49 protein-coding genes (1 of these 49 cut by a window edge) are annotated in these 57,322 nt (G+C 66.7%); 16 read left to right on the top strand and 33 right to left on the bottom strand.

What is annotated here, in order from left to right; all coding sequences use genetic code 11:
* Positions 1-728, top strand: the final stretch of a protein-coding gene (locus tag F8O09_RS00245) for a heavy metal translocating P-type ATPase (RefSeq protein ID WP_412973563.1). Its footprint begins 1,540 nt before the window's first position; 728 of the gene's 2,268 nt are visible here — the last part of the coding sequence; the start codon falls outside the window, past its left edge; its stop codon occupies positions 726-728.
* 47 nt (positions 729-775) lie between these two features.
* A complete protein-coding gene (locus tag F8O09_RS00240; RefSeq protein ID WP_158053542.1) occupies positions 776-1,411 on the top strand; it encodes a DedA family protein in 636 nt (211 codons plus the stop codon).
* Positions 1,412-1,413: 2 nt separating this feature from the next.
* Here the strand turns inward: F8O09_RS00240 and F8O09_RS00235 are convergent, their stop codons facing one another.
* Both F8O09_RS00235 and F8O09_RS00230 read right to left on the bottom strand, forming a co-directional pair.
* A complete protein-coding gene (locus F8O09_RS00235; RefSeq protein ID WP_158031665.1) occupies positions 1,414-1,971 on the bottom strand; it encodes a type 1 glutamine amidotransferase domain-containing protein in 558 nt (185 codons plus the stop codon).
* Between the two features lie 57 nt (positions 1,972-2,028).
* The gene (locus F8O09_RS00230) at positions 2,029-3,261 is read right to left on the bottom strand and encodes an AI-2E family transporter (protein ID WP_225732778.1); all 1,233 of its coding nucleotides are present in this window, start codon (positions 3,259-3,261) and stop codon (positions 2,029-2,031) included.
* A 105-nt stretch (positions 3,262-3,366) separates the two neighbouring features.
* On the opposite strand from F8O09_RS00230, the gene F8O09_RS00225 reads away from it, so the two are divergent.
* Positions 3,367-5,481 (top strand): NAD(+) synthase, encoded by a 2,115-nt coding sequence (locus F8O09_RS00225; RefSeq protein WP_158053540.1) that lies wholly within the window; start codon positions 3,367-3,369, stop codon positions 5,479-5,481.
* 9 nt (positions 5,482-5,490) lie between these two features.
* Here the strand turns inward: F8O09_RS00225 and rraA are convergent, their stop codons facing one another.
* Entirely contained in the window at positions 5,491-5,991 is a 501-nt protein-coding gene (rraA, locus tag F8O09_RS00220; RefSeq protein WP_158053539.1) for a ribonuclease E activity regulator RraA, read from the bottom strand.
* Positions 5,988-7,499 (bottom strand): helix-turn-helix domain-containing protein, encoded by a 1,512-nt coding sequence (locus tag F8O09_RS00215; RefSeq protein WP_158053538.1) that lies wholly within the window; start codon positions 7,497-7,499, stop codon positions 5,988-5,990. Before F8O09_RS00215 ends, rraA begins: the two co-directional genes overlap by 4 nt.
* A gap of 214 nt (positions 7,500-7,713) precedes the next feature.
* Between F8O09_RS00215 and aceA the strand changes: the two genes are divergently transcribed.
* From aceA to F8O09_RS00190, 5 genes are all read left to right on the top strand, one after another.
* Positions 7,714-9,024 (top strand): isocitrate lyase, encoded by a 1,311-nt coding sequence (gene aceA, locus F8O09_RS00210; protein WP_158042846.1) that lies wholly within the window; start codon positions 7,714-7,716, stop codon positions 9,022-9,024.
* A gap of 154 nt (positions 9,025-9,178) precedes the next feature.
* The gene (gene aceB, locus F8O09_RS00205; protein WP_158053537.1) at positions 9,179-10,897 is read left to right on the top strand and encodes a malate synthase A; all 1,719 of its coding nucleotides are present in this window, start codon (positions 9,179-9,181) and stop codon (positions 10,895-10,897) included.
* A gap of 4 nt (positions 10,898-10,901) precedes the next feature.
* Complete coding sequence (locus F8O09_RS00200) at positions 10,902-12,263, top strand: MFS transporter (protein WP_158053536.1); 1,362 nt, start codon at positions 10,902-10,904, stop codon at positions 12,261-12,263.
* Positions 12,260-13,396, top strand: coding sequence for a cation:proton antiporter (locus tag F8O09_RS00195; protein ID WP_158053535.1), 1,137 nt, complete (start codon positions 12,260-12,262; stop codon positions 13,394-13,396). Before F8O09_RS00200 ends, F8O09_RS00195 begins: the two co-directional genes overlap by 4 nt.
* A 38-nt stretch (positions 13,397-13,434) precedes the next feature.
* Positions 13,435-14,454, top strand: coding sequence for an acyl-CoA thioesterase (locus F8O09_RS00190; protein ID WP_158038152.1), 1,020 nt, complete (start codon positions 13,435-13,437; stop codon positions 14,452-14,454).
* A gap of 31 nt (positions 14,455-14,485) precedes the next feature.
* Here F8O09_RS00190 and F8O09_RS00185 read toward each other — a convergent pair whose 3' ends face one another.
* Positions 14,486-15,337, bottom strand: a complete 852-nt coding sequence (locus tag F8O09_RS00185; RefSeq protein WP_158053534.1) for a CPBP family intramembrane glutamic endopeptidase — start codon at positions 15,335-15,337, stop codon at positions 14,486-14,488.
* 65 nt (positions 15,338-15,402) lie between these two features.
* Between F8O09_RS00185 and F8O09_RS00180 the strand changes: the two genes are divergently transcribed.
* Entirely contained in the window at positions 15,403-16,224 is an 822-nt protein-coding gene (locus F8O09_RS00180; protein ID WP_158031676.1) for a pyruvate, water dikinase regulatory protein, read from the top strand.
* Between the two features lie 100 nt (positions 16,225-16,324).
* Positions 16,325-18,709 (top strand): phosphoenolpyruvate synthase, encoded by a 2,385-nt coding sequence (gene ppsA, locus F8O09_RS00175; protein ID WP_158053533.1) that lies wholly within the window; start codon positions 16,325-16,327, stop codon positions 18,707-18,709.
* Positions 18,710-18,819: 110 nt separating this feature from the next.
* Here ppsA and F8O09_RS00170 read toward each other — a convergent pair whose 3' ends face one another.
* From F8O09_RS00170 to F8O09_RS00160, 3 genes are all read right to left on the bottom strand, one after another.
* Complete coding sequence (locus F8O09_RS00170; protein ID WP_192496718.1) at positions 18,820-19,662, bottom strand: HpcH/HpaI aldolase/citrate lyase family protein; 843 nt, start codon at positions 19,660-19,662, stop codon at positions 18,820-18,822.
* Positions 19,663-19,762: 100 nt separating this feature from the next.
* Positions 19,763-22,300, bottom strand: a complete 2,538-nt coding sequence (locus F8O09_RS00165) for a glycoside hydrolase family 65 protein (protein ID WP_158053532.1) — start codon at positions 22,298-22,300, stop codon at positions 19,763-19,765.
* Entirely contained in the window at positions 22,297-23,085 is a 789-nt protein-coding gene (locus F8O09_RS00160; protein WP_158053531.1) for an HAD family hydrolase, read from the bottom strand. The genes F8O09_RS00165 and F8O09_RS00160 overlap by 4 nt, the downstream gene beginning before the upstream one ends.
* Positions 23,086-23,453: 368 nt before the next feature.
* On the opposite strand from F8O09_RS00160, the gene F8O09_RS00155 reads away from it, so the two are divergent.
* On the top strand, positions 23,454-25,814 hold the full coding sequence (locus F8O09_RS00155) for a glycosyltransferase family 2 protein (RefSeq protein ID WP_158053530.1): 2,361 nt from the start codon (positions 23,454-23,456) through the stop codon (positions 25,812-25,814).
* Between the two features lie 25 nt (positions 25,815-25,839).
* Here F8O09_RS00155 and F8O09_RS00150 read toward each other — a convergent pair whose 3' ends face one another.
* Positions 25,840-26,862, bottom strand: coding sequence for a glycoside hydrolase family 26 protein (locus tag F8O09_RS00150; RefSeq protein WP_192497497.1), 1,023 nt, complete (start codon positions 26,860-26,862; stop codon positions 25,840-25,842).
* A gap of 44 nt (positions 26,863-26,906) precedes the next feature.
* Here F8O09_RS00150 and F8O09_RS00145 point away from each other — a divergent pair, with 44 nt between their 5' ends.
* A complete protein-coding gene (locus F8O09_RS00145; protein ID WP_158053528.1) occupies positions 26,907-28,133 on the top strand; it encodes a glycoside hydrolase family 26 protein in 1,227 nt (408 codons plus the stop codon).
* Between the two features lie 259 nt (positions 28,134-28,392).
* On the opposite strand, the gene F8O09_RS00140 is transcribed toward F8O09_RS00145, so the two are convergent.
* The 3 genes from F8O09_RS00140 to F8O09_RS00130 all read right to left on the bottom strand — a co-directional run bounded on the left by F8O09_RS00140 (position 28,393) and on the right by F8O09_RS00130 (position 32,361).
* Complete coding sequence (locus F8O09_RS00140; RefSeq protein WP_158053527.1) at positions 28,393-28,926, bottom strand: carboxymuconolactone decarboxylase family protein; 534 nt, start codon at positions 28,924-28,926, stop codon at positions 28,393-28,395.
* A complete protein-coding gene (locus F8O09_RS00135; protein WP_158053526.1) occupies positions 28,926-29,507 on the bottom strand; it encodes a peroxiredoxin in 582 nt (193 codons plus the stop codon). Before F8O09_RS00135 ends, F8O09_RS00140 begins: the two co-directional genes overlap by 1 nt.
* 214 nt (positions 29,508-29,721) lie before the next feature.
* Complete coding sequence (locus F8O09_RS00130; protein ID WP_158053525.1) at positions 29,722-32,361, bottom strand: DEAD/DEAH box helicase; 2,640 nt, start codon at positions 32,359-32,361, stop codon at positions 29,722-29,724.
* A 46-nt stretch (positions 32,362-32,407) separates the two neighbouring features.
* Between F8O09_RS00130 and F8O09_RS00125 the strand changes: the two genes are divergently transcribed.
* Positions 32,408-32,938 (top strand): NUDIX domain-containing protein, encoded by a 531-nt coding sequence (locus F8O09_RS00125; protein WP_158031686.1) that lies wholly within the window; start codon positions 32,408-32,410, stop codon positions 32,936-32,938.
* Between the two features lie 9 nt (positions 32,939-32,947).
* Here F8O09_RS00125 and F8O09_RS00120 read toward each other — a convergent pair whose 3' ends face one another.
* Entirely contained in the window at positions 32,948-33,703 is a 756-nt protein-coding gene (locus F8O09_RS00120) for a glutamate racemase (RefSeq protein WP_192496720.1), read from the bottom strand.
* 78 nt (positions 33,704-33,781) lie between these two features.
* On the opposite strand from F8O09_RS00120, the gene F8O09_RS00115 reads away from it, so the two are divergent.
* Positions 33,782-34,723 (top strand): Ppx/GppA phosphatase family protein, encoded by a 942-nt coding sequence (locus F8O09_RS00115; RefSeq protein WP_158053524.1) that lies wholly within the window; start codon positions 33,782-33,784, stop codon positions 34,721-34,723.
* Positions 34,724-34,813: 90 nt separating this feature from the next.
* Here F8O09_RS00115 and F8O09_RS00110 read toward each other — a convergent pair whose 3' ends face one another.
* The 3 genes from F8O09_RS00110 to F8O09_RS00100 form a co-directional block, all read right to left on the bottom strand.
* Positions 34,814-35,629, bottom strand: a complete 816-nt coding sequence (locus F8O09_RS00110; RefSeq protein ID WP_225732777.1) for a hydroxymethylpyrimidine/phosphomethylpyrimidine kinase — start codon at positions 35,627-35,629, stop codon at positions 34,814-34,816.
* 36 nt (positions 35,630-35,665) lie between these two features.
* Entirely contained in the window at positions 35,666-36,283 is a 618-nt protein-coding gene (locus F8O09_RS00105; RefSeq protein ID WP_158053523.1) for an IMPACT family protein, read from the bottom strand.
* A 216-nt stretch (positions 36,284-36,499) separates the two neighbouring features.
* A complete protein-coding gene (locus F8O09_RS00100) occupies positions 36,500-37,651 on the bottom strand; it encodes a sensor histidine kinase (RefSeq protein WP_158053522.1) in 1,152 nt (383 codons plus the stop codon).
* A 231-nt stretch (positions 37,652-37,882) separates the two neighbouring features.
* Here F8O09_RS00100 and F8O09_RS00095 point away from each other — a divergent pair, with 231 nt between their 5' ends.
* Positions 37,883-38,536, top strand: a complete 654-nt coding sequence (locus F8O09_RS00095; RefSeq protein ID WP_225732776.1) for a response regulator — start codon at positions 37,883-37,885, stop codon at positions 38,534-38,536.
* A 66-nt stretch (positions 38,537-38,602) separates the two neighbouring features.
* Here the strand turns inward: F8O09_RS00095 and F8O09_RS00090 are convergent, their stop codons facing one another.
* Entirely contained in the window at positions 38,603-39,556 is a 954-nt protein-coding gene (locus tag F8O09_RS00090) for an MYG1 family protein (RefSeq protein WP_158053521.1), read from the bottom strand.
* Between the two features lie 120 nt (positions 39,557-39,676).
* Here F8O09_RS00090 and F8O09_RS00085 point away from each other — a divergent pair, with 120 nt between their 5' ends.
* Complete coding sequence (locus F8O09_RS00085) at positions 39,677-40,531, top strand: polyphosphate kinase 2 family protein (RefSeq protein ID WP_158031693.1); 855 nt, start codon at positions 39,677-39,679, stop codon at positions 40,529-40,531.
* A 370-nt stretch (positions 40,532-40,901) separates the two neighbouring features.
* Here F8O09_RS00085 and der read toward each other — a convergent pair whose 3' ends face one another.
* The 16 genes from der to F8O09_RS00005 all read right to left on the bottom strand — a co-directional run bounded on the left by der (position 40,902) and on the right by F8O09_RS00005 (position 57,177).
* Entirely contained in the window at positions 40,902-42,428 is a 1,527-nt protein-coding gene (der, locus tag F8O09_RS00080; protein WP_158031694.1) for a ribosome biogenesis GTPase Der, read from the bottom strand.
* Positions 42,421-43,164, bottom strand: a complete 744-nt coding sequence (cmk, locus tag F8O09_RS00075; RefSeq protein WP_192497496.1) for a (d)CMP kinase — start codon at positions 43,162-43,164, stop codon at positions 42,421-42,423. Before cmk ends, der begins: the two co-directional genes overlap by 8 nt.
* Entirely contained in the window at positions 43,161-44,255 is a 1,095-nt protein-coding gene (locus F8O09_RS00070) for a prephenate dehydrogenase (protein ID WP_158053519.1), read from the bottom strand. Before F8O09_RS00070 ends, cmk begins: the two co-directional genes overlap by 4 nt.
* An 11-nt stretch (positions 44,256-44,266) precedes the next feature.
* The gene (locus tag F8O09_RS00065) at positions 44,267-45,055 is read right to left on the bottom strand and encodes a pseudouridine synthase (protein ID WP_158053518.1); all 789 of its coding nucleotides are present in this window, start codon (positions 45,053-45,055) and stop codon (positions 44,267-44,269) included.
* Positions 45,039-45,620 carry an SMC-Scp complex subunit ScpB gene (gene scpB, locus F8O09_RS00060; protein WP_158053517.1) on the bottom strand — a complete coding sequence of 194 codons (582 nt, stop codon included), beginning with the start codon at positions 45,618-45,620 and terminating at the stop codon, positions 45,039-45,041. Before scpB ends, F8O09_RS00065 begins: the two co-directional genes overlap by 17 nt.
* A gap of 13 nt (positions 45,621-45,633) precedes the next feature.
* Positions 45,634-46,437, bottom strand: a complete 804-nt coding sequence (locus F8O09_RS00055; protein WP_158053516.1) for a segregation and condensation protein A — start codon at positions 46,435-46,437, stop codon at positions 45,634-45,636.
* Positions 46,421-47,263 carry a ParA family protein gene (locus tag F8O09_RS00050; RefSeq protein ID WP_158031700.1) on the bottom strand — a complete coding sequence of 281 codons (843 nt, stop codon included), beginning with the start codon at positions 47,261-47,263 and terminating at the stop codon, positions 46,421-46,423. The genes F8O09_RS00055 and F8O09_RS00050 overlap by 17 nt, the downstream gene beginning before the upstream one ends.
* A gap of 58 nt (positions 47,264-47,321) precedes the next feature.
* A complete protein-coding gene (gene xerD / locus F8O09_RS00045; protein WP_158053515.1) occupies positions 47,322-48,266 on the bottom strand; it encodes a site-specific tyrosine recombinase XerD in 945 nt (314 codons plus the stop codon).
* Positions 48,267-48,277: 11 nt separating this feature from the next.
* Positions 48,278-48,853 carry an NUDIX domain-containing protein gene (locus tag F8O09_RS00040; protein WP_158031702.1) on the bottom strand — a complete coding sequence of 192 codons (576 nt, stop codon included), beginning with the start codon at positions 48,851-48,853 and terminating at the stop codon, positions 48,278-48,280.
* A gap of 6 nt (positions 48,854-48,859) precedes the next feature.
* Complete coding sequence (locus F8O09_RS00035) at positions 48,860-50,548, bottom strand: CTP synthase (RefSeq protein WP_158031703.1); 1,689 nt, start codon at positions 50,546-50,548, stop codon at positions 48,860-48,862.
* A 98-nt stretch (positions 50,549-50,646) separates the two neighbouring features.
* Positions 50,647-52,341, bottom strand: a complete 1,695-nt coding sequence (recN, locus tag F8O09_RS00030; protein ID WP_158053514.1) for a DNA repair protein RecN — start codon at positions 52,339-52,341, stop codon at positions 50,647-50,649.
* A complete protein-coding gene (locus tag F8O09_RS00025; RefSeq protein WP_158031705.1) occupies positions 52,338-53,432 on the bottom strand; it encodes an NAD kinase in 1,095 nt (364 codons plus the stop codon). The genes recN and F8O09_RS00025 overlap by 4 nt, the downstream gene beginning before the upstream one ends.
* A gap of 3 nt (positions 53,433-53,435) precedes the next feature.
* The gene (locus F8O09_RS00020) at positions 53,436-54,251 is read right to left on the bottom strand and encodes a TlyA family RNA methyltransferase (RefSeq protein WP_158053513.1); all 816 of its coding nucleotides are present in this window, start codon (positions 54,249-54,251) and stop codon (positions 53,436-53,438) included.
* Positions 54,248-54,457, bottom strand: a complete 210-nt coding sequence (locus F8O09_RS00015) for a hypothetical protein (protein WP_158031707.1) — start codon at positions 54,455-54,457, stop codon at positions 54,248-54,250. Before F8O09_RS00015 ends, F8O09_RS00020 begins: the two co-directional genes overlap by 4 nt.
* Before the next feature lie 10 nt (positions 54,458-54,467).
* Positions 54,468-55,619, bottom strand: coding sequence for an HAD-IIA family hydrolase (locus F8O09_RS00010; RefSeq protein WP_158053512.1), 1,152 nt, complete (start codon positions 55,617-55,619; stop codon positions 54,468-54,470).
* A 10-nt stretch (positions 55,620-55,629) separates the two neighbouring features.
* Complete coding sequence (locus F8O09_RS00005; protein ID WP_158053511.1) at positions 55,630-57,177, bottom strand: amidase; 1,548 nt, start codon at positions 57,175-57,177, stop codon at positions 55,630-55,632.
* Positions 57,178-57,322 lie beyond the last annotated feature (145 nt).

Here is a 57,322-nt window from a genome sequence, read left to right as displayed (position 1 = left end):
TCGGCGTTCGCGGTCTGGTCGAGGGCCATGTCGTCGTCGCCGGCCGCGAGGCGCTGCTGGACCAGTGGTCGATGCACCTGTCTGACGAACTCGTGGCCGCCAAGCAGCAGGCGGAGCAGGGCGGTGCGACCGTCATCGCCGTGGGCTGGGACGGCACGGCACGCGGCATCGTCGTCGTGGCCGACGCGGTGAAGCCCACCAGCCGCGAGGCGATCGCGCAGCTCACCGGTCTCGGGCTCGATCCTGTGCTGCTGACCGGAGACAATGCACGGGCCGCTCGACAGATCGGCGCCGAAGTGGGCGTCGACCAGGTGATCGCCGAGGTGCTGCCGCAGCAGAAGGTCGCCGAGGTCAGGCGGCTGCAGCAGGCCGGGCACGTCGTGGCGATGGTCGGTGACGGCGTCAACGACGCCCCCGCACTGGCCACCGCCGACTTGGGGCTCGCCATGGGCACCGGCACCGATGTGGCCATCGAGGCCGCAGACATCACCCTGGTGCGTGGCGATCTGCGCAGCGCCGCCGACGCGATCCGACTGGCCAGGCGCACACTCGGCACGATCAAGACCAACCTCTTCTGGGCCTTCGCCTACAACGTCGCGGCGATCCCGCTCGCAGCGCTGGGGCTGCTGAACCCGATGCTGGCGGGTGCAGCGATGGCGTTCAGCAGCGTCTTCGTCGTGGGCAATAGCCTGCGGCTGCGCGGCTTCCGCAGTCGTGCACAGGGCTGACGCACGCTCGACGATGTGGCACAGCTCACCGGGTACGCTGGGAGGCCATGGGATCTGCAGCCTCTGACTGGGTGTTGTCACTCGCGAGTTCGCCCTGGGTGTTCGTCGCGCTGGCCCTCGTGCTCGCGCTGAGCGGCACGCTCACCTTTCTGCCCACACAGTCGCTCGTGATCGCACTGGCGACGATCGCCTACGCCCGCCCCGAGCAGTTGTTCGTGACCATCGTGCTGCTGATCAGCACCACCGTCGGCATGGTGGGCGGCGACCTCGGAGCGTTCGGTCTGGCACGGTGGACGCATCTGGGCGGCTGGCGATGGCTGAACGGCGTCAGAGTGCGGCGCATGAGACGCTGGATGCGACGCCGGCTGCGGGATCAGCCCGACATCACCATGATCAGCGCCCGCATGGTGCCGATGGGACGTCTGGCGACCACACTCGCGTGCGCCGACCTGCACATGCCGACGGCGCTGTTCGTCCGACTCTCGGCGGTCGGCTCGTTGGTCTGGGCGATCTACAGCACCGGCATCGGCGCGGTCGCCGGCATCTGGGTCGAGAGGCATCCCGTAGCCGTGATCTGCATCGCCGTGGTGATTGCCATGCTCATCGGCATGATCGCCTCACGCATCCAGACCGCGCTGATGTCTCGCGAGACCTCGGAGAGTCGCTCTGGACGCGCCTCCTGAGCTCAGCCCTCCAGTGTCGTGATGATGGCCGCCACGAAGGCGTCGAGATCCTGCGGCGACCGCGAGGTGATCAGCCGCCAGCCATCGGTGTCGTCGACGACCGCTTCGGCGTCGACCCACTCGGCTCCCGCGTTGACCAGATCGGTCTTGATGCTGCTGTACGAGGTGAGCTTCTTGCCCTCGGCCACTCCGGCGTCGATCAGCGCCCACGGTGCGTGACAGATCGCAGCGATCGGCCGACCCGCGATGGTGAAGCGGCGCACGATGCGCTGCGCGTCGTTGTCAACGCGCAGCTGGTCGGCGTTGATGGTGCCGCCGGGCAGCACGAGCAGGTCGAACTGCGCCGGGTCGATGTCGGCGAAGGTCGCGTCGGGTGCGAGCGTCTCGCCGACCGTGCGGTCGTGCACCAAGGTGAGAATGGCCTCAGGCTTCGGCGCGGCGACGGTCACCCGAGCGCCTGCTGCGCGCAGATCGTTGACCGGGCGCGAGATCTCAGCGGTCTCGACTCCGTAGTTGGTCGAGATGACGAGCACGCGTTTCTCTGAGAGTGCTGTGTTCATAGAAGAGCTCCTTCTGAGTCTTGATCGTCGACGCCGAGGCGGAGCCGACGCCGCCGATCATACGTCGCTGCCACCCGATACGTCAGCGTCTTTGTCTGAGGCCGCCGCCGCATCCGCCGACGCTGCGCCGGTGGGGGCTTTGGCTTCCTCTTCGGCGGTCAGCTCGGCCTCGCGAGCCTCACGACGTTCTCGAGCTGACTTCGCCCGAGCGAACCGTGCTGGGCGTCCAGGCCCGTCCCAGACCTGCAGCACCGACCACGCCGCTGCGGTGAGCGGCACTGCGATGATCGCCCCGAGCACACCGCCCAGCGAGGCGCCGATGGTCAGCGCGATCAGAATCACCAACGGGTGCAGCTTCAGCGTGCGCCCCATGACCACAGGCTGCAGCAGATTGCCCTCGAGCTGGTTGACCACGATCACGATGGCGATCACGATCAGTGCGGCGACCGGCCCGTTGGCCACCAGCGCGACCAGGGCGGCGAGCCCGCCGGCCAGCGTGGCACCGACGATCGGGATGTATGCCGTGACGAACACGATCACGGCCAGGGGCAGCGCCAGCGGCACCTGCAGAATCACGAGTCCGATGCCGATGCCGACGGCATCAGCCGCGGCCACGATCGTCGTGCCGCGCAGATAGCTGCCGAACGTGGTGACGGCCTGCTGTCCGGCGCGGCGAGCCCGTGCGTATCCGTCCCCGTGCAAAGGCCGCAGCAGGAACTCCCAGATCGCCGCCCCGTCTTTGAGAAAGAAGAAGAGCACCACCACGAAGATGCCGAAGCCGGTGAAGAACTCCGCCGTCGCCGAGACGCCGGCGAGTGCTCCGCTCTGAAAGCCGCTGCTGGCAAGCACCCCCTGCGCCCACGCCCCGACCTCGTCGAGCGCCGGCGTGTGCACGGTGAACGGCAGCCCGTCGATGAAGTCCTGGAGCGTCTGCATGCCGCCGGTCGCCGAGCTCACCAGCACGTTCCACTGGTTGAGCACAGCCCACACGATCAGCCAGATCAGCAGCCCGAAGGTGACCACGATGCTCAGCAGGGCCGTCCAGGCGGCGAGCATGGCCGGCGCGCCTCTGCGCCGCAGCCAAGCGGTGAACGGAACGATCGCCGACGAGACGATCAGGGCGAGCAGCACCGGAATGCCGACGATCGACACCTGCATGATGGCGAAGATCACGACCACGATCACAGCGAGCACGACCAGAGCCTGCACGCATCGCGTGGCCAGCGTTCCGAAGCCGTCAGCCCAAAGCCGACGAACCGCTCCTGGTTCTTTCACTGCGCGTTCAGTCATCATGACGCCTCAGCCCCTTCGTCCTCATCGTGCCAACACGGTAGCAAATGTTCACCAAGTGTACTGTCTGCCGGCAAGACCTCGCGCTGTGCCAGACTGGAGGTCATGACCGATCGACTTGTCGCCGCCCGTGCACTCGGCGCCCGGGCGAGCGCCTACGCTCAGGGCTTCGCTCGCGTCGCAGCCGTCACCTTTCCCATCGCCATCGCCGATCCTGCTGCGAACGCGAAGCAGATCATCCAGCAGGCTGTGGAGTGCGACCGAGACGCGGTCGGGGTGGCCGTCTTCAGCGAACTGTGCCTGACCGGTTACGCCATCGACGACTTGGTGCTGCAGGATGCAGTGCTCGACTCCGCCGTCGACGCCCTGATCGAGGTGGTCGCAGCAAGCACCGAGCTGCTGCCGGTGCTCGTGGTCGGTGTGCCGCTGCGGCACGAGACCCGGCTCTACAACTGCGCCGCAGTCATCCATCGCGGCCGTCTGCTCGGGGTCGTGCCGAAGTCCTACCTGCCGACCTATCGGGAGTTCTACGAACGCCGCTGGTACGCTCCCGGAGACGACCAGCACGGCGGCAGCATCCGCATCGGCGAATTCGATGCGCCCTTCGGCACCGACCTGCTCTTCGACGCCGTCGACGTACCGGGGCTGGTGCTGCACGCAGAGATCTGCGAAGACATGTGGGTGCCGGTTCCGCCGAGCGCTCGTGCCGCACTGGCCGGGGCGAGCGTGCTCGCGAACCTCTCGGGCAGTCCCATCACCATCGCCCGCGCCGAAGACCGCCATCTGCTGGTGCGTTCGGCGTCTGCCCGCTGCCTCGCCGCCTATGTCTATGCCGCCGCGGGAGCCGGAGAGTCGAGCAACGACCTTTCGTGGGACGGCCAGACGATGATCTACGACAACGGCACGCTGCTCGCGCAGACCGAACGCTTTCCCGACGGGCCGAGACGGTCGGTCGCCGATGTCGATCTCGACGTACTGCGGCAGGAGCGTCTGCGACAGGGCACGTTCGACGACAACCGACGCACACTCGCCGATCTGAGCGGCGACGCCCGCGAGGGCGACTATCGCACCGTCTCGTTCACGCTGAAGCCGCCCACCGACGACATCGGCCTGCGCCGCACCCTCGCCCGCTTTCCCTTCGTGCCCGCCGACCCCGACCGGCTCGCGCAGGACTGCTACGAGGCGTACAGCATCCAGGTCTCGGGTCTCATGCAGCGCATGCGCTCGATCGGCTCGCCGAAGCTCGTGATCGGCGTCTCGGGAGGCCTCGACTCGACGCACGCGCTGCTCGTCTGCGCACAGGCCATGGACCGTCTCGGACGCCCGCGCACCGACATCCTCGCATTCACCATGCCCGGGTTCGCCACGAGCGACCACACCAAGTCGAACGCCGTGGCACTGGCCGAGTCGCTGGGGGTCACATTCGAAGAGCTCGACATCAGGCCTGCCGCACGCGAGCTGCTCAGCCGCATCGGACACCCCTTCGCCGACGGTGAGCCGGTCTATGACACCACCTTCGAGAACGTGCAGGCCGGGCTGCGCACCGACTATCTGTTCCGACTCGCGAACCAGCGCGGCGGCATCGTGGTGGGCACCGGCGACCTCTCAGAGGGCGCCTTGGGCTGGTCGACGTACGGCGTCGGCGACCAGATGTCGCATTACACGGTCAACACCGGCGTTCCCAAGACGCTGATGCAGCATCTGATTCGCTGGGTGAGCTCGACCGGGCACTTCTCTGCCGAGGTCTCAGCGGTGCTGCAGCGTGTGCTCGACACCGAGATCTCGCCCGAACTGGTGCCCGCCGGCGCCGACGGCAAGGTGCAGAGCACCGAAGAGAAGATCGGCCCCTACGCGCTGCACGACTTCACGCTCTATCAGGTGCTGCGTCACGGCATGCGCCCGAGTCGCATCGCCTGGCTGGCCGCACATGCGTGGGCCGAGCCGACGACCTGCCGCGACGCCGGCATCGGGCAGTGGCCCGCGGGCTTTCCCGAGGCAGATCGCCATGACTTCGACCTGCAGCAGATCGTGCACTGGCTCGAGGTCTTTCTGCAGCGCTTCTTCGGGTTCGCGCAGTTCAAGCGCACGGCGATCCCGAACGGCCCGAAGGTGTCGCCCGGCGGGTCGCTCTCGCCGCGCGGCGACTGGCGGGCGCCGTCAGACTCCTCGCCGCAGGCATGGCTCGACGAGCTGCACCGGGCGTTCCCGAACGGCGACTGAACCGGTCGGTCACCCCTCGGAACGCGGGTCGACGCTGAGGAACACCACGCCGTCCTCGTCTGAGACGACCCAGTCGCCCGGCCGCACATCGACCTCGAGAAAGCGGATGGGCTCGCCCAGCACGCCGAAGCCGCGCTTCACGGTGGGCACCGGCTGAGAGCCCAGCGCCTTGACGTGCACGTCGGCCTGACCGAGTTCGACGGTGTCGCGCACGGCGCCGGCGACCAGGATGCCGGCCCACCCGTTTCGCGCGGCCAGCACGCCGAGGTTGCCGCCGACCACCGCGCGGCGCAGCGATGCGCCGGCGTCGACGACGAGCACACGCCCTTCGCCGGGCGTGCCGAGCTGCTCTCTGATCAGCGTGTTGTCTTCGTGCACCTGCAGCGTCTGCACACGCCCGAAGACGCGTCGGCGACCACCGAAGCTGCGCAGCTGGGTGACCACGCTGCGCAGCTCGCGATCGCCGTCGTCGGCGAGATCTGCGGTGAGCAGGTCGGGAGAGTCGGTCATGGTCGGTTCCTTTCGTCGGCCGTCGGTGACGGTTCGGGCGGTGCGTGTCGTTCGAGGAATTCGTACACGTCTGTGGTGTCGACGCCGGGAAAGACGCCCTGTGGCAGCGCGGCGAGCAGTGAGGCGTGCGGTCGCGTGGCAGGCCAGCACTGATCCTCCCATTTCTCGCGCAGGTGCGCTGGCGGGATGCGACAGCAGTTCTCGTCCGGGCACGTCGAGACGGCACGACTGGTGGTGTTGCCGCCGCGAAACCAGCGGGCATGGGTGAAGTCGGTGCCGACCGACACCGACACCCTCCCCTGCGACGAGGCGAGCACCCGAGCGGCGCACCAGAACGTGCCGGTCGGCGTGTCGGTGTACTGAGCGAACGGGCTGAAGTGATCGGTCTCGGCGAAGACGATGCGGCTCGTCCAGTGCCGGCAGCAGGTCTGCCCCTCGATGGCGCCCAGAGAATCGGTGGGAAAGCACACGCTGTCGTTCTCGTAGGCCTTCCAGATCGTGCCGGACTCATGCACTTTCACGAAGTGCACGGGCAGATCGAGAAACTCCGTGGCCAGGTTGGTGAACCGATGCGCAGCAGTCTCGTAGCTGACGGCGTAGGCGTCGCGAAAGTCGTCTATGGCCAGGTCTTTGTTCGCCTTCGCGGCCCGTAGTCGTTCGACGCTGCGGGTGCGAGGCATGAGCATCGCACCGGCGAAGTAGTTGCTCTCTACCCGCTGGCGCAGAAACTCCGCGTAGTCCGCAGGAACGGTGTGCCCGAGCACCTTGCTCGACAGCGCCTGCAGCACCGCGGCACGCGAGTCGCCCGAGCCGATCACCGACTGCGGCAGATAGATGCGGCCGTTGCGCTCGTCCAGCACCGACCGCGTCGACTGCGGCAGGTCGTCGACGTAGTGCAGCGTGACACCGAGGTGTTCGGCCAGCGCTGCGGTCAGCCGCTGCGGCAGCGGGCCGCCCGCGTAGCCGAGCGTCTCGAGCAGTCCCTCGGCCTCATCATCGATCGATTCGAAGTAGTTGTCGCTGGCCCGCATCGTGGTGCGCAGTTCGGCGTTCACCCGGCGGGCCTCTTCTGGTGTCGCCTGTCGGTCGTCGCGCAGCTGCTCGATCTTGCGATAGAGGCCGACGATCGTGGCCAAGGCGTCGTCTCCCAGTCGAGGCCCCACTCGCACCGCAGGCAGGCCGAGCGATGAGAACCCGACCGACCGCTGTATGCGTTCGAGCTCGATCTCGTGCGACGCCCGTTCGTCGGGCGGCTCATCGCCACCGATGAGATCGTCGAGGGGAACGGCGAGCACTTCGGCGATGCGCCTGAGCTGGCTGAGCTTCGGCTCTCGGTGCCCGTTCTCGAGCGCTGAGATCTGGCTGGGCGCGCGCTCGATCGCCTGCGCGAGAGACTCCAAGGTGAGCCCTCGCTGTTTTCGTATCGCGCGAATCCGCCGCCCGATGATGAGAGCGTCAACCATCGCCTCATCGCCAAGACGCGCCCCGCGCCGTTGCGTGGTCGTCATGTCTTCATGATGACACAGCCGTTTTCTCCGCAGAACAGAAATATCGCAGAACTTTCCTGCAGATTCGCCCGGATCGTCAGCATCTCTTGCCGCAGAGTAGAACTCACCACAGCACGACCGATCGACTCAACGACGACTCGATCACCCGAGTGACGTGGTTCGGCTCACCGGCCGATGAGGTGGCACACGCACCATGAGATCAAAGGAGATCACCATGACCGAGCAGAACATCCGCCCCGGCGATCAGACACAGACCGCTGAGCACCTGCAGTTCGAGTGGGACAACGACCCGCGCTGGGAGGGCGTGCGCCGCGATTACTCCGCCGAAGACGTGCTGCGCATTCGCGGCGGCATCCGCGAAGAGAGCACACTCGCCCGTCGCGGCGCCGAGAGACTCTGGGAGCTGCTGCACGAAGAGGGCGACGACTGGGTGCGCGCGCTCGGCGCTCTCACGGGCAACCAGGCGGTTCAGCAGGTGCGAGCCGGTCTGCGCGCCATCTACCTCTCCGGCTGGCAGGTCGCCGCAGACGCGAATCTCTCGGGCCAGACCTACCCGGATCAGAGTCTGTACCCGGTCAACTCGGTGCCAGCGGTCGTGCGCCGCATCAACAACGCGCTGATGCGCGCCCACCAGGTGGAGTTCGGCGAAGGCGGGCCCGAGGCGGTCACCCGTGACTGGATGGCGCCGATCGTCGCCGACGCCGAGGCGGGCTTCGGCGGCCCGTTGAACGCCTTCGAGCTGCAGTCGGCGATGATCCAGGCCGGAGCGGCGGGCGTGCACTGGGAAGATCAGCTGGCCAGTGAGAAGAAGTGCGGCCACCTCGGCGGCAAGGTGCTCATTCCCACGAAGCAGCACATCCGCACTCTGCAGTCGGCTCGACTCGCGTCAGACGTCGCGGGTGTGCCCACCCTGATCATCGCCCGCACCGATGCGCTGGCGGCCGATCTGCTCACCAGCGACGTCGACGAGCGCGATCGCCAGTACACGACCGGCGAACGCACCGACGAGGGCTTCTACCGAGTGCGCAACGGCATCGAGCCGGTCATCACCCGCGGTCTGGCCTTCGCCGAGTACGCCGACCTGCTCTGGGTCGAGACCGGAGAGCCCGACATCGAGCTTGCCCGTGAGTTCGCCACGGCGATCCACGAGAAGTTCCCCGGCAAGCTGCTCGCCTACAACTGCTCGCCGTCGTTCAACTGGAAGGCGCACCTCTCTGACGAGCAGATCGGCTCGTTCCAGCGTGAGCTCAGCGAGCTGGGCTACAAGTTCCAGTTCATCACGCTGGCCGGCTTCCACGCGCTCAACTACTCGATGTTCGAGCTGGCCAGCGGCTACCGCGACGAGCAGATGACCGCCTACGTGCAGCTGCAAGAGAAGGAGTTCGCCGCCGAGAGCCAGGGGTACACCGCCACCCGGCACCAGCGCGAGGTCGGCACCGGCTACTTCGACCGCATCTCGACGGCGCTCAACCCGGACAGCGCGACCCTCGCGCTGGTGGGCAGCACCGAAGAGGCACAGTTCTGATCTCGTCGGATCGGGGCGCTCCTGCATCGCCGCAGGCCGTGCCCCGACCGGCTCACTCCCGACGCCGCCGTCGCCGCGACGCCGGTCGTCACGTCACACAGCCACGCACCCGCCGATCAACGACGATCGGCCCCGCCACCAGGATTGGAGAATCATGCACACCACCACTGCCGTCCGCCGACCGACCCGACCCGTCGTGCGCGTCGCCGGGCGCATGCACGAACGCTTCGACGAGATTCTCACGCCCGAGGCGCTGGACTTTCTCGCCGCACTGCACCACCGCTTCTCGTCACGTCGCCATGAGCTGCTCGCCAAACGGGCGAAGCGGCTGAAAGACTACTCGCTGGGCACCAACCCCGACTTCCTGCCCGGCACCGCGCACATCCGCGCCGACCGAAGCTGGCGTGTCGTCGGCTCTGCGAATGCGCCCGGTCTGCAGGATCGGCGCGTCGAGATCACGGGGCCGACCGATCGCAAGATGACCGTCAACGCGCTCAACTCCACCGCCAAGGTCTGGCTCGCCGACTTCGAGGATGCCACCAGCCCCACCTGGCAGAACGTGGTCGGCGGCCAGCTGAGCCTCTTCGACGCGATTCGCGGGCAGATCGATTTCACCTCGCCAGAGGGCAAGCAGTACGCCCTGCGAACGAAAGAGCTCGCCGAGCTGCCCACCATCGTGCCTCGCCCGCGCGGCTGGCATCTGCCCGAGAAGCACTTGGTCTTCACCGATGACAGCAACCGCACCGAAGACACGTCGGGCAGCCTCGTCGACTTCGGGCTGTTCTTCTTTCACAACGCGAAAGAGCTCATCGCCCGCGGGCGAGGCCCGTACTTCTACATTCCCAAGCTCGAGAGCCACCTCGAAGCCCGCCTGTGGAACGACGTCTTCACTTTCGCCGAGCACGCACTGGGTCTCGACATCGGCACCATCCGCGCCACCGTGCTGATCGAGACGCTGCCTGCGGCCTTCGAGATCGATGAGATCCTCTACGAGATGCGCGATCACATCACGGGCATCAACGCCGGCCGCTGGGATTACATCTTCAGCGTGATCAAGGTCTTCCGCGAGCGCGGTGCGAAGAACGTGCTGCCTGATCGCTCCTGCATCACGATGGAGGTTCCCTTCACCCGTGCATACGCACAGCTGCTGGTCAAGACCGCACATACCCGAGGCGCCTATGCCATCGGCGGCATGAGCGCATTCATCCCGAACCGGCGCGATCCGGAGGTGACCGAGCGCGCCTTTCAGCAGGTGTCTGCAGACAAGCGCCGTGAGGCAGAGGCCGGCTATGACGGCACCTGGGTCGCGCATCCCGACCTGATTCCCTACGCACAGGCCGAGTTCGACGCGGTGCTCGGCGAGCGGCCAAACCAGGTCGAACGTCAGCTCGACGACGTCAGCATCGGGCAGAGCGATCTGCTGAACTTCCAGGCGACCCCTGGCGAGGTCACCGAGGCCGGCCTGCGCGACAACGTCTCGGTGGGCATCCGCTACATCGAATCGTGGCTGCGCGGCGTCGGTGCCGCGGCCCTCGACAACCTGATGGAGGACGCGGCGACCGCCGAGATCTCGCGCACGCAGATCTGGCAGTGGCTGCACTACCAGACCGTCACCGCCGAGGGCAATGCCATCACCCGCGAGCGCGTGCAGCAGATCATCGACGGCGTGGTCTCAGAGCTGCAGCGCTTCGACGGCGACCGGTTCGACGACGCCGTGCAGGTGTTCGCGCAGGTCGCCCTCGACAAGCCGTTCCTGCCTTTTCTCACCACAGAGGCGTACCGACGCTACCTCGCCACCGATGTGGTCACGCCCGAGCCGCTGACCGACGAGGCCGCCGGTCTCGTCGAGCCGCAGCCGGCGAACCGAGGATGACACCATGTCGACGCAGACGCAGACAGTTCGACGGTCGGGCGATTCGCAGACCGGTCGGGCGCGCACACCGCACGGCCGGTCTTGGGTCAGCGTCGCCGCCGTGCTCTTCGCAGTCGCCTGGGCCGGCAACGAGTTCACTCCGCTGCTGGTGATGTACCAGATGCACAGCGGCTTCACCGCCCTGCAGGTCAACATCCTCTTCGGCGGCTACGTGCTGGGCATCATCCCGGCTCTGCTGATCGGCGGCCCCATGGCCGACCGCATCGGCCGCCGTCCGGTCATGATCCCAGGCCCGCTGCTGGCCATGGCAGGCAGCCTCGTGCTCGCCCTCGGCCCCGAGAGCATGGTGGCGCTGTTCGTCGGTCGTCTGCTCTGCGGGCTCGCGCTGGGTCTGGCGATGGCCGTCGGCAGCACCTGGATCAAGGAGCTCTCGACGGCCCCGTTCGATGCGAACGCCGATGCGGGGGCGGGCGCACGCCGCGCATCCATCACGCTCAGCGTGGGCTTCGGGGCCGGCGCCGCAGTCGCCGGAGCCATCGCGCAGTGGGGGCCAGCGGCCACCATGCTGCCCTACCTCGTCAACGTCGGGCTGCTCATTCCGGTGACTGTGTGGATGATGCGCAGAGGCCCGGAGACGCAGGTGCACGCAGTGCTCTCGACGTCACGACGCCGCAGCCGCTCGCGCTTCGCGCTGATCGCCGAAGACGGAATCGACCCGGCGGTGCGCCGCCGGTTCCTGCTGATCGTCGCTCCCGCAGCTCCGTGGGTGTTCGGCTGTGCAGCCAGCGCCTACGCGATTCTGCCCACGCAGATGCGCTCGCAGGCTCCCGGTCTTGAGATCGGCTTCAGCGCGCTGATGTGTCTGGTGGGTCTCACCTGCGGCGTCGGGGTGCAGCCGGTGATCAAGCGCCTCGAGCGTCCGGGGTCGGCCCGCACGCTGGTGCTCGGCCTGGTCGTCGCCTGCGCAGGGATGCTGCTGGCCGCGAGCGCACTGGCCACGCAGCAGGTCTGGCTGGGTCTGGTCGCCGCGGCCGGGCTGGGCATTGGCTACGGCACGGTTCTGGTGTCTGGTCTGCAGTACGTGCAGCGCATCGCGCCGCCCGGTCGTCTGGCCGCGTTCACCGCCGTGTTCTACAGCCTCACCTACACGGGGTTCTTCATGCCGGCGATCCTCTCCGGCATCGAGCTGGCATTCAGCGGGGTGCACCACATCTGGATGTTCGCGGTGGGCGCTGCGCTGGCGCTGGTCAGTCTCACGGTGGTCGCAGCGAGCAGCGCAGCACTGCGTGAGCGTCCCAGTGCGGATGCCATGGTCGAGCTCACGCGGGAGGGCGGCTGCACACGGGGTGCTAACGTGCCAGCATGACTCTGCTCACGCTGCTGGCGATCACTGTGATCGCGCTGCTGGGGCCTGTGCTGAGCTGGGTCACCCGATGGCGTGCCCCGGTGCTCGTCGGTCAGATTCTCGGCGGCCTGCTCATCGGCGGCGCCGGCTTGGGATGGGTCGATGCCGGCGACTCGATGTTCACGCTGCTGGCCGACTTGGGCTTCGCGCTCACGATGTTCGTCGCCGGCAGCCAGATTCCGGTGCGCAACCCCGAGCTGCGGCCGCTGCTGGTGAAGGGGCTCATCCGAGCGGCAGCCGTGGCCGTGGCCGCTCTGGCGCTGGGCGCGCTCATCAGCCTCACCCTGCACAGTCCGGACTGGCTGATCTATACGGTCGTACTCGGGTCTTCTTCGGCGGCGCTGGCGCTGCCCGCGATGGCTCAGGCCCGGCTGACCGGCCCGGCGGTGACCGCCACGATGGCGCAGATCGCCGTCGCCGACGTGGCGTCGATCGTGCTGCTGCCTCTGGTCATGGACACCGGCCGCGCCCTGCTGACCATCGTCGGCGCGCTGGCACTCTGCGCTCTGACCGCCGGGGTCGTTCTCGCGCTGCGCATGATGCGACGCCGCGGCATGCTGAGCGAGGCGCACCGGGTCAGTCGCCGCGAGCATTTGGCGCTCGAGCTGCGCATCTCACTCGTGCTGCTGCTCGCGTTCGCCGTACTCGCCTCGCAGACAGCGGTGTCGATCATGCTCGCCGGGTTCGCTGCAGGGGTCGCGGTCTCGGCGATCGGAGAGCCTCGACGTCTGGCGAAGCAGGTCTTCGCCCTCAGCGAGGGCTTCTTCTCACCCCTGTTCTACGTCTGGCTCGGCGCGTCGCTGTCGCTGGGCGACCTGTGGAGCAGTCCGCGGCACGTTCTGCTGGGCCTCGCACTGGGCTTCGGCGGCCTGGCCGTGCACGCGGTCGGCGCGCTGACCGGACAGCCCGTCTCACTGGCGCTGCTCGGCGGCGCACAGCTGGGCGTGCCGATCGCTGCGGCCACCATCGGCATGCAGACCGGTGCGCTGAACGGCGGTGACGCCGCAGCGCTCGTCTTCGGCGCGCTCATCAGCGTCGTGTCGCTGTCGGCGACGGTTCCTCTCGCAGCGAGACGTTTCGCCACGCAGCGCTGATCCGCTGCCGCCGCGGGCGAATCGACTAGGGTATGTGCATGCTCACTGACCCTCATCCGTCAGAGCCCACCGGCTCATCCCCCGCCGACAGCGATGCGACGTCGCCAGAAGACCACATCACGCTGCGCTTCATGGCCCTGCCTCAAGAGGTCTCGAAGACCGGCACCTCGATCGCCGAGGGCCGCGTCCTCGAATGGATCGATCGGGCCGGCTACGCCTGCGCCGTCGGATGGAGCTCGTCGTACTGCGTGACCGCGTACGTCGGCAACGTCCACTTCAACAGTCCGATCGCCCCGGGCAGCATCATCGCTGCCCACGCCCGCATCATCCACACCGGCCGCACCAGCATGCACGTGCTCGTGCGCGTCGAATCGGCCGACGTGCGCACTCGCGCCTACCAGCCGGCCTGCGACTGCATCCTGATCTTCGTCGCCGTCGACGAGAACGGCACGCCGGCGCAGGTTCCGCAGTGGAGCCCGCAGACCGACACCGAACGCCAGCTGCACGAGGCGGCCATCGAGCGCATCGAGCCCCGCCGCCGCATCCGCCAGTCGATGGCCTCGCAGGCCTACACCACTTACGGCACCGCACCAGAGACGGTCTTCCGCTTCTTGGCCGCGCCGCAGCATGCCAACTGGGGCGGCAAGACCCACGGTGGCACGGTGATGCGCTGGATCGGCGAAGCGGCGAACACCTGCGCCAGCAGCTGGGCCAAACACGACGTGGTCGGCGTCTACTCGGGCGGCATCCACTTCATCAACCCGATTCCGATCGGCAACATCGTCGAGATCCGCTCGCGCCTGCTGCTGACGACGCCGCACAGCATCCACGTCAGCACCCAGGTGCGCACGGCGGACCCGAAGCGGCCCAACGACCTGCGCCTGACAACTCGATGCATGACCGTGCTGGTCGTCGTCGGCGAAGACGGGCACGCCACCGACGTGCCACAGTGGGAGCCGGTCAGCGACGAGGATCGCCACCTGCGCTCACACGCTCGCGAGCTCATCCAGATGCGTCACGAGATGCATCCGGTGCCGCTCGAACTGCCCGGCATCTGATCGATCGGCCGCTGGCCGACCGACGCGCGACCTAGCCGAGCAGACCGGTCGACAGCAGCCAGGGGCCAGCCAGCTGCCAGCCGACGAACGCGCAGGTGTCGAGCAGAAAGTGGGCCGCCACCAGCGGGGCCACTCCGCCCCACCGTCGGGCCGCCCAGAGAAAGACCACGCCCATCACCGCGTTGCCGACGAACGGGCCGATGCCCTGATACAGGTGGTACGAGCCGCGCAGCAGGGCGGCTGCGACGAAGACGGCCGGCCATCCCCACGCGATCTCGCGCAGACGGATCGCCAGCCAGCCCGAGACGATGGTCTCTTCGAGCACGGCGGCCTCGACGGCTGCGAGCAGCAGCACCGGGATGCTCCACCAATGCGCATCGAGCGCTGCGGGGACGACGTTTGCGGTGAGCCCGAGCAGCCGCCCGACGGCGTAGAGCGCGAGGCCGGGCAGCCCGATCACCGCCGCCAGCAGACAGCCGCGGCCCCATGCGCGCCTGCTCCAGAGATCGTGCAGACCGAGTCTGGCCGCGCCTGCTGCGAAGCCGGCGCCAGTGAAGCCCACACCGGAGCATCGGTCGGCAGGCGCCGACGACCGAGCAGCCAGCAGCCACAGCACCAGGAGCACCGGCACCAGGCCGAAGCCGATCTGCGCCAGCTGGATCAGCAGATCGAGCCAGGGCTGCGACGCCTGACTGGCGTTCAGCGTGCTCGTCTGCGCGCCGAGGCCGCCCTCGGCCGTCAGCTTGCGCAGCAGCGAGAGCACGGCGAACACCGCCGACTGGCCGAGGGTAAGCCCGAGCACGATCCAGACCTCGGCGCGCACGCGCGGCCGGGCCCAGGCCGGCGTCACCTCGGTCTGCGGCCAGCGGAAGCTTTGGGTCATAGCAGCACCCTACTCGTCGGCGTCTCTGCGGTATCGTGGAACCCGTCGCCGGCAGAGAGGCAGTCATGATCACAGAGCGCGAGACGCATTCCGTCTTCTTCGTGTCGGACGGCACCGGCATCACGGCCGAGACCCTCGGCAACACGCTGCTGACGCAGTTCCCGAACGACAGCTTCATCCGCGCCACGATCCCGTTCGTGAACACCGTCGAATACGCGCGCACCGTGGTGCGCCACATCGACTCGCTCTCGAAGACGCAGCCCACTCCCCTCGTCTTCTCGACCGTGGTCTCAGACGAGATCCGTGAGGTGTTCACCGCCTCTGGGGCTCTGGTCATCGATCTGCTCGGCGAGGCGACCAAGCGTCTCGAGCAGACGCTGCACACTGAGGCCAGCCACTCCCCCGGCCGCGCGCACGGTCAGGGCGACCTCGAGCGATACAACGCCCGCATGCATGCCGTGGAGTTCGCGATCGAACACGACGACGGCCAGAGTCTTCGTGCGCTGGATCGCAGCGACATCATCCTCATCGCCCCGTCACGCTGCGGCAAGACGCCGACGACCATGTATCTGGCGCTTCAGCACGGCGTGCTGGTCGCCAACTACCCGCTTATCCACGAAGACTTCGGCTCGACCGAACTCCCGGCGCCGATCGCTCCCCTGGCCGACAAGTGCTTCGGGCTGCTCTCGACTCCCCAGCGGCTGAGCGAGGTGCGCTCGCAGCGCCGCCCCGACTCACGCTATGCATCGCTCGACCAGTGCCGCTACGAGCTGCGCAACGCCGAAGAGATGTACCGGCGTCACAACATTCCCTTCGTCAACTCGGCGAGCAAGTCGATCGAAGAGATGTCGTCTGTGATTCTGCACAGCATGAGCCTGCGCAAGTGACCTGTGCGACCGTGTCACCACGCGGAAACATATCGTGACTATACTTTTTTGCAGGGTGACGATGATGATCCATCGACACCACTACCTCTGAAGGAGACCAGTGTCAGAAAACGTCCTGTGGTTCACCGAGGCCGGCCTCGATGACATCGACAAAGTCGGCGGCAAGAACGCTTCGTTGGGTGAGCTGATTCAGAACCTCTCATCGGCAGGCGTCAACGTTCCCGAGGGTTTCGCCACGACCTCGGCTGCGTTCCACACCTTCCTCGACGAGTCGGGTGTGCGTGACTACATCTTCAAGACTCTTGCCGATCTCGATGCGGATGACGTGGTCGCCCTGGCTGCGGCCGGCAAAGACATCCGTGCGAAGGTTCGCGACACGCCGTTCCCCTCGGCACTCGAGGCCGACATCCGCAGCGCCTTCGACACGCTGACCGGATCATATGACGATCCCACCGCCGTCTCGTTCGCCGTGCGCTCTTCTGCCACTGCAGAGGATCTGCCCGACGCCTCGTTCGCCGGTCAGCAGGAGACCTTTCTGAACGTGCGTGGCATCGACCACATTCTGGCCGCCATCAAAGAGGTCTTCGCGTCGCTCTACAACGACCGCGCGATCGCCTACCGAGTGCACAACGACTACAGCCATGAAGACGTCGCGCTGTCGGCGGGCATCCAGCGAATGGTGCGCTCCGACATCGGCGCCTCCGGTGTGATGTTCACTCTCGACACTGAGTCAGGCTTCGACGACGCGGTGTTCATCACCAGCGCGTTCGGCCTCGGCGAAGGCGTCGTGCAGGGTGCCGTCAACCCCGACGAGTTCTACGTGTACAAGCCGGCGCTGCGTGCCGGCCGACCGGCCATTCTCAAGCGCTCTGTCGGCGGCAAGGCGCTGAAGATGATCTACACCGACGACCAGACCGTCGGCCGCAGCACCGAGTTCGTCGACGTCGCCGAGCCAGACCGTCTCAGGCTCAGCCTGACCGACGACGAGGTGCAGGAGCTGGCCCGGCATGCACTGGCCATCGAAGAGCACTATGGGCGCCCGATGGATATCGAGTGGGGCAAAGACGGGGTCGACGGCCGCATCTACGTGCTGCAGGCCCGGCCTGAGACGGTGCGCTCGCGCGACGACTCATCGGCGCTCGAGCGCTTCAGCATCGGCAAAGAGGGCAAGGGCGACGTGCTGATCGAGGGTCGCGCCATCGGTCAGCGCATCGGCGCCGGGCCGGTGCGCGTCATGCACTCGCTCGATCAGATGGTCGACTTCGTCGAGGGTGAAGTTCTCGTCGCAGACATCACCGACCCTGACTGGGAGCCGATCATGAAGCGCGCCAGCGCCATCGTGACGAACCGTGGCGGACGCACCTGCCACGCCGCGATCATCGCGCGCGAGCTCGGCATCCCCGCGGTCGTCGGCACCGGCGACGCCACGCACGCCCTCGCCGACGGCAGATCGGTCACCGTCTCCTGCGCCGAGGGCGAGACCGGATTCGTCTACGACGGCATCGCCGACTTCGAGCTCAAGCGCACAGAACTCGATCACATGCCTGAGATTCCGGTCAAGGTCATGATGAACGTCGGCACGCCTGATCAGGCCTTCAGCTTCGCGAAGCTGCCGAACGCCGGAGTCGGTCTCGCCCGACTCGAGTTCATCATCAACCGCCAGGTGGGCATCCACCCGCGTGCGCTGCTGGAGCTGGACGACCAGGAGCCCGCGCTCAAAGCCGAGATCGAGAAGCGCATCGCGGCGTACGAGAGCCCCACCGACTACTTCGTCAAACGCGTGGCCGAGGGCGTCTCGATGATCGCTGCGGCGTTCGCGCCCAAGCCCGTGGTCGTGCGCATGAGCGACTTCAAGTCGAACGAATACGCCAACCTGGTCGGCGGAGCGCGCTACGAGCCCCATGAAGAGAACCCGATGCTCGGCTGGCGCGGTGCCTCGCGCTATGTCTCGCCTGACTTCCGGGCCTGCTTCGAACTCGAGTGCCGGGCCATGAAGTTCGTGCGCGACGAGATCGGGCTCACCAATGTGAAGCTGATGGTGCCGTTCGTGCGCACGGTCGAAGAGGCCAGAAACGTCATCGAGCTGATGGAGCACAACGGGCTGAAGCGCGGCGAGAACGGCCTCGAGATCTACATGATGTGCGAGATTCCGAGCAATGCGCTGCTCGCCGATGAGTTCCTCGAGTACTTCGACGGCTTCTCGATCGGTTCGAACGACATGACGCAGCTGTCGCTCGGCCTCGACCGTGACTCGTCACTGGTCGCCGACGAGTTCGACGAGCGCAACCCGGCGGTCAAGAAGCTGCTGGCAATGGCGATCGAGCACTGCAACGCAGCCGGCAAGTACGTCGGCATCTGCGGTCAGGGGCCGAGCGACCACCCGGATCTCGCCGAGTGGCTGCTTGATCAGCACATCGTCTCGATGTCGCTGAACCCCGATACGGTCGTCGACACGTGGCTGCGTCTGGCCGAGCACCAGAAGTGATCATGTGCCCGGTGTCGTGCTGAGCGTCAGGCTCGTCACGACACCGGAGCAGAAGGGCCGGCGCACGAAGTGCGCCGGCCCTTCTGCATCTGTGCGGGACGTCTGTTCGATCAGCTGTTCCACAGACCGAACGACGCGGCGAGGCGGCTGATCTTCTTCGCACGAGACAGTCGGGGCAGGTAGCTGCCGTCAGCTCCCCCATCGCCCTGTGCGTCTTTGTCGAGCAGGTCGCGCGCCCAAGCGATCTCAGACTGCGTGGGTGCGAGGTGATCGTTGATCTGGGCCGTCTGCTGCGGCTTGAGCACCAGCTTGCCGGTCATGCCCATCTCGGCCGTGACCTGGCAGGCCGCCGTGATCACGGCGGGGTCGTCGCTGAGCACAGGCCCGTCGATGGGCCCGGGCAGCTCGCCGACGCGCGAAGCCACCACAAGACGTGAGCGTGCGTACGCGAGCGCCAAGGCGGTGTTGCCCGCCCCGGTGTCTCGCCGAAAGTCGCCCACGCCGAAGGCCAGCCGAAAGGTTCCCGGGGCCTTTGCGATGAACGGCGCGTTCTCGACGCCCAGGCCGCTCTCGAGCAGCGCCACCACCGGTGTGCCCGGGTTGAGACCCTGCCCGGTGAGTGCGACCTGCTCAGCGGTCTCGGTCTTGGCAAGCATGACGCCGCGCAGCCCCTCGGCGCCACGCAGCGCGTCGAGGTCACGGTGCCACAGCTCGCTGCCTGCCGGGTTGATGCGCACCCACGCGCTCATCCCGTTGTTCAGTGCGTCGGCTGCCAGTGCGCGAGCGGCGTCTTTGCCCTCGTCTGGAATGCCGTCTTCGATGTCGAAGACGACGGAGTCTGCCTCACTCGCCAGCGCGTCGAGCAGCGACTGCTCGTCATGTGGCGGCGCGAGAAGCCAGCTTCGCGAGAGTTTGGCCGGAAGATTTGCCGCACGTTCGTTTCGAATGCCCATACCAGCCATGCTAGTCATGCGCCGACGTCTTGGCGTGTCTCACCGAGTTCCGACGCAACGACATATACGACTCGGAGCATACGCGTCTCGATTCGCCGGCTCAGGCGCTGACCGACCCGTGCACAATCGGAATCTCGCTCGTCACCACGGGGATCGACGTCGTGAGCAGCGTGCCGTCCTCACGCCGGAAGCCCTCGAGCTGATCGATGTCCGGTTCGCCCTCGATGATCGGCCCCTGGCCGTCGAGTACCACCGAAACCGGCTCACCGGCTCGCACCACGAAACGCTGTGCCCGCACCCAGAAGGTCAGCTGCGTTCCCTCCTCGACCTCGGCGAAGAACGTGTCTCGCGTGACGGTGAAGCGCACCCGTGTGCCGGCCTGCGCCAGCGGGAACGAGAGCTCCTGCCAGCCTGCGGGCAGCCGAGGGTCGAAGCGCAGCACGCCGCCGACGTCGCGCAGACCGCCGAAGCCGCTGACGATGGTGCTCCAGATGCCTCCGGCGGATGCGATGTGGGCGCCGTCCTCCGTGTTGCGGTGCAGGTTGTCGAGGTCGGTGAACAGCGAGCACATGAAGTGGTCGTAGGCGAGCTCCTGGTAGCCGACCTCGGCGGCGACGATCGACTGCACGCCTGCAGAGAGTGTGGAGTCTCCGGTGGTCAGCGGCTCGTAGTACTCGAAGTCTGCGCGCTTCTCGGCGTCGCTGAACAGATCGCTGCGCAGGTAGAGGGCGAGTACGACGTCTGCCTGTTTGACCACCTGGAACCGATAGATCACCAGCGGATGAAAGTGCAGCAGCAGCGGTCGCTGCTCGGGCGGGGTGTTCTCGACGTCCCAGATCTCGCGATTGAGAAACTGCTCGTCTTGAGGGTGGATGCCGAAGTGCTCGTCGAAGGGCAGCTCCATACGATCGGCGATCAGCTCCCAACGGCGGATCTCGTCGTCGGTGACGCCGAGACGTTCGCGGGCGCGCAGCGCGTCGTCAGGGCGCAGCTGGGAGATCTGCTCAAGGGCGCTCACTGCATAGCGCAGATTGAACTGCGCCATGGCGTTCGTGAACAGGTTGTTGTTGACGACGGTGGTGTACTCGTCAGGCCCTGTGACGCCATGGATGTTGAAGCTGCGCTCTCCGTTCTTCCCTCGCCAGAACCCCAGCGAAGCCCACATGCGCGCGGTCTCGACCACCACGTCGATCGCCTCGCGTGCGAGAAACTCGTAGTCGCTCGTCGCCCCCATGTACTTCGCGATTGCATAGGTGATGTCCGCATCGAGGTGATACTGCGCGGTGCCGGCGGCGTAGTAGGCCGATGACTCCTCGCCGTTGATGGTGCGCCACGGAAAGAGCGCCCCTTCGACGCCGAGCTGCTCGGCACGCTGTCGGGCCTGTGGCAGCATCTGCACGCGAAAGCGCAGGGCGTTGCGGGCGACGTCAGGGTTGGTGTACGAGAGAAACGGCAGCACGAACACCTCCGTGTCCCAGAAGTAATGGCCGCTGTATCCCGATCCGGTGAGGCCTTTTGCCGGCACACCCCACCCTTCGGCACGTGCAGAGGCCTGAATGAGCTGGAAGAGATTCCAGCGCACCGCCTGCTGGATCACCGGCTGCCCAGGAATGCGCACGTCTGACCGCTCCCAGAACGCGTCGAGCCAGCGTCGCTGCTGCCGACGCAGCCCGTCGGCCCCGTACTCGTGCGCCCGTGACAGGCTGCGCACGCAGCGATCGACGAGCTCCTGCACGGGATACCCGTTCGACGTGTGATACGTCACGAGCTTGGTCACCGTCGTGGGCACTCCCTCGCGCGCATCCACCTCGAACACGTTGCGGGCGAGGTCGTCGGTGATGGTGTGCGAGCTTCGATACGCGTTGCGCGTCTCGATGAGGTGATCGGCTGCCACCGCGATCGTCTGGCCTGATTCCGCCACGCGGTAGCCGAGCACGCTGCGCTGATCGTTCTGCATGCGATAGCGCGGCAGGAACACTCGGTGCTCGAACTGCTTCGCCTTGCGCGGCTCGATCCCTTTGCCCAGCGCATGCTGACGTACGCCGAAGTCGTCTTCGCCATCCTGCCGATTCATGATCTGACACGAGATCGCGATGGGGGCATCCCCTTCGAGCATCGTCACCGTGAGCGTCAGCAGCGCCAGGTGACGCTGCGTGAACGAGACCAGACGCGACGATGTGATGCGCACTCGTTTGCCGGCCGGGGTTCGCCAGACCAGATCGCGAGTGAGCTGCCCGGTGCGAAAGTCAAGGCGACGGTGGTAGTCGACGATCTCGGCCTTGTCCGGTATGAACGGCTCATCGTCGACGTAGACGCGAATCGGCCGCGCGTCGGGAGCGTTGATCATGCTCTGCCCGACCTTGGCGAATCCGAAGGCCTCTTCGGCATGCCGAATCTCCCAGGTCTCGTGCAGCCCGCTCACATAGGTGCCCTGCTCGTAGCTGGAGCGCCCCTCTGAGAAGTTGCCGCGAAAGCCGATGTATCCGTTCGACACGGCGAACAGCGTCTCGGTGATGCCTATGTCGTCGACGTTGAAGCGATCTTCGCGCAGGCCCCACTCGTCGATGCGAAATCGCGTTCGGTCGATGTCGGTCGGGCTCCACTCGCGCCCCAACGCGAGACGTCCGGATGTCGTCATGCGTGCTTCCTCTCGCCCGTTTCACTCTGTTCTGCGGATGACTCGGCTGGTGTGGGCAGTTCGTCATCGGCCTCGATGAGCTCGGCGAGATCGGTGACGACCACGTCCGCGCCGTGCTCGCGAAGCGCGGCGGCACCGGCTCCGCGGTCGACGCCGACCACGAGGCCGAACCCGCCGGCACGCCCCGAGGCCACTCCCGAGAGCGCATCCTCGACGACGACGGCATGACGCGGATCGACCTGCAGACGACGTGCGGCCTCGAGGTACGTGTCGGGGGCGGGCTTGCCGGCGAGCCCGTGCTCAGCCGCGTAGGCGCCGTCGACGATCACCGGAAAACGCTGCAGCAGCCCCGCGGCCTCGAGCACACGTCGGGCGTTGCGCGAGCTGGAGACCACGGCGACGGGAGTGCCCCGGCGCTGCAACGCGTCGAGCAGTGCCCTCGACCCCGGATAGGCTTCGACGCCGTCACGGGCGAGCACCTCGGTGAAGAGCTCGTTCTTGAGATTGCCCAGTGCGCAGACCGTGCTGAACCCCGGAGCGTCGGTTGGCGCACCCTCGTCGAGGGTCACCCCTCGTGAGGCGAGCACCGCCGCCACCCCGGCATAGCGTGGGCGCCCGTCGACGAACCGAAGATAGTCGTCTGTCGTGTAGGTGCGTTCGACGCCGAGGTGTGCGAACGCGCGCTCGAAGAGCTGACTCCAGGCACGCTCGTGCACCAGCGCCGTCGGCGTCAGCACGCCGTCAAGGTCGAAGAGCACTGCCTGACACTGTTGATTGGTCGTCACCCTGTCAAGACTAGCGACGTCGCGAGCTCGTTGTGTCGCCGATCATTTCACTCAATGGTTACACCCGTGTCTTCGGCTGTGCACAGTGGGCAAAGTACTTTGGGGCGAAAGCACGCGCTCGTCGGCAGTCCCCAACCGCACTGACCGCTTCTCTCGTTCCATCCGCAGTCTGACCGCCTGATCTCCGTCAGGGGGCGCCCCGCATCCAGTGGGCGTCTTCTTGTGGCCGCTGAATCGACGATGACCCCGCGTGAGCCTCTGCTCCCGGCGATCCGTCGACAGGCTCCCGGCACCTGCCGCTCTTCGGCTGACAGGCGCCGCGCTCTCATCTGATTCCAGCCTTTGATCCTGCCGTGGAGGCGTCCATTATGTCCCCTTCCAGACTGCTGTTCGCACGTCTCATCGCCGTTCTCGTCGCGGGATTCGGCACCGCATACATCGTCTGGCGGTGGTCGGAGACCATCGCCTGGTCTGCTGCATGGCTCGCAGTTCCGCTGGTGGTCGCCGAGACCTACTACCTCTCGGAGTCGCTGCTCTACGCGCTGACGATTTGGAATGCCAGAAAACGTCCACGTCCGCCTGCCGCTCCCCCGGGGCGCACCGTCGACGTGTTCATCACGACGTACGACGAGCCGCTCGGGCTCGTTCTGCGCACGGCGATCGCCGCCAAGAAGATTCGATACCCGCATCACACCTGGATTCTGGACGACGGGGACCGCCCCGAGTTCCGTCTGGCTGCGCGACGCATCGGTGTCGGATACATCACGCGAGGCCCGGAGTGGCAGGGCCGGCCCCGTCTCGCCAAGGCCGGCAACATCAACAACGCCCTGTTTCGCACAGATGGAGAGTTCTTCGCCGTGCTCGACGCCGATCAGGTGCCTGAGCCCTCGTTCCTGGACGCCGTGCTCGGGTATTTCACCGACGACCGCGTCGCCTTCGTGCAGACTCCCCAAGAGTTCTGGAACATCGGGCGGCGCGACCCGCTCGGCAGCAGAGCCGAGCTCTTCTACGGCCCGATCCAGCAGGGCAAGGATGGCTGGGACGCCGCCTTCTTCTGCGGCTCCAACGCGGTGCTGCGTCGCGAAGCGGTGATGGCTCTGGGGCTCAAGCGCATTCCCTCACGCGCCCGGGTGCGCATCCACCGGCATCTGCGTCGGTCCCGGCATCGGCTGACGGCGCTTCGCAGGTCGGTGCGGGCCACCGACCAGGCTGCCGCATATGTGCTCGCAGACGTGCTGTCTGCGATCGATGAGGCTGCCGGCTCACTTCGGCGGGCACAGCCGTTGGCGGCCGTCGTGCTGCGATTCCGTGCTCGTCTGCGCACGGCGTGCAGCATGGAGGTCATTCTTCCCCTCGAGGTGGCTGAGGCGATCGAGGCCGTGCAGCAGCGCATGACCGTCACACGCAGCGATGCTGCGCTCGCCGTGCAGCCGGTGCGCACCACCTCGATCACCGAGGATATGGCGACGGCCATGCATCTGCATGCACTCGGCTGGTCCAGCGTCTTCCACGACGAGGTGTTGGTGCGCGGGCTGGCGCCCGAGCATATTCGCGACGCTCTCGCCCAACGGCACCGCTGGGCGACCGGCACGATGCAGGTGTTCTTCACGCAGAATCCGCTGGTCGTGCGCGGGCTGTCGATCGGGCAGCGGCTCATGTATCTCGCCACCATGACCAGCTACCTCAGCGGCTTCGCTGCGGTGGCTCTGTTGAGCGCTCCGATCGTGTTTCTCACCCTCGGCATCGCACCGATGGAGGCGAGTGCGATCGATTTCGCCGTGCGCTTCATGCCGCTCTTCGTGCTCTGCCAGCTGCTGTTCATCGTCACAGGCTGGCGTCGGCGAGGGCTGTGGCGAGGTCAGCAGATGTCGATCGCGCTCTTCCCCACCTGGATGCGCGCCTCGCTCGACGGCGTGCTCTCTGCCCTCATCGGCCGTCCGGTGCAGTTCGCCGTCACTCCCAAGTCGGCCGACGGAGCCGCTCGCGGTGGATTCCGCGTGGTCATGCCGCAGCTGGTGGCGCTGTCGCTGCTGCTCGTAGCGGGTCTGATCGGCGGGGTTCGCCTGATCATCGGAGCAACCGATCTTCAGGCGTCGCTGCTGGCCTTCGGCTGGACGGCTCTGGACGTCGTTCTGCTCTCGGTCGTGGTTCCGGCGGCGATCTATCGCGGGCCGAATCCGGATGCCGTGCGAGAGCCCTCGCCTCCTGAGGACGCACTGTTCGCCGATCTGGTGGCCGCGGCGGCGAGCAGGCAGGACGCGGCCGCAGCGACCCGAGACGCAAGTGTCTCAGAAACTGCGACAGCGCTGTGCGGGCCGATCTCGGACCGAGCCGATGCGGTGGTCTTCACTCCGGATGCGATGACACTCGATTCTCGTGCCGCCCTGCGGCTGCGCAATGAGGTCGCCGGGTTCCTGAGCGAAGACCGTCTGGTGCTCATCGACGTCTCCGGGGTTCGGAAGGTCACGCCAGCGGGGCTCGCGGGAATGCTGCAGCTGCTGCATCTCGTCCGGGCCGAGGGAGCAGACCTGCGCCTGTTCGGGCTGTCGGCGGCCATGCACAGTGCGCACGAGGCCTACCGGCTCGATCTGCTGACGCCGATACATCGGCAGGAGGCTGACGCTCTGCGATGGAACCCTGCGCCGGCAGTCGCTCAGCCGCGGGGGCGCCGTCGACAGCCGTCTCTCACCGCACGACACGCGAGCACACGGAGGAACGATGTCAGATGAGTGCGGCGGCGGCCGACCGACGCATTCAGGCGAGTTCGCTGAGCGCCTGCCGAAACGCCGCAGCGCTCTCGGGGCTGGAGTCGATGCGCCAGTCTCGTTCTTTGTCCATCTGGAACCAGATGATCCCCAAGAGTCGCTCCTGTCTCGCGCTCAGCCGCATCAGCGAGTCGATCCACGCGGCTTTGCGCCGGGTGGCGCTGGTGTCCTCTGCGGAACCCGTCTCCGAGATCAGCAGCGGCGCCGTCGTCTCCAAGGCTCTCAGCTCGTCGAGCGACGCCCCGAACAGCTCCGCAGGCTCGGTCCAGTGGTGCCCCTCGCCGTCGCCCCAGTTGTACCCGCTCACCCCGATGAGGTCGACGGTCTCGGCACCGGGAAAGGTGTCGGAAATCGGGGTCGTCACGCCGCTCACCTTGACGTTCGGCGACCAGAGCATCTGCACGTTGTCTGCTCTGTGCTCGGCCAGTATCCGATCGAGCCGGTGCCAGACCCGCACATACTCTTCGGCGGTGTTGCCGTTGACGCCGACAGCCCACGGATACCAGTTCGCGTTCATCTCGTGGCCAAAACGCAGGATGATCGGCGCCTCGACGGCCGCCAGCGCCTGCGCCCAGCGGTGCAGAGCGACGTCGTGGTCTCCGGCGGCCAGCGTGCGCAGTGCGTACGACGGCTGATCGACGCCTGCCCCGGGCTGCCAGGGTTCCAGCGCCACGACCGGGGTGGCTCCAGTGGCGAGGTCTGCACGGATGCCGTCGACCGGCACCGGATCGTCCAGCGCTGCGAATCGCATGAGGTAGTCAGGCGTGTCACCGGCCGCTTCGGTCACGTGTGCATAGTCGCTCGACTCCTGCCCGTCGTGCGGCAGGAAGACGCCCCAAGTCAGATCGTGCCGAGCACTGGTCGGTGCGGTCTCCGACTGCCCGCGCTCTGCCGGTGCACCCTTGGGCGATGCGGCACATCCCATCGCCATCACGGCGACCGCCATCACGCCGGCGGCTGCAGACAGCACAGACTGACGTCGACCTTTTCCAGTCTTCCTGTTGCTCGGCATTCCGGGCCTCCTGACCGCCGCATCCGATTGCATTGGAGTCTGACATGAACACCTCTGAGAATCGACCCCGCAGACTTGGTCGAACACGCGCATCCGTGGTCGTTCCTGTCGTCTTGATGGCGCTGTCCGCCACAGGAATCACTCTGGGAATGCGGCAGGCGCTTCCGCCCGAGCCCACTGCGGCTCAGTGCGCGATCACTGATAGAGACCTGCTCGACAGCACCGATGACGGCGTGCTGCTGGGCGTGAACCTCGATTGGGAGGCCAAGTCATTGGCCGAGCACGGCGAGTCGCTGTCGCATGACCCCGCAGTCGTCGTTCAGTTCACAGATATTCCCTATGATGACGAGACGTGGCAGCATACCGTCGAGGCGGCCGCCCAGGTCAGAGCGACCGGCGGGGCGCTGCTTCTCACCTTGGAACCGCACGGCGGGCTCACCACGCTCAGCGAACCAGTCGTCGACAAGCTGGTCGCCGACCTCGCTTCACTCAATGCGTCAGGCGTGCCGGTGATCGTCAGGCTGGCCCATGAGATGAACGGCTCCTGGTACGCCTGGGGCCAGCAGCCGACGGCGTACCGTGAGGTCTTTCGGCGCGTCGCCGAGGCCGTCTACGACGGTGCGCCCGGAAGCTCGATGATGTGGGCTCCGAACTACGGCGGCGGCTATCCCTTCGTCGGCGGCCAGTTCGCCGCGGTTCCGGGCAGTGTCGATCACCACCTTCTCGACACTGACGGCGACGGCACGATCACCATGCATGACGACCCGTATGCCCCCTACTATCCGGGCGATGACGTCGTCGACTGGGCGGGAGTCTCGCTTTATCACTGGGGCAATCAGCGCCCTTGGGGCGACAACGACCCGCTGATCGAGAGAACGAAGTTCACCGATATGCTCACCGGCACGTATCAGGGCACAGCTGGCGACGACTCGGCTCTGCCAGATTTCTACGCGGTCTACGGCGAGCAGCACGGCAAGCCCATCGGCATTCCCGAGACGGCAGCCATCTACACGCCGTCACGTGGCGGAGCCGACGAGCTGACGGTCAAGCAGGCGTGGTGGAACCAGGTGTTCGACGACTCCGTGCATGAGCAGTATCCACAGATCCGCATGATCAACTGGTTCGAGTGGCGCAAGTTCGAGATCGAGATCAACGACACCGTCGACTGGCGGGCTGCGGGGGCCGATGAGACGCGGGATGCGTTCCTTGCTGATCTGCCCGACTGGCTGCTGTACTCGTCTGCGCTCGGCACCTGCCGCGCTGGCCGGTGATCGGCGCCCGAACCGAAGCACCTCGGCCGGTGAAGAGCCGTGTGGCTCACCACGCACAGGATGAGCGCCGCCCCGAGCGTTCACCGCACTCGCAAAGAGATCCTGCACGGGCACGCCCGCAGATGAGGAAGGGGCCGGCACCGCATTAAGCGGGCCGGCCCCTTCCAGCTGCAGCTGGGAAGCCTCACGCCGAGAGCGTGCGGTCAGACTCCTGCTGACCTTGGCGCCTGAGGTTCGTCCTGTGACTCAGGCAGCCGGATCAGATCTCCACGGCCTCGGCGAGCGTGATCGCCTGACCGATGCCCGCCATCACCGCAGCGATGCGCAGCGTCTCGAAGACCTGCTCACGAGAGATGCCCTCGCGACGCACGGTCGCCTCATGAGCGTCGAGGCACTGCTCGCACCCGTTGATCGCCGATACGGCAAGCGACCAGAGTTCGAAGTCGGCCTTGTCGACGCCTCCTGCAGACCCGATGATGTTCATGCGCAGGCCCGCACGCAGATCGTCATAGGTGCCGTGCAGAAAGTGACGGGCACGGTAGAACACGTTGTTCATGCCCATGATCGAGGCCGCACCGAGCGCCGCTTTCAGCGCCGTCTCGTCGAGATGCTCTTTGGCTTCGCCGACGACCTCGACGATGACCGACTCGACTCTCGTCGCCGCAGCCGTGGCCGCCATCGCGCCCCAGAGCTGCTGCTCGGTCAGCGTCGAATCGCGCAGCAGCGTGCCGATGTTGAGTTTGAGGTCTTTGGCGTAGTCCGGCAGTGCGCTCTTCAGGTTCTCGATGGTCATCAGCGCACCAGTTCGTGGAACGCGTCGATGGTGGCTGCGCCCTTCTGCCAGTTGCAGGCGCAGAGTTCGTCAGACTGCAGCGCGTCGAGCTGACGCAGCACCTCGTCGGTGTTGCGCCCGACCGAGCCTGCGTCGACCATGACGAACTGCACCGTGTTGTTCGGGTCGATGATGAAGGTGGCGCGGTCGGCCACACCGTCTTTGTTGAGCACACCGGTAGCTGTGACCAGCTCGCGCTTGATGTCGCTGGCCATCACGAACGGCAGATCGCGCAGGTCTTCGTGCGAACGACGCCATGCGTAGTGCGTGTACTCGTTGTCGACCGAAGCGCCGATGACGACGGTGTCCCGATCCGCGAAGTCATCGTGCAGCTTGCCGAAGGCCGCGATCTCCGTCGGGCAGACGAACGTGAAGTCCTTCGGCCAGAAGAAGACGACACGCCACTTGCCGGGGTTGTCCTTCGACGAGACCGTCGTGAAGAAGTCTTCCGGCTTGTTCGCCTCGACCTTGCTCAGATCACCGGGCACCACACCCGTGAGCTCGTAATCGGGAAACTGATCGCCGATCGTCAGTACAGACATTCCGTGTTCCTCCATCTCTGCGGCACGGCATCACTCTGCACGACGCCGCGCCAAGGCGGCCCGATTGGGTCGTCGACTTATTTTGTCTGACTCAAATATACCGCATCTGTCGGAGAGTGACGACACGAACACGACGGGCATACGGTGCACGGCTTCCGATCTGAGCCTGCGAGTGCAGCCGTCATGACGCTGGACGAGCTCACGCGCCACAGGATCAGACCTCGTGCATGGCGAGCGTGCGTACCACGGCCTCTCCGGCCTCGTCCGAGGCGTCGAGATCGACCTCAGCGGTGATCTGCCAGTCGTGGTTTTCCTCCGGGTCTTCGAGCCGCTGCCGCACCGTCCACACTCGGGGGTTCGTCTCATCGATCTCGAGCAGGCGAGGGCTGCGTGCCTTGGCGTCGAAGCCGATCGCATCGTACTGCTCACGATATCGGTCGAGCGCCTGCTGCCAGCCGGCAGTGTCCAGGCCACCGTGCTCGGCATCCGCCGCCGCCAGATCATCGACACGCCAGAAAGCAGCAAGCTGCACTCGCCGGAACATCTCGTTGCGCACCAGCACGATGAAACCGCGACGGTTGTCGGTGAGTCGCGGCGGGTTGGCCGGAAGAGTCCCGGGGCGCAGTGACTGCTCGGCATCGCGGGCGAGCTGCTCGGCATCGGGATGCGCGAGCTGCTCCCATTCATCGATCAGGCTGGAGTCGACCTGCCGCACCAGCACACCGAGCCATTCGATGATCGTCGTGAGCGCCTCGTCTTTCCTGCCCTCGGGCACGGTGTGCGACAGCGCGCGGAACGCATCCGAGAGATAGCGCAGCACGACCCCCTCGGAGCGCTGCAGATCGTAGAAGCCAATGACGTCGCGAAAGTCCATCGCCCGCTCGAACATGTCGCGCACCACCGACTTCGGCCGAAGCTCTTCGTCGGCAGCCCACGGCACCGACTGCAGGTACTGGTCGAAAGCCGCGCTCAGCAGCTCGTCGAGCGGCTTGGGCCATTCGATCTGCTCGATGATCTCCATGCGCTCGTCGTACTCGACGCCCTCGGCCTTCAGCTCGGCGATCGCCGCGCCGCGCGCCTTCTTCTGCTGCGCGACCAGCACGACTCGGGGGTTCTCGAGAGTGGCCTCGATGATCGAGACCACGTCGAGCGCATAGGTCTCGCTCTCGGGGTCGAGCAGCTCGAGCGCCGCCAGAGCGAACGGCGACAGCGGCTGGTCGAGCGCGACCTGCTCGCCCACTCCGTCGGCGAGACGAATCACCAGGCGCCCATCGTCGAAGCGCTTCTGCTCGACGACGCCCGCAGCGCGCAGGGTTCGATAGATCTGCAGGGCGCGTCGGGCCAGGGCGTACTTGTTCTCGAGCGGCTCGGCGCTGTCGAAGATGAGCGATCGCACCCGGGCGAAGACATCGCCGCCGAAAGCGATCGCGTTGAGCAGGATGCCATGGGTGATGCGCATCTGCGAGCGCAGGGGCTCCGGTTGGGCCGCGATCAGCTTCTGAAAGCTGGGCTCGCCCCAGCTCACCATGCCCGCAGGCGCCTTCTTGCGCATGACTTTGCGGCGCTTCTTCGGGTCGTCGGCGTACTTCTTCGAGATCTTCGCATTCTCGATCTCGTGCTCGGGGGCCTGCGCGATGACGTCGCCCTCGGTGTCGAATCCGGCCCGCCCGGCACGGCCTGCGATCTGGTGGAACTCACGAGCCGTGAGATGACGCTGACGCACCCCGTCGAACTTGGTGAGACCGGTGAACAGCACGGTGTGAATGGGCACGTTGATGCCGACGCCCAATGTGTCTGTGCCACAGATGACGGCGAGCAGCCCCTGTTGCGACAGCTGCTCGACCAGCCGCCGATAGCGCGGCAGCATGCCCGCATGGTGCACGCCGATGCCAGCGCGCACCAGCCGCGACAGCGTCTTGCCGAATCCTGTGGTGAAGCGGAAGTCCCCGAGCGCCTCTTTGATGCGGTCACGACGCTCACGGCCGACCAGGCCGGCGTTGACCAGCCCCTGCGCGGTCTCGATCGCCGCCGCCTGTGCGAAGTGCACGACGTAGATCGGTTCGCGACGCGAATGCATCAGCTCTTCGGCGAGCTCGTGCAGCGGCGTCAGCGAGTATTCGAAGTGCAGCGGCACCGGCCGCTCGGCGTCGTCGACGAGGGCGACTGGGCGATCGGTGCGGCGGGCCAGGTCGGCTCGCAGCCCACTCACGTCGCCGAGAGTGGCCGACATCAGCAGAAAGCGCGCATCGGCGAGCAGCAGCAGCGGAACCTGCCAGGCCCATCCGCGTTCGCTGTCGCCGTAGTAGTGGAACTCGTCCATCACGACGGTGTCGAGACCCGCCCGGTCGCCGTCGCGCAGTGCCTGGTTGGCCACGATCTCGGCCGTGCAGCAGATCACGTCGGCGTCGCTGTTCACTGCGGAGTCACCGGTGAGCATGCCGACGCGATCTGCGCCGAAGATCTCGATCATGTCGAAGAACTTCTCGCTGACCAGGGCCTTGATCGGGGCGGTGTAGGCGGCCCGTCCGCCACGCCACAGCGCGAGGAAGATCGCTCCGATGGCGACCAGCGACTTGCCCGAGCCGGTCGGCGTGGCGAGAATCACATGTGCGTCACCGGCAAGCTCGAGCACGGCCTCCTGCTGATGCTCATAGGGCTCGATGCCTCGTGCGCTCACCCAGTCGAAGAACTGCTCGAATGCGGCGTCCAGATCGTCGCGATCGCGATCGGGCGTCAGCCGTTCAGCCAGCGACGGCGCCGTCGGCCCGTCGGCGTCACCGCCGTTCGCGCGTGCAACGTCATCGCGCTGCACATCGTCGAAAGCGGCATCGGTGTCAGAAGTCTGGTCAGCCATCACGTTCAGTCTAGGGGTGGCCGCCGACGGCCAGTAGACTGACGCCATGAGCGACCTGAACCAGCACCCCAGTGACCGGAGTCAGTATCTGCAGCCGGCGCCCGACGGCTATGTCGTTCGAGATTCGGGTGACGCCTGGGTCACCGGGCCTGACGGCAGCAGATATTGGGGGCGGTTCGGGGCGGCCGGACTGCTCGCCCATGACACCGACCGCGGCGTCCTCATGCAGCACCGAGTCGAGTGGAGTCACTTCGGCGGCACCTGGGGAATTCCCGGCGGCGCTCGCCGCGAGGGCGAGACCGCTCTGCAGGCCGCCCTGCGCGAAGCCGGCGAGGAGGCCGGAGTGCCGAGCGACGCGATCGACCCCATCACCGAGCACCGATACGACTTGGGCTTCTGGTCGTACGTCACCGTGCTCGCCCGCGTCACACGGCCGTTCGACGCGGTGCGCTCCGATGCAGAGAGCCTCGAGGTCGCCTGGATCCCGCTGACGCAGGTCGCCCGTCTCGAGCTGCATCCCGGGTTCGCCAAGGCCTGGCCCGACCTGCAGCGCACGCTGCTCGAGCATCAGATCTGAGCAGAACCGCTACAGGACGATGTGCTCCGCCCACGTCAGTTCGGCGGCGTCTCGAACGCCAGCCGCAGCGAAGGCGGCGTCGTCAGAGAACTCTGCGACCGACGCATCCGCCGGCACCTTGAGCCGACGCAGGGCCTGTCGTGCGACGGCCTCGGCGCTGTCGAGCAGCACCGTTCCAGGCGGCAGCGCAGCGGCGATCACGTCGGCGACCAACGGGTAGTGCGTGCAGCCCAGAACCACGGCCGGCACTCGGGGCGTGCGCGAGACGGCGTCCCGAACAGCCGCCTCGATGCGGTCGGCGTCTGCGTGCTCGATCGCATCGGCGAGGCCATGGCTGCCGACGATGTCGACCTGCTTCGTACCGGCGAACACCTGCACCAGGTCGGCGAGGTAGTCGCTGTGCGCAGTCGTCTCAGTCGCCCAGACCGCGAAGTGGTCGAATCGCTGGGCGGCCGGCTTCACTGCGGGCACGGTCGCGATGATGGGGATGCGCGGCTCGAACTGGTCGCGCAGCGGCTCCCGTGCCACGATGCTCGCGGTGTTGCAGGCCAGCGCGATGCCCTGGGCTCCGGCGTCTCGGGCCCGACGGGCCATGGCGAAGACGCGTTCGACGACGTCTCCGGGGTCGCGTTCGCCCCACGGCGAACCGGCCGGGTCGGTCATCAGCAGCACACGCAGGTCGGGGGCCAGACGATGGATCCACTGTGCGGTGGGCAGCAGCCCCTTTCCGGAGTCGATCAGCGCAACGCATTTCTCGGTAGACACGCTATGCATTCTACGCCGCGGCGCTTCGACGCCTGCGCGGATTGCACGCAGGCGCACGTCGCACACTAGGCTTGACACATGCGCCTTGGGGTTCTTGACGTCGGATCGAACACCGTTCACATGGTCGTGGTGGATGCCCACCCCGGCGCAAACCCGTCACCGTACTCGACGCATAAGTCCGTACTGCGTCTGATGCGGTATCTGACGGCAGACGGTTCGATCAGCGATGAGGGCGTCGACCATCTCGTGACCTCGATCGGACAGGCCGTCGCGAGCGCGCGAGCAGAGAAGGTGCAAGACCTCGTGGCCATCGCGACGTCGGCGGTGCGCGAGGCGACCAACGGCCCCGCAGTGCTCGAACACATCGAGAACGAGACCGGCGTGCACCTGCGGGTACTCGACGGAGAGGACGAGGCACGACTGACGTTTCTGGCGGTACGCCGCTGGTTCGGCTGGTCGTCGGGCACGATCATGCTCATCGACATCGGCGGCGGGTCGCTCGAGATGGCGATCGGCCCCTCGGAGTATCCGATCTCGGCACGTTCGGTGCCGCTCGGCGCAGGTCGCAGCACGATCGGCTATCTGCATGACGACCCTCCGACCAAAGATCAGATTCGTCGGTTGCGTCGCCATGCCTTCGAGCTGGTGTCCGACGCGGCAGACGTGTTCGCCGAGATGCCACGCCCAGACCACGTGGTCGGCAGCTCGAAGACCATCCGATCCCTCGCAAGACTGGCCGGCGAGACGCACACGCACGGCAACATCTCGTCACAGTGGCTGAAGCGCAGCGATCTCAAGAAGTGGCTGCCGAAGCTCGCCGAGCTGCCTGCCGATCAGCGACAGAGTCTGCGCGGCATCACCGCTGACCGGGCCTTCCAAATCGTCGGCGGCGGCATCGTCCTGCATCAGACCATGAAGGCGCTCGATGTGGACGAGCTGCAGGTGAGCCCCTGGGCGCTGCGCGAAGGTGTGATTCTGCGCTACCTCGACTCGCTGGAGCAGGGCGGGTCAGATCTCTGATCTGCCGAACGAGATGCTGAGAGCCTCGTGCGCTCTGCGTGCACGAGGCTCTCAGCTCTGCGATGGCCGGTCACGGCCGTCAGATCGACGTCAGTTCGCCGCACCCTGCCAGAGCACATCGAACGGGGCGTTCGACTCGACGCGCCCCTTGATGCCTGCGGTCACGAAGTCCTTCGCACGATGTGCGGCTTCGAGCGGGCTGTCCCCGAGAGCAAGGCCAGCCGTCACAGCGGCCGCGAGAGAGCATCCGGCGCCGGCCACCACATGCTCGCCGACTTTGGGCACGCGGAGCACCTCGAGCGTGGTGCCGTCGTAGAACACGTCGATCGCGTCGGGACCGGGAATGCGGACGCCTCCCTTGGCGAGCACAGCCGCTCCGCTCTTGTCGTAGATGCGCTTGGCCGCCTCGACGAGGTCCTGCTCGCCGTCGATGCGGGCCATGCCCGAGAGCTGTTCGCTCTCGAAGTGGTTCGGGGTGACGAACGTGGCGAGAGGCAGCACCTTCTCGGTCAGCGCGGTGTCGGTGTCAAGCGCGGCGCCGGGCTCCTGCCCCTTGCAGATCAGCACGGGATCGAGCACGACGTTCTGGTACGAGCGCTCAGTCAGCGCGGCGGCCACACGGTCGATGGTCGGTGTGGTGCCCAGCATGCCGACCTTCACGGTCTTCAGCTGATCAGGGCCGTACGCTGCGGTGATCGCCTCGATCTGATCGCTGATCACCTGCGGCTCGACCGGCACGAACCGGTGGCTCCAGTTGTTCTTGGGGTCGAACGAGACGATGCAGGTCAGTGCGATGGAGCCGAAGACTCCGAGCTGCTGAAAGGTCTTCAGGTCGGCCTGGGCTCCGGCGCCTCCGGTGGCCTCAGAGCCCGCGATGGTCATGGCGAATGCAGGTGTCGATGGCATGCAGAGTATTCTACGCGCGACACGCATGGTCGATGTTCACATCAGCCGACGGTCGGTGACGACGCCGCGCACCCGACCCGCGGTGACCTGCACCAGGTGGGCGAGTGCGGCATCCGTCTCTGCGACAGGCACGCCCAATCGCAGGGTCACCGACGCTTCCCAGACAGCACCGATCTGTGCCCAGCCGCGCTGACGAGCCGCGCGCTGCACAATGGCCGCATCGTGGTGGGTGGCAGCAACCTCGATGACCGCGCACTCGCGCACTTCGCGCAGCGACGCCCGGTCGATCGCGGCTGTGGCGGCCTCTCGGTATGCACGGGCGAGGCCGCCCGTGCCGAGCAGTATCCCGCCGAAATACCGGGTCACCACACAGACGACGTGCCCGAGACCAGCGCTCTGCAGCGCGTCGAGAATCGGGCGGCCGGCGGTGCCCGACGGCTCGCCATCGTCATTGGTGCGCAGAATGTCGGCGCGTTCGCCGACGATGAAGGCGCTGCAGTGGTGTCTGGCCTGTGGATGCGCCGAGCGCGCCTGCGCGATGGATGCCCGAGCCTCCGTCTCGCTCTCGACCGAGACGAGCCTGCTGAGAAAGCGCGAGCGCTGCACCAGAATCTCACCATCGACCGGCAGTGACGGGGTCAGGAAATGCGTCATGTGGCGATGATACCGCCGGGTCTGAGACGCCAAGAGAAAGAGAGGGCCGCCTGCTGACATGCAGCGAAGCGGCCCAATCGGCTCCCCCCGGATTGTGCACGCCAAGCGCTCACAGCCGATACCTCGAGATTAGCAAGCAGGTCTTCGTCAGCCGAACAGGTTGCCGAGAATAGATACCAAAGTATGCATACAGACGCGCTGGCCGTGCGCTTGGCGTCAGAACAGCGGGATCACCACGCGCAGACTCCAGCGTTTTCCGTCCGCAGTCGCTGAGAGTTCCCCGCCGAGCGTCTCGACTCGGGCAGAGAGTCGGTCGAGCCCCAGATGCGTCGACTCGTCAAGGTCATCGTCGACGATGCCGATGGAGTTCGTAAGCAGACCCGTGACAGAGGCCCCCTGACGCACGATGTCCATGGTCACCGTCGGTGCAGGGCCGGCGTGCCTGACGATGTTGGTCGTCGCCTCTCGTATCACGCGCACCAGTGTGCTGGCCACTGCCGGCGGAAGACTCTTGAGGCCTTCCGTCCGGCTGTTCACAGTGGCTCCGATCGACTCCAGCTCGACCTGCGCGGTGCGCGCAGCTGCTGCGACGTCGGTTCCCAACGGCTGATCATCGACGAGTTCGTCGGTTCGAACGGTGTTCAGCAGCCTGCGGATGTCGGCGAGCGACCGTGTGGCGCTGCCTTTGATCACGGCCAGTGACTCGCGATTCACCTCGGGATCGTCCATGGCCTCCATGACCCGCGCATGCATGGCTATGAGCGTCACGTCATGGGCGAGGATGTCATGCAGCTCCGAGGTGATGCGCTCGCGCTCCGCAGCGACAGCCTGCACTCGCTCCGTTTCGTTGCGGGACGCAGCGTCTGCAAGCTCGACCGAGCGAAAATAGGCTCGCTTGGCGCCGACGCCGATCAACGCCGAGACCAGGGCGATGAAGGCCAGTGCGAATGGTCCCAGGCTCGTGAGTGTTCCCGCCTGTGCGTTGGCGATGACGCCCGCGGCGGTGATCACCGCCACATGTGTCCAGAGACACCACCGCGGGCAGGCGTAGACGACGAGCCCGATCGTGGCGGCAGCGAAGAGCAGATACCCGCCCGGAGACAGCATGACTGCCTGCGCGAAGACCAGTGCCGCCAGCGATATCGCGGCGGCGACCGGCGCCAGAGCGAACAGCGGGAGCATCAGCACCATCGCCAGTTCGAGGAGCAGCTGCTGCCAGGAGGTCGTCGAGTCAGAGACGAAGCTGATGCTCTCCAAGACGATGACGCCCGCAGCGATGACCACCAGGGCGAGACTTCCCCACCGCGGCAGACGCGCGTTCGGCTGGTCTGTCTGCGATCGAAAGACCTGATGGTTCGAAGAGCTCACACCACCATTGTCGCCCAAGGCGCATAAAACGGCTGCTTACTGACAGATCTTGAGATACCTGCACAAGTCATCGAGAAAACCCTGCACAGACAACGACAATGCCCACATAAGCCCCCCTCGAGCCTGTCTGACGACGAATGGACATGACGATACACCGCGGGCCCGAGCACTGATACATACCAAAGTACTGACTTGGCAGAGGCCTGCACTCGTTGAACGTACGATGATCTCGTGAATCAGATCCGCGTGGCCGTCGTCGACGACGAAGCACTCGTGCGGCATGCTCTTCGCATGTTCATCGGGCTGGACTCCTCGCTCACCCTCGTCGCCGAGGGAGCCACCGGCCTCGACGCCATCGCGCTGGCCAAACGCCACATGCCCGACGTCATCCTGATGGACACCCAGATGCCTCAGATGTCGGGCATCGACGCCACCAGGGCGATCACCCGTCTGCCCGTGGTCATGCGAGTGCTGATGCTGACGACGTTCTCGTCAGACCGACACGTCATCCCCGCCCTGCGCGCCGGGGCGTCTGGCTACTTGGTGAAAGACACCGAACCGCGCGACATCATCCGCGCTGTGCACGAGGTGTACGAAGGCCGACCGGTGCTCTCTCCCTCGATCTCGCAGGAACTCGTCGCCAAGGTCGCTTCGGCCCCTGACCCTCGCGACGACGTGGCTCGCGAACCGCTGACCGCGCGCGAACTCGATATCGTGAGGCTCATCGCGCAGGGCAGGAGCAACGCTGAGATCGCTCACGAACTGCATCTGGCTGAGCCAACCGTCAAGGCGGCGATCGGACGCATCCTGCGCAAATGGAGTGTGCGCGATCGCGTGCAGGCCCTGATCTACGCAGTGTCGAACGGGATCGTCGACCTGTCGTAGCCGGCCCCTCAGCACACATGGGGCACCGGCGCAGATTGCGCTCGGCGCTGCCAGCCGGGCGGAGCTCTACTCGGCGGCAGTCACCGCGTCTTCTGCGTCAGCTGCGACCAGCTCCTGCTTCGCCTTGCGGTCGAACTCCGCCGACTCAGGCTGCTCAAGCGCCTGTTTCAGCATCTTGAGCGCGCCTTCTTTGGTCTTCGCCGCACCGATGAACCCCACTTTGTGCGTGAACACGACGTCGGGCACCCCAGTCAGTTCGGCGAGGTGCGCTTGATCAGCACCGCGCCAGGCTTCAGGCAGCAGCACGCGAGATTCGAAGCTCGCAGAGTCGACCTGCACGGTCTTGATAGCCCAGTCGCCGTTGGCATTGGGAAAGACCACGAACTGCAGCAGAGGCTGCTTGCTCGCGATGCCGCCGTGCGGCACGAACTGGTCGAGTACGACGTAGCGCGGATCAGGAGTCTGGTCGTAGGCACGGGAGAAGTAGCGCTTGCCCTCGATGGCGTCACGAGATTTGAGCAGCAGACGTTTGAGCAGCTGTGTGGCGACCTTGACTGCGACCATGAACTGCTCGTCGAAGTCCTCTTCGCCGACCAGTGTGACCGGGTTGAACCAGCCCAGCACCTCGCTGATCTCGATGGGGCGCGCCCGAAAGTCGTTCAGGGCGTAGAGGTCCTGTCCGTTGTCGCCCGCATCGATGCACTGCACCAGGCTGCGGTCGATGCGCTTCCAGACGTCTTCGTCCCCGTCGCAGAACTCCATGCCGTAGTGCTGCCAGAGCAGCCCGAATGCCGAGTAGAGAATGCCGTTGTCACGTGCGCCGGAGGTCTTCTGGTGATGGTCGAAGCGCAGTTTCTTTGGGTCGTAGACGCCGCCCACGTCGAGCACGATGTCTGCGCTGTCGAGCACCTTCGGATCTCGCGAGCGCACCACCGTGGCGTCTGGGTAGAGCTGAAGAAGCAGTGTGACGCCGAAGACGTCGTCTGCGTGGAATTTGCCGTTGTGCGTTGCGATGATCACGCCGTACATTCTACGCACTCGTCCGTCAGCGCCACCCGATGGCGTGCGCCGTCCGTCCACGCCGCCGCTGGCGATGCCGTGCAGCCCGGCGCCATGGGCACATCCCGATACCATGAGCACATGAAGAATCCATGGAAAGAGAGCCCGCGCGCACTGCTGCGCGCCGAGGGGGAGCACTTCGATCTGTCGGCCGTCGACCCGGCTTCGACACCGGGTTGGCGCAAAGGCTGCGACGCCGACGACTACCTCGCAGACACGGCCGGAGATCTCGCCGACCTGCAGGAGATGCTCTTCGCCAACGGCCGCACCGAAACCGGAGCGAAGCGTTCGCTGCTGCTCGTGCTGCAGGCCATGGACACCGCGGGCAAAGGCGGCATCGTCAAACACGTGATCGGCAACGTCGACCCGCAGGGCACCCACATCCATGGGTTCAAGAAGCCCACGCCAGTCGAGCTCAAGCACGACTTTCTCTGGCGCATTCGCAGAGAGCTGCCGGCGATCGGTCTGATCGGCGTCTTCGATCGTTCTCATTATGAGGATGTCCTGGTGCATCGCGTGCGCCACCTCTCGCCCGCAGAGGTGGTCGAACAGCGCTACGGCATCATCAACGACTTCGAGGCGGAGCTCACCGAACAGGGCACCACTGTGGTCAAGGTGATGCTGCACATCTCGAAAGACGAACAGCGTCGGCGTCTTGAGTCACGACTCGATCGACCTGACAAGCATTGGAAGTACTCCCCCAACGACGTCGACGAACGCGAGCTCTGGCCCGCCTACCAAGAGGCGTACCAGATCGCCATCCAACGCACTTCGACTGCGGTGGCGCCCTGGCATGTCGTTCCCGCAGATTCGAAGCAGTACTCCCGTGCCGCTGTGCAGCGCATCCTCATTGAGACCCTCGAAGATCTCGCGCTCACCTGGCCGAAGGCCGACTTCGACGTCGATACTGAGCGTCGGCGCCTCGCCGCCAGCTGACCTCGCCGAGGCCTGCGTGCATCAGCGCTGCACCAGCTCCGCACCAGCACCAATACCGAGCACGATTCCGCTGAGATGGACACGGTTCCGCTGAGATCACCACAGTCTCAGCGGAACGGTGGCAGTCTTGACGAAACCGTGCACGGCTGCGCTGCGCTCCACATCTGGCTGGGTCGACGCGCTGCAGGGTGCCGGCGAACGGCGGGGTCCGGCCGGCGAGCTGAGGGCTGAGGGACGCGAACTGCGGGGTGCGGTTGGCGAGCTTCGGGCTGCTGGAGAGCTGCCGGGGCCGGATGGTGGGCTGAGGGCGGAGAGAGGCATACCGCTAGAGGCAAGCCACAACCTGCAACAGCGTGTGCCAGAGCTGGTCTTACTTGCGACCGCGCTTCTCGCGAACACGCATGTTGATGCGAATGGGCGTGCCGACGAAACCGTAGACCTCGCGCAGGCGACGTGTGATGAAGCGTCGATACTGCGGGTCCATGAAGCCGCTGGTGAAGAGCACGAAGGTCGGCGGCTGTGTGTCCGCCTGAGTGCCGAACAGGATGCGAGGCTGCTTCCCGCCGCGCAGCGGGTGCGGGTTCGCCTGAGTGAGTTCGTGAATGAACGCGTTGAACTTGCCGGTGGGCACACGAGTGTCCCACCCTTCGAGCGCGGCCTGCAGGGCGGGCACCAGCTTCTCAAGATGACGACCGGTCTTGGCCGAGAGGTTCACCCGAGGTGCCCAAGCCACATGGCCGAGGCGCTGCTCGATCTCACGCTCCAGCTGGGGGCGACGTTCGTCGTCGAGCAGATCCCACTTGTTGAACGCGAGCACGAGCGCGCGACCGGCTTCGAGCACCATGTCGATGATGCGCAGATCCTGGTCAGAGATGCTCTGGCTTACGTCGATCACCACGATGGCGACCTCGGCACGGTCGAGCGCAGACTGTGTGCGCAGCGTGGCGTAGTAGTCGCTGCCCTGCTGCAGGTGCACGCGACGACGGATGCCTGCGGTGTCGACGAAGCGCCAAGTCGTGCCGAGAATGGTGACCAGCTCGTCGACCGGGTCGCGCGTAGTGCCGGCCAGGTCGTTGACCACGGCGCGCGTCGAGCCGGTCGCCTTGTTCAGCAGGCTCGACTTGCCCACGTTCGGGCGGCCGATGATGGCCACACGACGCGGCCCGCCAGGCTGCTGCTGCGCAACCTTCGACTCCTTCGGCAGCATCTTGATCACCGCGTCGAGCAGATCGCCGCTGCCACGTCCGTGCAGCGCCGAGACAGGGTGCGGCTCACCGAGGCCGAGGCTCCAGAGCGCCGCGACCTCGGCCTCCTGGCCACCTGCGTCGACCTTGTTGGCGACCAGCAGCACAGGCTTGCCCGAGCGCCGCAGCACGGCCACCAGCTGCTCGTCGGTCGAAGTCGGCCCCACCTTGGCATCCACCACGAAGAGCACGCCGTCGGCCTCTTCGATGGCCAGCTCGGCTTGTTCGGCCACCGACCGGTCAAGGCCTTTGGCCTCGAGCTCCCAGCCGCCGGTGTCGACCAGTCTGAAGGGCTGACCGTTCCACTCGGCGTCGTACGACACACGATCGCGGGTGACACCGGGAGTGTCTTCGACGACGGCCTCACGGTGGCCGAGCACGCGGTTGACGAGTGATGACTTGCCCACGTTCGGACGGCCGATCACGGCCAGCACGGGCGGGGCCGGACGTGCAGCCTGCGCATCGGGCGTCTCGTCGCCGCTGGCCAGCACCGCCGCGTCTTCGGGCTCGAGGTCGTAGTCGTCGAGCTCGGCGCGTGCCACGTCGGCGACCTGCTGCTCGATCTCGGGTTCGATGTGCTGCAGACGGGCGGCGAGCTCATCTGCGCTGGTGGCGCCGAACTCGGGGTCGATCGGTTCGCGTGATTCAGCCATGTGACTCCTGAGTCTGAGGATGAGATGGAAGGTTCGTGCCGGTGCCCGCCGCCGCAGGAACGAGCCCCGCAACTTTATCAGTGACCTGCTCGAGGGTGAGATCGCTGGTGTCGATGAGCGTCACGCCGTCGGCCGGGCGCATGAAGTCGACCACGCTGAGATCGCGGGCGTCACGCTCCGAGATGCTGCGTGCGATGGATGCCACGTCGGCCTCACCGATCTGTGCGGCTCGCCTGCGGGCGCGGGCGTCGGCGGATGCGGTGAGCAGCACCCGAACCTCGGCCTGCGGAAAGGTGACCGTGGTGATGTCGCGCCCCTCGGCGACGACGCCGGGCGCCGACGTGGTCGCGGCGAGATGGCGGAAGGCAGTGTTGAGATGGTCGCGTACGATGGGCAGCTGCGAGTAGCGGCTCACCGCGCCGCTCACCTCGGGCGTGCGGATCGCGGCAGAGACGTCGCGCCCCCGAATCAGGATGTGCGAGTGGTCGAAGGCCTGGGCGATGATCTGGTCGAACGCGTCGAGCAGCCCCCGTACAGCGGCCTCGTCGTGCGGATCGACTTCGGTGCGCAGCGCGATCAGCGTGAGTACGCGGTACCAGGCGCCGGTGTCGAGATGTGCGTAGTGCAGGCGTTCTGCAACTGCCTTCGCAGTGCTTGACTTGCCGCTGCCCGCCGGCCCGTCCAGGGCGATGATGACCGGCTTGGGCGCGGCCGCCGGTGTGCGTGTCTCAGTCATCGGCTCAACCGCCATCCGCGCTCCTTCAGTGCTTTGGTCAGCTCTTCGATGCGTTCGGGCAGCACCGAGACCTCGGCGAGTCCGAACTCGGCCTTGGGCGAGTGCTCCAGACGCAGATCTTCGATGTTGACGCCGATCTCGCCGATCTCGGCGAAGAGACGCGCGAGTTCGCCCGGCTTATCGTCGACGAACACGATCGTCGTCGAGAATTCGGCATCGGTGCCGTGCTTGCCGGGGATACGACGCACTCCGGTGTTGCCTGCGATGAACAGCTCGGTGATCTCGCGGCGTGCACCGGCACGGTCGACGTCTTCGAGGTCGTGGATCATCGCGTCGAGGTCATCGCGCAGGGCACGCAGCACGCTGGTCACCTCGTCAGAGTTCGCGGCGAGGATCTGCAGCCAGAGACCCGGGTCGCTGGCGGCGATACGCGTCGTGTCGCGAAGCCCCTGACCGGCAAGAGAGATCTGCGACGGCGTGCCGTCGACGAGCCGACCGGCCAGCAGCGTGGCGACGACTTGAGGCACATGCGAGATCAGGGCGACTGCCCGGTCGTGCTGCACGGGGTCGAGATGCACCGGCACAGCTTCGACGTCGAGTGCGAGTCGTTCGACGGTCTCGAGCGCGTGAGCGGTGACGTGCTTGTGCTCGGCGATCACCCACGGCTGGCCGCGAAAGAGGTCGGCCCGCGCCGAGATCGGCCCGCCGCGCTCACGCCCCGCCATCGGGTGCGAGCCCAGATAGCGGTCGAGATCGGCGTCTTCGTCGATCAGCGCCCGCACGATCTGCGCCTTCACGCTGGTGACGTCGGTGACCACGGCGTCGGGCCAGCGACGCAGCTGCTCGGCCACGGCATCCGCCGCGATCTCAGGCGGCACCGCGACGACCACGAGCACCGGCTGGTCGCCGTCGGCCAAGGCACGACCTGCGCCGTAGTCGGCTGCGAGCGCCAGCGCACTGGGCGAGATGTCAGAGAGCAGCACCTCGACACCGCGCTGCATCAAAGCGAGGCCGATGCTGGCGCCCAGCAGACCGGTGCCGATGATGAGCACCGGTGACGGAGTGCGCGCGAGATCGTGACTGATGCTCATATCGGGCCAGTCTAGTCGTTCTCGGGTGCGGCGCCCTGTGGCACGACCGCATCGCCGGTCTGCTTGAGCAGCCGGCCGACTTCGTCACTGGTCAGCGGGCGCATCTGACCCTCACGCAGCGTGCCGAGGTGAACGGGGCCGAACTGACGCCGAGTCAGCTCCATGACCGGGTGGCCGACGTGCCCGAACATGCGGCGGACGATACGGTTGCGCCCGGAGTGCAGAGTCACCTCGACCATGGTTTGGTCACGGCTGGCGTCGAGCACACGAGCGCGGTCGGCGGCGATGGGCCCGTCATCGAGCACGATGCCCTCACGCAGCTCGGCGAGGGTGCGCGGCGCGACCTTGCCGCGCACGAGGGCGACGTACACCTTGTCGATCTCGAATGAGGGATGCATCAGCCGATGTGCGAGCTCGCCGTCGTTGGTGAGCAGCAGCAGCCCGTGCGTCGCCTCGTCGAGACGGCCGACGTTGAAGATGCGACCGGTCTCGGCGGTCACGTAGCGGCTGAGATCGGGGCGGCCCCGCTCGTCGCTCATGGTGCTGACCACGCCGGCCGGCTTGTTGAGCGCGTAGTAGCGCAGATCGGGGTCGGTGACGATCACCAGACCGTCGACCTCGATGTGGTCGTCGGGCCTGACTCGAGAGCCGAGTTCGCGCACCACGCGCCCATTCACCGTGACTCGCCCGGCGGCGATGAGGTCCTCGCTCGCGCGACGAGACGCCACCCCGGCGGCGGCCATCACCTTCTGCAGGCGTTCGCCGTCGGCGCGCGGGGTGTGGTCAGCTGAGGTCGTCATCTTCAGGGTCCTCCGGAAGCAGGTCGGAAATGGGTGGCAGGTCGGCGAGCGAGTCGATGCCGAGGTGGCTGAGCAGCAGATCGGTCGTCTCGAAGAAGGTCGCCTGGGTCTGCTCGTCGACATAGGCCTCGGCGATCAGCCCGCGTGCGAGCAGTGTGCGCACGACCGAGTCGACGTTGACCGCACGGATCGAGGCGATCTGACCGCGACTGATCGGCTGTTTGTAGGCGATCACCGAGAGAGTCTCGAGTGCGGCCTGCGAGAGTCTGGGCGGGGTCTGCTCCTCGATCATGCGGCGCACGACCTGTTCGCAGCCGGCACGCACGTAGAGCTGCCAGCCGCCGGCGATCTGTCGCAGCTCGAACCCTCGCACCGGGGGCGCGTCGTAGTCGGCGCGCAGCTCGTCCAGTGTCTGAGTGACCTCGGGCACGGGCGTCTCGACCGCTGCGGCCAGCGAGATCGTGTCGATCGGGTGGTCGGCGGCAATCAGCACCGCTTCGAGGCGGGCACGCACCGGCAGCTGCGCCAGTTCGTTGGCTGCGACGAGCTGTTCGCTCTCGCTCATGGCGTCCTCTCGGTCATTGGTCGTAGTCGGCTCCCAGCGCGGCGAGCTGATCGTCGCTCCAGTGCTGGCCTGTCCAGCGTACGCTGAGCGGCCCCAGCGGCTCGATCTGCTCATAGGTGATCGCCGCCTCACGGTAGAGCTCGAGCACAGCCAGAAAGCGGGCGACGACGACTCCCCTGCTGTCGGCGTCGGCGATGAGCTCTTGGAACGTCGCCTGGCCTGTTGCGCGCAGACGTGCGACGAGCACGGCTGCCTGCTCGCGGATGCTGACCGCCGGTGCGTGCAGATGCGCGAGTCCGATGGTCGGCGGGGTCTTGGGGGCCAGAGCAAGTCGAGCGATGACCGCGAAGTCGTCGAGCGACGTCGTCCAGACCAGCTCGGGCGGGGTGAGATCGATCTCGGCTGCGGCGCCAGCGGTGCGCGGCACGCGCAGCCGCTCGCTTTCGAGGTGCGTCGCGAACCAGGCAGAGACCTGCTTGAACGCCCGGTACTGCAGCAGCCGGGCGAAGAGCAGGTCGCGCGCCTCGAGCGCGGCGATGTCTTCGTCGTCGACGGCCTCGCCGCGTGGCAGCAGACTGGCGACCTTCATATCGAGCAGGGTCGCAGCGATCACGATGAACTGGCTGGCCTGCTCCAGCTGCCCGGCTTCGTCGAGCGCCCGCACATAGGCCACGAATTCGGTGGTGACCGCGCTGAGCGAGATCTCTGTGACGTCGAGCTCGTGACGGCTGACCAGCGTCAGCAGCAGGTCGAACGGGCCGTCGAAGTTGTCGAGCCGGACGGCGAAGCCGGGCTCGGCGTCAGGGCGCTCCGCCACGCGAGATCAGTTCTCTGGCGACGCGCCGATACGCCTCGGCCGCCGGGTGGCTGCTGGCGAACTCGGTGATCGGGCGGGCCGCGACCGACGCGTCGGGAAACTTGACGGTGCGCGGAATCACGGTGTCGAAGACCTTGTCGCCGAACGCCTCGCGCACGCGCGCCGACACCTCGCGGGCGTGCAGCGTTCGCGAGTCGAACATGGTGATCAGAATGCCGTCGAGTTCGAGCGCGGGGTTGAGCCGATCCTGCACCTTCTCGACCGTCTCGACGAGCAGAGCGACGCCGCGCAGGGCGAAGTACTCGGCCTCCAGCGGAATCAGCACACCGTGCGCCGCGGTGAGCGCGTTGATGGCGAGCAGGCCGAGGGAGGGCTGGCAGTCGACCAGAATGACGTCGTAGTCACCGGTGACCTGCCGCAGGGCACGGCTCAGGGCCTGTTCGCGGGCCACCTCGTTGACCAGCTGCAGCTCGGCGGCTGAGAGGTCGATGTTGGCGGGCAGCACGTCGAGGTCTTGGATGAGACTCGGCACGATGACCGAGCGTGTGTCTTTGACCGTGCCCATCAACAGGTCGTAGATCGTGGGGTCGTCCATCGTCTGAACGCCGAGCGACGCCGAGAGTGCGCCCTGCGGATCGAAGTCGACAAGCAGCACGCGCCGCCCGTACTCGACGAGCGCCGCACCCAGACTCACCGTCGTGGTGGTCTTGCCGACGCCGCCCTTCTGATTGCACATCGCGATCACGCGTGCAGGGCCGTGGCTGGTCAACGGCTGGGGCACGGGAAAATCATTCACGCCGCATAGTCTACCCGTCGCCTGACTCATGCATCACGAGCGGCTCGACGCCGACGCCCTCGGCTGACGTGTGTGCGGCCCGGCACCGTCAGCGATGCGCCCGCGGGTGGCTGGTCGCGTAGACCTGTCGCAGGTGCTCCTGCGTGACGCGGGTGTAGACCTGCGTGGTCGTCACCGACGCGTGCCCGAGCATCTCTTGAACGATGCGGATGTCAGCTCCGCCGGCGAGCAGATGCGTGGCGAAGGAGTGTCGCAGCACGTGCGGTGACACTCGATGCTCGAGGTCGACGCGAGCCGCTGCGCGTTTGATGATCGTCCACACGGCCTGTCGCGAGAGGCGCCCGCCGCGCACGCCGAGAAACAGATGCGCTCCGCCCCTCCCCTTCGCTGCGAGGGCTGGACGCACCCTGACCAGGTAGGCGTCCAGCGCGGCTCGTGCATAGGAGCCGAACGGCACGACGCGCTGCTTGCCGCCCTTGCCGCGCAGCCGGACCACGTCGATCGTGTCGGCATCGGCTCGTTCGACGTGCTGAACGTCGTCGACCAGTGCGTCGCAGAGTTCGCTCACCCGGGCACCGGTGGCATAGAGGAATTCGAGGATGGCCCTGTCGCGCACCGACTCCGGGTCGCTGCCGTCGACCCCGCCGAGCAGCCGCGACACGTCGTCGATCGACAGAGCCTTGGGCAGTCGGCTGGGCTTCTTGGGCGCATGGAGCACAGTGGCCGGGTCGTGTGGGGTGCGGCCGTCGAGAAAGAGATGGCGGTGCAGGCTGCGCACCGCGCTGAGCATACGGCCCGTGGTGGTGGCTGCCGTCGGCAGACCGGCCTCGGCTCGATGGTCGGCCAGCCACTGCGGATACTCGCTGAGATCGCGTTCGGTCAGGGTGGTCAGGTCGACGACGCCTCGCTCGGCCAGCCAGTCGGTATAGCTGCGCAGGTCGGAGCGATAGCTGCGCACGGTGTTCTCAGACAGGCCGCGTTCGATGCGCAGGTGGCGCAGGAACGCGTCAATCTCGCGGTCGACCGCAGGCATGGCGGCCTCGGTCAGCCTCGACGACTGCGGTTGGCGGCCTCAGCGAGGATGGACACCACAAGCGTCGGGTTGTGCAGACGGCCGGAGAGCACGGCGTCGAGCACTTCGTCGAAGGCACGCCAGGTGAGGCCCATGTCCTGCTCTTCGGCGGTGCGCTCGAAGTGCGCGGCCGGTGAGAGACCGGTGGCGCGATACATGCGCAGCCGTTCGTTGCTGCCGCCCGGCGTGGTGTACATGTCGATGAGGTGCAGCCAGTGTTCGGCGACGAGCTCGGCTTCTTCGGCGAGCTCCCGCTTCGCCGCGTCCAGCGGCAGCTCACCGGGCACATCGAGCAGACCTGCGGGCACTTCCCAGAGGCGCTCACGAACCGGATGGCGATACTGGTGAACGAGCGCGACACGGTCGAGGTCGTCGATCGCGAGCACGCCGACGGCACCGGGATGCTCCACGAACTGTCGGGTGAGCTGCCCGCCGTCGTAGTCGAAGCGTTCGCTCGTCACATCGATGACATGACCCTGCAGATCGAGATGCCGTTCGCGGATCTCATGCTGCTCTGCGCTGTCGCACAGCTCCGATTCGTCGGCCATGTCGGTTCAGCTCTCGGTCGTGGAGTTCTCGACGTCGAAGAGACGAGAGGCCTGCTGACGCTCCAGCGCCGCTGCGATCAGCCCGGCGAACAGCGGGTGAGGAGCCGTCGGGCGTGATTTGAACTCGGGGTGCGCCTGCGTGCCCACGTAGTAGGGATGCACATCGGCCGGCAGCTCGACGAACTCGACGAGGTGCCCGTCGGGCGACGTGCCGCTGAAGCGCAGGCCGGCGGCGGCGATGCGATCGCGGTACACGTTGTTCACCTCGTAGCGGTGGCGGTGACGTTCGGTGACGTCGGTGCTCCCATAGGCCTGGGCCACGATCGAATCGTCGGCCAAGGCAGCCGGGTACGAGCCGAGTCGCATGGTGCCGCCCAGGTCGCCCTCGGCGAGGATGTCGACCTGCTCGGCCATGGTCGCGATGACCGGTTCGTGCGTCTGCGGGTCGAACTCGCTTGAGGATGCCTCGGCCAGGCCGGCCTCGGAACGTGCGTATTCGATGACCATGCACTGCAGTCCGAGGCAGAGCCCGAGTGTGGGGATGCCCTGCTCTCGGGCGAAGGTGAGCGCGGCGAGCTTGCCCTCGATGCCGCGGATGCCGAAGCCGCCGGGCACGCAGATCGCGTCGACGGCGCCGAGCTCGCGCTCGCGCACCTGTTCGTCGAGCAGACTGTCTGAGGGGATCCAGCGCACGTTCACCTTGGTGGTGTGGGCGAAGCCGCCGGCTCGAAGCGCCTCGGTGACCGACAGGTAGGCGTCGGGAAGATCGATGTACTTGCCGACCAGCCCCACGGTGACCTCGTGCTTGGGGTTGTGCACCGCGTCGAGCACCGGCTGCCAGCGGGACCAGTCGACGTCGTGCGTCTGCAGGCCCAGCTGCTCGGCGATGACTTTGTCGAGCCCCTCGCTGTGGATGATCGTCGGAATGTCGTAGATGCTCGACGCATCCGGGCAGTTCACGACCGCACCGGTCTCAAGGCTGCACATCAGGGCGATCTTCGACTTGATGCTGTCGCCGACGGGGCGATCCGAGCGCAGCACGATGGCGTCGGGCTGCACGCCGATCGATCGCAGCGCAGCCACTGAGTGCTGAGTGGGCTTGGTCTTGAGCTCGCCGCTGGGGCCGATGTAGGGCACCAGCGAGACATGCACGAAGAACACGTTGTCGCGGCCGAGCTCCTGGCGCACCTGACGGGCGGCCTCGAGGAAAGGCTGCGACTCGATGTCGCCGACGGTGCCGCCGATCTCGGTGATGATCACGTCGGGCGTGTGCTCGCCATGGGCTTGTGCGCGCATACGACGCTTGATCTCGTTGGTGATGTGCGGGATCACCTGCACGGTGTCGCCGAGGTATTCGCCGCGACGTTCCTTTGCGATGACCTCGCTGTACACCTGACCGGTGGTGACGTTCGCCGCCTGGTTCAGGTTGATGTCGAGAAAGCGCTCGTAGTGGCCGATGTCCAGGTCGGTCTCGGCGCCGTCTTCGGTGACGAACACCTCGCCGTGCTGAAACGGGTTCATGGTGCCGGGATCGACATTGAGATAGGGGTCGAGCTTCTGCATGACGACTCTCACGCCGCTGGCTCGAAGAATATGGCCGAGGCTGGCTGCCGTGAGGCCCTTTCCGAGCGAGGAGACCACGCCCCCGGTCACGAAGATCTGCTTTACCGTCCGAGTGCTCTGCGCGTTATCCACGGGTCTTCATCCTATCTCATTCGCAGCGGTCTTCGAACACTGCGATGTCGTCGTTGCTCTGATCATGTCTCTGACTGCGGTGCTCATGCACGGCTCTCTCATTCGGCCTCGAGGCGTGACTGCTCCAGCAGCTCGTGTGCATGTGCCAGCGCGGTGTCGCTGACGCGGCCGGCCAGCATGCGGGCGAGCTCGTGCACGCGCTGCTCGCCGTCCAGGCGAACCACATCGCTGGTCGTGACGCGTTCGTCTCCGACCTTGGTGACGACGAGATGCGTATCGGCGTAGGCCGCGACCTGCGGCAGATGCGTCACGACGAGCACCTGCGCATGCCGTGCGAGTCTGGCCAGCCGCTGCCCGATCTGCACGGCAGCCGCGCCGCCGACACCCGAGTCGACCTCGTCGAACACGAAGGTGCGATCGGCCAGGTCGCCGCTCGCCGCCAGTCGCAGCTCCAGAGCGAGCATGACACGTGACAGCTCGCCGCCGCTCGCCGATCGGGCCAGCGGCAGCGGGTCGGCACCGGCGTGCGCTGCCAGCAGGAACGCCACCTCGTCTGCCCCGGTCGCATCCACCGCACACGGCGTGACCTGCACGGCGAACGCTGCGTCGCGCATCGCGAGGCTGCCGAGTTCGCCGGTGACCTCTTCGCTGAGTCGCTGCGCCGCACTGCGGCGGATGTCACTCAGGCGACGCGCGGTGAGGTCGCGCTGGTCGAGAGCCTCGGCGAGCGCGACGGCGAGCTGCTCCCGGGTGTCGCCGTCGGCGTCGAGTTCGGCCAGTCTGGCGCTGCCGTCGTTCAGCAGGGCGATCGCCTCGTCGAGGCTGCCGAATCGACGCTCGAGGTCTCGCAGCGTGTCGAGACGCTCGTGCGCCGCGGCCAGCTCGCCGTCGCCGACGTCGTCGAGTGCGGCGATGTAGGAGCTGAGGTCGCCAGAGAGATCCTGGGTCATGGCCTCGACCTCGTGCAGCCGGGTCGCAAGATCGCTCAGGTCGGGGTCGCCTGCGCTCTCAAGATCGGCGCGCGCACCGCTGAGCAGACCGAGTACGTCCTGTGGGCCGGCCACCGCGTCGATGTCGGCCGAGAGCCGCTGCCGGGCGTCGCCGGCTCGACGCAGCAGATCCTGTCTGGCGTCGAGCCGTGCGACACGGGCCTCGATCTGGTCGAGCTCCCCGGGCTGGGGCGAGACGGCTTCGACTGCCTCGATCTCTTCGCGCAGCCGGTCTGCCTCGGCTCGACGGGCCTCGGCGTCGTCGGCGAGCGCCCGTGCCCGACGGTCGAGATCACGCCAGCGTCGATAGGCGTCGTGAAAGGCCTCTGCAGTGGCACGCAGCTCTCGCCCGCCGAACGCGTCGAGCACGTCACGCTGCTGAGCGGCGGTGCGCAGCCGCAGCTGGTCGCTCTGGCCGTGAATCGAGACCAGCTGACCGATGGTGTCGGCGAGCACGCCGTTCGGCACCGCATGGCCGCCGAGCCAGGCTCGGGTGCGACCGGTGGCGGCCAGTCGGCGAGTCACGATCAGATCGCCGTCGTCGATCTCTCCGCCGGCGTCTTCAACGGCCTGGGCGACATCGCTCTCGGAAGACACCTGCAGCAGACCCGAGACCTCTGCGCGATCGGCGCCGGCGCGCACGCGTGAGGCGTCTGCTCGCGCACCCTGCAGCAGCTGCAGAGCGGTGACGACCATGGTCTTGCCCGCGCCGGTCTCACCGGTGATGACGGTGAGACCGGCACCGAGCGCCAGGGTCGCCGACTCGACGACGCCGAGGTCGTCGATGCGAACTTCGTCGATCACGTGCGGTCTCCGCTCGTGCGCTCGGGGCTCTCGTCGGCCTCTGGGCGGGCCCGCCCCTGTTCGGCTGCCGCTGGTTCGGCCAGGTCGAGCATTCGCTCGGCCTCCTGCAGCGCCTCCTGCGTCTCGCGCGTGCGAACGGCGTGCTGCTGCCAGCTCAGCGAGGGCAGCGAGAACTTGTTCACCAGACGATCGACGAACGATCCACGCCGCAGGCGGGCGAGCCGAACCGGAATGGTCGAGCGACCGACCTGGATGAGCGACCCTGGAGGCAGCGTCTGACTGCGGCGACCGTCGCACCAGCTGATCGCACCATCGGCGTCGTCGCCCAACTGTACGTTGACCGAGCTATATGGCGAGATCACCAGCGGGCGCGCGAACAGGGCGTGTGCGTTCAGCGGAACGAAGAGCAGCGCTTCGAGATTGGGCCAGACGATCGGGCCGCCCGCAGAGAATGCGTAGGCGGTCGAGCCGGTCGGCGTGCTCACCATCACGCCGTCACATCCGAACGCGGTGAACGGCCGATCGTTGATACTGACGTCGACGGTGATCATCTTGTTGCTGCGCGGCTTCTCGATGGTCACTTCGTTGAGCGCCCAGTCCTGAAAGAGCAGACGGCCTGCTGAGAACACCCGCACGTTCAGCGCGAGACGCTCTTCGACCTCATAGGTGCGAGAGACCACGTGCCGCACTGCGTCGACGAGATCGCCACGCTCGCTCTCGGCCAGAAACCCCACGTGCCCGAGATTCACGCCGATGATCGGTGTGGCGTCGAACCGCACCAGCTCTGCTGCGCGCAGAATCGTGCCGTCGCCGCCGAGCACCATGACGATCTCGAGATCCGGGCCGGTGCAGTCCTCGCCCAGCACCTCGGCGTCGTCGATGTCGATGCCCCACTCGCGCAGCGGCGCGATCGCGTCCGGCGGGAACACCGGCACCAAATGCGACTCACGCAGCAGACGCAGGGTCGTCTGAGTCGACTTCAGCGCCACCTCGCGTTTGGGGTGTACGACGAGCAGCACTCGCCGAGGCTGATCGGCCCGTCGCTGTCGTGCGCGGGGCGTCGGCTGAGCCGAATGCGCGCTGACGGCCATGCGTCACCTCCTGCCGATCAGTTCGTCGACTCGCTCATGCCAGTCGACGGCTCTGTCCCCGTTCGGGGCGAGCCAGATGGGAAACTCCTGGTTGCCGGTGCCGCCTACCACGCTCGTTCGTGTGAGGCCGGCGACGACGAGGCCGATCTGCTCGGCGCAGGCGGCCACACGCTCGATGGCGGCCCGATGCCCGGCTGGATCGTGCACGAGACCACCACGGTCAAGGTTACCGCGACCGACTTCGAACTGCGGTTTCACCAGCAGCACGAAGTCGTGCGCATCGAGCTGTTCGTGCAGTCGAGGCAGCACCTGGGTGAGTGAGATGAACGACAGGTCGCCGACGACTAGGTCGATCTGATCGGGCGACGGTGCGCACGACGCGGCCGCGGCCAGTTCGGCACGCGTGAACCAGCGCAGGTTGACCCCTTCGATCGAGCTCACCCCGGAGTCTGCGGCGATCGCCGGAGCGAGCTGATCGTGCCCGACGTCGACGGCGAAGACGTGTGCGGCGCCGCGTTCGCGCAGCACTTGGGTGAATCCGCCTGTGGAGGCTCCTGCGTCGAGCGCGACACGGCCCGAGACATCGATTTGGAACGCGTCGAGCGCATCGATGAGCTTGCCCGCTGCACGCCCCACGTAGTGATGGTCGCCGCTGACGGCGAGCGTCTGTCCGGCGTGAACCGGATACGACGCCTTGTCTACGATGCGCCCGTCGAGGGTCACCTGACCCGTGCGAACGAGCTTCTGCGCCTGCGTGCGAGATCGTGCGAGCGATCGCTCGACGAGCGCCTGATCAAGCCGGATGCCGGTGGGTTTCATCGCCCGCCCAGCTGGGTCTGACCGACCGCCTGCTCGAGCCGCCGGCTCAGATCGGCGTAGAGATGTTCGTATTCGACCGCACGCTGATCGATCGGCAGCTCGTCGATGCGCTGCAGCGTCGATGTGATCAGCGCACGATCGATCGCTCCGTTCTCGTCGCTCGCCGGCTGCGGCCGTTCGGGCATCTGCTGATCGGGCATCGTCATGTGCGGCATCCTACCGCGGCGGGCCGACGAGGTCTTCGGGCAGGCGCAGCGCAGAGACGGGGATGCTGCATTCCCAGACAGCGGCGGCTGCGGCCCGCAGCGTGTCGATGTCGCTCGGGTCGCCGCGCTCGATGATGACGTAGGCTCCGTCGATGCGCACCACAGAGTGTCCGCTGACGGCCCCGTTGGGCGCAATCTCGAGCACTGGATACGGTCGGTGCAGGTCAGCCAGCGTCTGCAGCAGAAAATCCGGCCGTCGCTCTGGCGCTGCCTCGATGATCTCACGCGCCTGGTCCACACCGGTCAGCACGTGGGCCGAGGTGATGCCGACACGACGTGCTCCCTCGATGTCGGTGTCGAGGCGATCTCCGATGAACAGAGGCTGAGCCGCTCGAAAGCGGGTGACTGCAACGTCGAAGATCGGCCGCTCCGGCTTGCCTGCGATCGTCGGGAAGGTGCCCGTCGCCGTGTGCACAGCTGAGAGCAGCGTTCCATTGCCAGGCGCCAGGCCGCGTTCGTTCGGCAGCGTCCAGTCCTGGTTCGTACCGATCCACACCGCACCTGCGGCGACGGCGTAGGCGGCCTCGGCCAGGTCCGCCCAGCTGACGTCCTTGGCGAAGCCCTGCACGACGGCGGCGGTCTGCTCGCTCTGTGTGCGGGTCACATGATAGCCGGCCTGCTGCACGGCTTCGAGCAGCCCGACACCACCGACGACGAGCACCTCCGAGCCGGGGGCAATGTGGTCAGCGAGCAGCGGCACGGCGGCCTGAGGGCTCGTCACAATGTCATTCTCCGCAACGTGCAGACCCATTGCGTTGAGCTGGTCGGCGACCATCTTCGGCGTGCGTGAGGCGTTGTTCGTCAGATAGCTGACCTGCAGCCCGGTGCGTTGCGCGAGGTTCAGCGACTCGACGGCATCGGACACGGGCTCGGGGCCGCGGTAGACGACGCCGTCGAGGTCGGCGAAGATCGCGTCGGCCCCGTCAAGCGGCGAATGCGGCACCACTTTGACGGCTGGTTCCGCGCCGGCGTCATTCTGCAGAGTCGTCGGTAGGCTGCTGCGGCTTCCAGGAGTGCCGGAGCTCTCCTGCTCCCCCGGACGTTCGCCGGTTGTGGCTTCGTCGCGATGCCGCTGTGTGAGACGCTGCAGGAATCCAGACATGACGTCCATCCTACGGGTAGAGCCACGGGTGCCCAGACCACGCTGCCAGACGTTCGATCTCGGCGGCGATGCGCAGCAGATGGTCGTCATGGCCGAGACGTCCGATCAGCTGCACGCCGAGCGGCAGCCCGTCTCGTGCCAGCCCGGTGGGAATCACAATCGCCGGCGCGCCCGACACGTTCACGAACGAGGTGAACGGCGTGAACGCTCCCTGCTCCGCGAAGTTACGACGGGCATCCGCCGTGTCGAACCAGCCGTTCGGGCGGGCTGTCAGTGCCAAGGCGGGCGTGAGCACGACATCCCACGGAGCGAACGCCGCCGTCACGCGTTCTCCATAGTCGTGCAGGTATCGCAGTGCTCGCGTCTTCGTCGCCCTGGAAAGGGCGCGACCGCTGTGAATCAGCCACTGTGTCAGCGGCTCGACTTCGTCGATGCGGTTCGACGGAATCGGCAGACCGGCCGCGCCCATCTGCCACACAGCGCTGAACGACTGGCCGTACTCCACTGAGTCGGGCAGCCGCAGAGAGCGCACGTCATGGCCTCCTTCGTCGAGCAGGTCGGCGATTCTGCTCACCTGTGCCGCGGCCTCAACCGACACCCGCACCTGGACGAACGCATCCCAGGGGCTCCCCTGCAGCACGCCGACGCGAAGACGCCCCGGTGACGCTTCGCCAGAGCGCACTTTGGCAGGAGCCACCGAATCTGCGAGCGGGGTCGCCGAAGTCCCGTTTCGTCCGGGGCCGCTCGCGTACGGGTGACGGGCGCCACGAAGCCTAGCGAGGCCACCGAGCAGACCGTCGACGAGCAGAGCCGCATCGGCGACGCTGTGTGCGATCGGCCCGGGCACCACCAGATCGAGCTCGGGTGCGTCTGGCTCAAGATCGTCGGCCGCCGTCGCCCGTCGCGCTTCGAAGCCCTTCAGGCAGAAGAGGTCGCGGCTCAGCTTCATCCCCACCAGCCCGCAGCTGGCAGCCGGGATACGAACCGATCCGCCGCCGTCGGTGCCCACCGCGAAGGGCAGCATTCCTGAGGCCACGGCTGCGGCGGCTCCGCCGCTCGATCCGCCGGCGTTGCGTGACAGCTTCCAGGGGTTCAGCGCGGGGCGCCCCGCATCAGGTTCGGTATACCCAGAAAGACCGAACTCCAGAGTGCTGGTGCGACCGATGCTCACCGCTCCAGCAGCGTCGGTCGCCGCAAGCATTGGGTGCGTCTCGGTCGCCGGTGTGGTTGCGTGCACTCGTGAGCCGTAGCGGGTCACGCTGCCCGAGCGGTCGTAGAGATCTTTGTCTGCCAGTGCGAGCCCCCAGAGCGGATGCTGTGCCGCCGAGTGCGGCAGACGCATGCCCGTCTGAGTCAGTGAGCGTGCCCGTTCCAGGGCGGATTCCGCGCTGAGTTCGGTGAACGCGCCGATCGGGCGCGGAGTTCCGATCGGTCTCTCAGTCAGATCCAGGAGTCGCACACGATCGAGGAACGCCTGCACGACGTCCAGCGGGCTCACTTCGCCGCGAAGCAGCAGAGCTCGAAGAGCGACCGCGCTCATTTCGTGCAGAGAGCTCATGTCGAGCAGTCTACTGGGCGTGTTGCGTGTGTGATTGGCGTTCGTGTGTGTGGTTAACGACGGAAGGCCACCCCGCTAGCGGGGTGGCCTTCCGTGAATAATGTTCCGGCGGTGTCCTACTCTCCCACACGGTCCCCCGTGCAGT

The sequence above is a fragment of the Pseudoclavibacter sp. CFCC 11306 genome (assembly GCF_008831235.1).
Taxonomy (GTDB): Bacteria; Actinomycetota; Actinomycetes; order Actinomycetales; family Microbacteriaceae; genus Pseudoclavibacter_A.
This window is presented reverse-complemented; position numbering and strand designations above follow the sequence as displayed.

What these genes read in the sequence shown, in the direction of transcription:
- F8O09_RS00240 (WP_158053542.1), top strand. Translation starts at nt 776, where the DNA reads ATGGGATCTGCAGCCTCTGACTGGGTGTTGTCACTCGCGAGTTCGCCC.
- F8O09_RS00235 (WP_158031665.1), bottom strand. Translation starts at nt 1,971, where the DNA reads ATGAACACAGCACTCTCAGAGAAACGCGTGCTCGTCATCTCGACCAAC.
- F8O09_RS00230 (WP_225732778.1), bottom strand. Translation starts at nt 3,261, where the DNA reads ATGACTGAACGCGCAGTGAAAGAACCAGGAGCGGTTCGTCGGCTTTGG.
- F8O09_RS00225 (WP_158053540.1), top strand. Translation starts at nt 3,367, where the DNA reads ATGACCGATCGACTTGTCGCCGCCCGTGCACTCGGCGCCCGGGCGAGC.
- rraA (WP_158053539.1), bottom strand. Translation starts at nt 5,991, where the DNA reads ATGACCGACTCTCCCGACCTGCTCACCGCAGATCTCGCCGACGACGGC.
- F8O09_RS00215 (WP_158053538.1), bottom strand. Translation starts at nt 7,499, where the DNA reads ATGACGACCACGCAACGGCGCGGGGCGCGTCTTGGCGATGAGGCGATG.
- aceA (WP_158042846.1), top strand. Translation starts at nt 7,714, where the DNA reads ATGACCGAGCAGAACATCCGCCCCGGCGATCAGACACAGACCGCTGAG.
- aceB (WP_158053537.1), top strand. Translation starts at nt 9,179, where the DNA reads ATGCACACCACCACTGCCGTCCGCCGACCGACCCGACCCGTCGTGCGC.
- F8O09_RS00200 (WP_158053536.1), top strand. Translation starts at nt 10,902, where the DNA reads ATGTCGACGCAGACGCAGACAGTTCGACGGTCGGGCGATTCGCAGACC.
- F8O09_RS00195 (WP_158053535.1), top strand. Translation starts at nt 12,260, where the DNA reads ATGACTCTGCTCACGCTGCTGGCGATCACTGTGATCGCGCTGCTGGGG.
- F8O09_RS00190 (WP_158038152.1), top strand. Translation starts at nt 13,435, where the DNA reads ATGCTCACTGACCCTCATCCGTCAGAGCCCACCGGCTCATCCCCCGCC.
- F8O09_RS00185 (WP_158053534.1), bottom strand. Translation starts at nt 15,337, where the DNA reads ATGACCCAAAGCTTCCGCTGGCCGCAGACCGAGGTGACGCCGGCCTGG.
- F8O09_RS00180 (WP_158031676.1), top strand. Translation starts at nt 15,403, where the DNA reads ATGATCACAGAGCGCGAGACGCATTCCGTCTTCTTCGTGTCGGACGGC.
- F8O09_RS00170 (WP_192496718.1), bottom strand. Translation starts at nt 19,662, where the DNA reads ATGGGCATTCGAAACGAACGTGCGGCAAATCTTCCGGCCAAACTCTCG.
- F8O09_RS00165 (WP_158053532.1), bottom strand. Translation starts at nt 22,300, where the DNA reads ATGACGACATCCGGACGTCTCGCGTTGGGGCGCGAGTGGAGCCCGACC.
- F8O09_RS00155 (WP_158053530.1), top strand. Translation starts at nt 23,454, where the DNA reads ATGTCCCCTTCCAGACTGCTGTTCGCACGTCTCATCGCCGTTCTCGTC.
- F8O09_RS00150 (WP_192497497.1), bottom strand. Translation starts at nt 26,862, where the DNA reads ATGCCGAGCAACAGGAAGACTGGAAAAGGTCGACGTCAGTCTGTGCTG.
- F8O09_RS00145 (WP_158053528.1), top strand. Translation starts at nt 26,907, where the DNA reads ATGAACACCTCTGAGAATCGACCCCGCAGACTTGGTCGAACACGCGCA.
- F8O09_RS00140 (WP_158053527.1), bottom strand. Translation starts at nt 28,926, where the DNA reads ATGACCATCGAGAACCTGAAGAGCGCACTGCCGGACTACGCCAAAGAC.
- F8O09_RS00135 (WP_158053526.1), bottom strand. Translation starts at nt 29,507, where the DNA reads ATGTCTGTACTGACGATCGGCGATCAGTTTCCCGATTACGAGCTCACG.
- F8O09_RS00130 (WP_158053525.1), bottom strand. Translation starts at nt 32,361, where the DNA reads ATGGCTGACCAGACTTCTGACACCGATGCCGCTTTCGACGATGTGCAG.
- F8O09_RS00125 (WP_158031686.1), top strand. Translation starts at nt 32,408, where the DNA reads ATGAGCGACCTGAACCAGCACCCCAGTGACCGGAGTCAGTATCTGCAG.
- F8O09_RS00115 (WP_158053524.1), top strand. Translation starts at nt 33,782, where the DNA reads ATGCGCCTTGGGGTTCTTGACGTCGGATCGAACACCGTTCACATGGTC.
- F8O09_RS00110 (WP_225732777.1), bottom strand. Translation starts at nt 35,629, where the DNA reads ATGCCATCGACACCTGCATTCGCCATGACCATCGCGGGCTCTGAGGCC.
- F8O09_RS00105 (WP_158053523.1), bottom strand. Translation starts at nt 36,283, where the DNA reads ATGACGCATTTCCTGACCCCGTCACTGCCGGTCGATGGTGAGATTCTG.
- F8O09_RS00085 (WP_158031693.1), top strand. Translation starts at nt 39,677, where the DNA reads ATGAAGAATCCATGGAAAGAGAGCCCGCGCGCACTGCTGCGCGCCGAG.
- der (WP_158031694.1), bottom strand. Translation starts at nt 42,428, where the DNA reads ATGGCTGAATCACGCGAACCGATCGACCCCGAGTTCGGCGCCACCAGC.
- cmk (WP_192497496.1), bottom strand. Translation starts at nt 43,164, where the DNA reads ATGACTGAGACACGCACACCGGCGGCCGCGCCCAAGCCGGTCATCATC.
- F8O09_RS00070 (WP_158053519.1), bottom strand. Translation starts at nt 44,255, where the DNA reads ATGAGCATCAGTCACGATCTCGCGCGCACTCCGTCACCGGTGCTCATC.
- F8O09_RS00065 (WP_158053518.1), bottom strand. Translation starts at nt 45,055, where the DNA reads ATGACGACCTCAGCTGACCACACCCCGCGCGCCGACGGCGAACGCCTG.
- scpB (WP_158053517.1), bottom strand. Translation starts at nt 45,620, where the DNA reads ATGAGCGAGAGCGAACAGCTCGTCGCAGCCAACGAACTGGCGCAGCTG.
- F8O09_RS00050 (WP_158031700.1), bottom strand. Translation starts at nt 47,263, where the DNA reads ATGAGTCAGGCGACGGGTAGACTATGCGGCGTGAATGATTTTCCCGTG.
- xerD (WP_158053515.1), bottom strand. Translation starts at nt 48,266, where the DNA reads ATGCCTGCGGTCGACCGCGAGATTGACGCGTTCCTGCGCCACCTGCGC.
- F8O09_RS00040 (WP_158031702.1), bottom strand. Translation starts at nt 48,853, where the DNA reads ATGGCCGACGAATCGGAGCTGTGCGACAGCGCAGAGCAGCATGAGATC.
- F8O09_RS00025 (WP_158031705.1), bottom strand. Translation starts at nt 53,432, where the DNA reads ATGGCCGTCAGCGCGCATTCGGCTCAGCCGACGCCCCGCGCACGACAG.
- F8O09_RS00020 (WP_158053513.1), bottom strand. Translation starts at nt 54,251, where the DNA reads ATGAAACCCACCGGCATCCGGCTTGATCAGGCGCTCGTCGAGCGATCG.
- F8O09_RS00015 (WP_158031707.1), bottom strand. Translation starts at nt 54,457, where the DNA reads ATGACGATGCCCGATCAGCAGATGCCCGAACGGCCGCAGCCGGCGAGC.
- F8O09_RS00010 (WP_158053512.1), bottom strand. Translation starts at nt 55,619, where the DNA reads ATGTCTGGATTCCTGCAGCGTCTCACACAGCGGCATCGCGACGAAGCC.
- F8O09_RS00005 (WP_158053511.1), bottom strand. Translation starts at nt 57,177, where the DNA reads ATGAGCTCTCTGCACGAAATGAGCGCGGTCGCTCTTCGAGCTCTGCTG.